Here is a 57,671-nt window from a genome sequence, read left to right as displayed (position 1 = left end):
AGCTTCATCTACTTGAAAGGAATGATGTAATTATGAAAGAATTATTCCCTTTAAAACAAGTAATGGGCTTTATCGCTTCGCTAGTTCTTACTGCAGTGGCACTTGTAGTTTACTTTACTGATATGTCATTCGCAGTAGGTATGACAGTTCTTCTTCTAACAGCATTTATACAGGCTGGCCTCCAGCTAGTTGTATTTATGCATGCAGGTGAGACTAATGATAAAAAATCTATCTACGCAAACGTATATTACGGTTTACTTATTGCGCTAGTTACCATTTTCGGAACATTAATGGCAATGGTTTGGGATATGTAAACAGGAAAACTAAAAGAGGGCGTCTTTTTAGGCGCTCTCTTTTTTCATTTTCTAGAGTTTGTCACCATTTCTTCTGAAGCAACTAGAAATAGACCAATTAAAAAAATGAAAACTGATCCCATTACTGTTCCGATACCAACACCAATAGCAGCATTATTATCACTTATAAAAATCCCGTACAAGAAGATAGCTACTCCTAAAGAAAGTAATGTGGCACCTGCAAATCTTGTAGCATTTAACATATTCTTATATTTTTCCACTTTGACCATCCTCCTTTTTTATATATTATTCATCTTGTTCACAAAATTGTCAAATACTCTTTTATATTTATATATATTATTCTTTACACGTGAAAAAGTAATGGATAATTTGAATTTTTTCAAAAGTTTTCTTTTTATCTTCATACTGAAGACTACTGGATACTATTGTATTGCACTCGATTAATAAATAAAGAGAAAAAATGCAGACCCACGCATGAAGCTTGTGAAGGTACTAAAGAAAAGCGCAAGCACCATTTAAGTACAAAACTCTATTTTCAATAGTTTCCGGAGCGCTTTGGACAGTCTTGAGCTAAATCGTTACCGAAAGCTCTGGAAGAGGCAGGCCGTGACTAACGTCACGACCTGCCTCTCTTTTCGATAATCTTATGGCTGTGGTCTGTCCGTCGCTCTCCTACAACTTTAGGAATAGGTTTAAATCCTTTTTGTATAATGAAAGAAAAGATACTTTCTTACTCATATAGGAAACTCCCGAAGATACAATTTCGGGAGTTATTTCAATTCTTTATTGCATGTAAGCTTCCTATTTTTCATCGGCGTATCCCTTCATAAAAGTTTACCTTTAGTTAATTGCAGCCGAAATTAGCTTTTCATGTCTCTAAAAAAATTGCTGCATAGTCTATGACTTTATTAACCTGGTGGTAAATCCTCACCAAAGATGGATACGCTTTGTCTATCAGATACGAACTCATGGCCGTTCCACTTTAGTACATTTTCTATGTATCCTAATCCATCTGCATGGTATCTTCCAGCGATTTCTTGAAAAGCAATAAGTTCGTAGGTTCCTTCCCTTGCAAAGTCAATTGGATAAAGACCACCAATTGGATCTACCCATCCTGTTATTGGCTGTTTCAATGTTCCATCCTCGTTATAAATCTCTGTTAAATATTCTTTTCCTTTATAAATTAAATCCAGTAAATACAACTTTTTTGGGATTGAGCTTATGACTGTTGCTTTGTATTGATTTTGGAAATTGACATCATACTTGGTGCGTTCATTATATTCATCCGCATTAAATATTTGGCGCATTTTTCCTTCCATAAAAGAAAAGATGTATGCATATATTATGCCGCCGCTCCCCCCTGTATCTATAACAACGAGTATGTCTTCTATATAGTCTCCTGTAAAATTACCAAGAAATATCGTAGGGTTATAACCCGCATTTTCTTTGAGAGGAATTCTTTCAAGAAGGTTAGCTTTTTCATTGGAAATTACGAGGGTAATATTTTGCCAAAAGGGGCTTTCATCTGTCTTTTTACCTGTAAGGTAAATTGTGTCCATGAAACCTTGACCAGTTACATTCCCTCTTTTTTTGTCTATTACTTCTTGATTGTTAGACCTATCAACTTTTAAACAACTTAATATTTGTTGTTTAATGTCTATTAGTTTTTGGCGGGACGGGTAAGGAGAAGCAAAGGAAAGTGTTTTCTCAATTGAATCTAGACTTTGCTCCAAATCCCCAGCCTTCTTTTGCGCATCCGCTAAATAGTACCAGTAATAGGGGTAATCATTTGTTTGCAATAATTTTTTATAGTATGCTTCTACTTTTTTAAAATAATACGGGTAGACATCTTTTGCTTGAACAAGCTTCCCTTTACTATATCGATACACGTTTACTTTATAGGCTTCACCCGTATCATGTATCCAAATTGCAACTTCATACAGTCCGTCCCGTCCATGCTTTCCAGGCATGTCTTCAACTTCTAATTTACTATAGACAATACTGCTCTTAGTTAATCCAACAAATCCATTTTTCGTCCACTTTAATAGATTTAATTCAGACCACAGGCTACCTATCTGCCAACCAACAATTAAGGTATTTGTCCCATTATCCGTGATTGGTGCTGCCATTAAATCTGATACACCGTATCCATTTCCTCTTATATGAATGAAAGGATGCCATAGATTATTCATTATTTTTAAACCCAATAGATAGTTTTGTTCTTTATATTTATATGCTCCAAATAATTCTTCTATATTATCTCCATCAATATCTGCGACCAATATGGCGGGTCTCTTTTGGGGATGCTGCAATTCGAGTATAGTTGCCTCTTGTGGTAAGAAGGTTTTTATCATATTCACATAATCTCTCATTGTACACCCCTTTTAAAATAGCATATGATTTGAAAAGAAGGACTACACATGAATAAGCTTTCTTCCCTTATTACCTTTAACATATGGTATTACGAAACATTCAATACATGTAATTGAGATAACTTTTTATATTCTGAAGGAGGTTTTAGCTTTGCAAAAGCTTGATTTTGAACCATCATGGGATAAAACCTTATCTAGTAAAGATCGAAAAGAAATTGAGAAGATTTTTCTTGAAACAAATAGAGTGCATTTTTCTAATGTTCGGCTTGTTCCAATTAGACAAGCATTTAACCATAAAAAAGAATTATTAGTTACAGTGTTAATCCATAATTTTACTGAGAATTTTTTTATTTTTAGTAAAAAAAGAATAGCTTATGTGGAAAACAGTGAAATCATTGCGGAAAATACTTTTACACTTCCTACTCTTTTTATTCAACCTAAAACTAGTATGCCATGGACTTTTATTTTTCCAGAGGAATGTTTAAAGAAGAATTTAACGCTTGAAAATGGTCGTTTAGAAATAATGTAATTTTTTTTTTAATTTGCATACATTAATAATTATTTTCGAACCATGTTAAAAAGGCATCAAAATAGTTTAGATGGGAGGTTATAATTTTGACAAGAGAAAATCATCAAGGAGCTAGCAATAATAAAGGTTCTATGGCTAAAAATCCAAGTAGTAAGAAAGAAGAGATTTCTCTCGAATTAGCTGAGCTAGGTAATTTAAAACCAAAGATAGGAAAGATGACTCCAAACCGAAGAGAGAAAAGTGAAGAAGAAAAGTCATACTAAATTAAACTTTATCAGTTTGGGGCACAATTCCTGTGCCCCAAACTGCATCATTCATATGAAATAATTTATACCAAAACCCTGTACCTTTCCAATTGTGTATAATACATGTAAAGAATGTGTATACAGTTAGGATGTGTGCGAATGGATCCAAATGAAAAACAGCTTAAGGATGAATGGAATAACGAAAATATTGGTGAAGAAATAGATGAAGAGTTTTTAGAATTTGTGTTAGAAGCTCAACGAGAAGCCCTTCTTGACGACGCTCAAGAAAAAATAAGTCGCAAATCTAAACGACCTTTTCCTAAATGGATATTCTATTTTATGGCTACTATACTATTCGTTAATACCTTTGCGGCTATCTTTTCAATATATTCAATTCCTGCCATAGAATTCTTAAAAACTTCTGCTAAATTATCATCTCAAGATGATATTACTAGTTTTAAAAAGGCCGTTGTCGTTGTTTTAACAGATGGCAGCAAAGGAACTGGCTTTTCCATTTCAAGTGAAGGAAAAATATTAACAAATTATCATGTCGTAGAAGGACATAAGACAGTAACGGTTGGGTTTCCAGATGATCGTCGTTTCAAAGCTAAAGTTGTAGACACATATCCTTCAGTTGATCTTGCGGTATTAGATATAAATGGTGAAGATTTACCCTATTTAGATCTAGCCGAACAAACGATTTTTGAAGAAGGAGATCCCGTTAACTTTATAGGCAATCCTCTAAGCTTCACGGGCATCGCAAATGAAGGAAAAGTTATAGATTATATCCAGTTAAGCGATTGGAAAGAGCCTGTCGTTATGATGAAGGCCCCCGTTTACCGCGGAAATAGTGGCAGCCCAGTTTTGAATACAAATGGGCAAGTAATAGGTGTAATTTTTGCTACATTGGATCATGATACGTACGGTAGAGTAGGTTTATTTATACCGATTGACGAGTATTACAAACAGCAAAATGGAACTAATTAAAGCTATGTAAATGACCGCAAGAGACTTACTTACGGTCTTTTTTGAATTACATTTACTTGAATAAAACTTATTATAGGCATCCAATTACCGGCACAATTGTATGCCTAACTTTTATTTTTATATCAAGGTTTGTATATGTTCCCCTTTCTAAGTAGGTACAATGAATCGACTGTCTAAGCTTAGGGCATGACGATATTCAACTGTAACGGCTAAGTAAATATTCCACTGTTTCAAATAGATTCTGCTTACTAGATCCTTTTACAAGAATGGTTGTTCCTGGTTCGATGGCCTCCAAAAGATCTTCGTGGAGATTTTTTCTATATAATCCTGTATAATGCTTTGCTTTATCTTTGACCATCCCTGCCGACAAAGCACCTTCCGTAATATAACGCGAAAAGTTTCCATACGTAAATAATTCATCAACTTTTTTGTTCGCCACATATTTACCAACATCTTTATGGTCCTTTTCCATTCGATCACCAAGCTCGCTCATACTTCCTAGTACAGCAATTCTTTTGTTTTTTCCTACATGCATTAAGACATCGATGGCAGCCTTGACTGCAGGCGGATGAGAGTGCACAGTATCATCAATCACAGTAATACCATCTTTCAAATGAAATAAATTCAATCGATGATCTGGCTTGAGGATGAAGTTTAAACCATTTTGCATGTCTTGGGGTGGAAATCCTAAAAGATCCGCTACTGCAATAGCAAATAATGCATTGTATATATTGTGTTGTCCGTATACTGGAATTTTAAACAAATATTTTGTTCCCTTTAATTTTACGGTAAACTCCATTCCTTCTTTTCCATAGCGAATTTGCTGGGCTTTATAATTTCCGGATGTTTCTATACCGACGGTAATGATTTTGCCTTTAAATGCAGAGGTGTATAGCATTTTAGAGTTTTTATCATCTCGGTTTAAGAACAATACACCATCCTGGTCCATTCCTTTTATAATTTCAGACTTTGCAGCAACCAGTTTTTCAAGTTTCCCATCAAAATTTCCAATATGGGCAGATCCAACGTTGGTGATAATTGAAATATTAGGCTGAATGATAGAACAATGTTCTGTAATTTGGCCAGCGAAGCCCATCCCATATTCTAATACAGTAGCCCGATGAATTGGTCCTATCTTTTCTTTATGATTTGGAGTATTTTCTGTCGTATTTTGATAATCGCTCGATTCATAAATAATCCATTGTTCTCTTAAGATGGAACTTACCATTGATTTTACGGTAGTTTTACCAGCACTACCTGTTATAGCAATTTTAGGTTTCACTTTCTTAAAATTGATTGTCATTCAAGGACCCCCTTCTTCTCTGAGAACAGGAGAGCTTTTTTGAGATGCTTTCTTACAAAATCAGCTTCATTTACTTTCCATTGAACTTCATCCACCCAGACTTTCTGTAGATCATCCATTTTTAAATATAGAGAAAACTCATCAACCACTGCGTATTTTTTATCTAGCCTTTGAAGAAATTGATGGCAAAAGGTCTGAAGCATATTTTTAGTCACGTTAAAATTAATGAGAAAACTGCGCTTTAAAAACGAGTCGATATTCTCATTAGCTAAATACTGATGATTTCTTAAATAAAACCTTGGAACTATTTTTTTAATCCCCCATTGATTACGATTTTCTTTCTGAAGACTAACTTTAAAATCAAAAAACTCTCCCTCTTTAGTCCTGCATAGAAGATGCGGCTGAACAATATGCTGTTCTTGCCTTTGTAACTCAATGACTAACTGTTTTAATTCTTCTCTGCTTTTCTCTTTCGTTTTTTCTCCACCAGTCACAAAATAACGATTCCCTTTCTGTTCAATTACATATTGTTTTAAACCGATAGTAGGCTTAATTACTAATTTCCTATATTCTTTAAGCATTCTAAAAAAATGTCCGGATGATTTAATTTTTTCAGAGGGAATCAACTCATTATGAAATTCACCATGTTGAAGCCTCTCATAGATAGTCCATTTATCCTTTACTAAATAACCCTCAATTGAGGATGGAGTTATTAATTTCCTCCTTAGTAAGTTCTCTTTTTCAATAAGCCTGTCATCCACTACTATTATATTATTTGGAAAAGAGGATTGCTTCTTACGCCACTTTACATCGTCATAGACATAGCCTTTTATTGTCTTAGTTTCCCAGTTCACAGATTCGCTGGAAAAAAAAATAACTTCTGCACCTAGATTTCTAGCCTCGGTGGCATACAATTGATAAAGCTCCTCCTTTAAAAGATTTCCTTTCGGATATAGCATCCAAATTTTTTTCATTCAATTCACCTCTTATAAGTTTAATCTTGTTATTATTTAATTCCATTCAGCATTAATATCCTGTCTATCAAGCCCATCAGTTCGTGCTTGAGGATTTAATAAGAATAATAACCTCTTTATCCAGAATTTGAACCATTCTTTCATTAGTTAACATTTTGAATCCACTTATCAAAATCGCCTTTAAATCACCCTCAATTCGAAGCATTTTATAGTCTATTCGAGAGTAAGTGATCGGAATAGATAAATGTCCAATAGCAATGATCTATTTATAGTAGTTAATTCTAAAATAAAGACGAATGTTTAAATGAAGGATACTATCCGTAGCAGGTAAAGGTAAAAAAGGTTCAAGAACAATTTAGAATTGTTCTTGAACCTTTTATGTAATAACTTTAATTTTAATCAAATAATGCTTCCTTTTCAGGGGTCCGCAAAAATTCAAAGAGAATATTAATTGTGACTCGGTATTTCTATTAGATTAGAGCGTACTTGAACGTATTTACATTGATTGTGTAGCCGATAATAAGTATTGAGAAATTCAACATGTTTATCTTGGTCGATCACAGCCGAGTTTGATAGCTCATTTTCTAAAGCTTTCGCAAATATTGTTCTCCCACTATGAGTCATACCTACTGTCATTACCAGTAATCTACTCATTTAATTATCTACCTTTTTATAAATTCGTCTTCTAATTTTACATCTCTTAAATATAATCTACTTGTTTAATCCTTGAATTCCCCTCGCGTGTTTTTTCTCTTCTCTTTTCAAAATTCTCTCAAAATTAGTTAACTTTCAAGTCAATTTTTTCTTCATATTCCCCTGTTTCAGTCTGCCATTTAATTTCAATATAAGTATGATTTAACTCAATAACTACTTCATCTTTAGTTGGAGGATGGTTAGTTGCCCCCATCCCAAACGATATAGCGGTTTGTTTTTCTTGAGGATAAAGTTCCCCGCCCCGCCCTCCGAGGCCAGTAATTACCTTATAAGTGACATATATAAGTTCTTCATCTCCTGTATATTCAATTCCTCCTCTATCATAGAGTTCTGAATCGGTCACTTCGTATATCATATGTGCTTTCCAATATTCTCCTTCGCCAGTAGCTTTAACTGTTTCCTGTCTAGAACAACTTGTTAATAAAATGAAGAATATTAAATATAATAAATTTATTCTATACATAAAATCCTCCTTTCTACCGCATAGTCCTTCATAATGCTTTAATTAATAAATTGGATTATTTTTCATTAATTGTAACATTAAATCCACACAAAAACTCTTTTCTTATTGGGATAACTTGCCTCGTAAGCTAAAGCAGGAATATTAGCATGCTCTAATTTCATAGATTAATTTTAGTAAGAGGTAATAAATATTGAACTACTTAGCTTGTGAAAACAGCTATAAATATTGATTTAAATCGGAGGTGAAACATGGGGGCTATTAATGGAAAAGATTATATTGACCGATTAAATCAGCTAAATAATGAAATTTGGTACGACGGTGAAAAAATTGAGGGGTTGCTCTCTGAACAACCAGCCTTCAAGGGACTTATTCAGTCAAAAGCGGCTCTTTATGATTTGCAGCATGACCCAAAACTAAAAGATGAGATGACTTTTATTTCCCCAGTATCAGGTGAACTTATTGGCCTTTCCTATTTACAACCAAAAACGAAAGATGACTTAATAAAAAGAAGAAAGATGAGTGAACATTGGGCTAGGTATTCAGGAGGCATCATGGGAAGAAGCCCAGATTATTTGAATACGGTATTAATGAGCTTTGCCTCTTCAGCATCCTTTTTAAAAAATAAAGACAAATGTTTTCCAAATAATCTGCAAGCATTTTATGAATTGGCCAGGGAAAATGACCTGTCGTTTACTCATACCTTTATTTCTCCACAAGTGAATCGTTCTTATATCTACTTCGAAGAAACCGATGAGCCAATTGCCGCAAAAGTTATTGATAAAAATGAAGAAGGAATCATCATTAAAGGCGCCCGTCTTCTTGCTACTCAAGGGGGTTTAACAGATGAAGTATTAGTATTTAGCGTTGGGAAATTTCTGTTTAATGAAGATGAAGCTTTTGCTTTTTCGATTCCTTCTAATACAAAAGGAATAAAGTTTATTTGTAGGGACACATTCATAGGAGGACAATCCTCTTTTAATCATCCATTAAGCTCGCGGTTCGAAGAAATGGATTCTATCGTTGTCTTTGACAATGTATTAGTACCTTGGAATAGGGTATTTTATTACAATAATGCGGAAGTGGCAGAAGCTTTCCCAATTCAAAGCTCTTTCCATCCCTTTACTAAGCACCAAGTATTGAATAGACAAATTGTAAAAACAGAGTTCATCTTAGGTATCGCCGAGCTTCTTATCGAAACGATTAATATTAGCGAGTATCAGCATATTCAAGAAAAGATGTCAGAAATTATCATTGGTCTAGAAACAATGAAAGCCTTATTAGAAAAATCAGAGAATAATGCAAAATTAGATGAATGGGGATATATGCGTCCAGAAATGTTCCCGCTTCAAGTTGCTGGTAACATCTTCCCTAAAATATATCCTCGTTTCACTGAAATTATTCAGTTAATCGGAGCTAGTGGAATGATTACATTGCCAACCGAAAAAGCATTTCAATCTAGTATTAGAAATGACTTAGATATCTATCTTCAAGGAGCAACTAAGACCGCAGAGGAACGTGTAAGAATATTTCGTTTAGCATGGGATCTAACAATGAGTTCATTCGGTACAAGACAAACCCAATATGAGCGATATTTTTTTGGTGACCCGATTCGATTATCAAGCGATTTATATAAGAAATATCCCAAAAATGAATATGTAAAGGTAATTAGTAATTTCTTAAATCTAAAAAAAGAAGAGTAACAGAAATTCAATTATTGTTTACAGTGTTACACCACAGAGTCTGAAAATAATTAGGTAGCGTCAATATTGATAGTGACCTTAACCCTTAATACAGTCTACCGTAATTCATAGTCTTATTAATTATCGCTTTTCTCTTTTTTTTGAAGAATTTTATTTCCATGTAATAATGACCCTCTAGAGAATGTAATTCTTCTCTAGAGGTTTTATATTATTCTGTCCCCTTAGTTGAAGAAGAATTTCAAAACAGCTGAAAACTTATCTATTCATTGAATAACCATTCGAATCCAGTTAGTTTCATCATGCTTAACCAGCTCTCTACCTTAAAACAATCCCTGATTTTATTTCATCCAAATTATCCTGAAAAAACTCCTTCGTCTCTGCTAGCTTCAGAAGTTCATCTACTTCATCAATTTTCACAAACGCAACTTCACTAATCTCCTCCGTTTTTGGTTGTAACTTGACCCTATCACCCAAAACTCCAAGAGAAACATATGAGTGACTTGCCGTTCGAAACCTAACTTTACTTTCATAGCAGCTGGAAATTCAAATTCAAGCGTTCCTAATTCACCTATAACTCGAAAGTTTCTCGTCCCGGTTTCCTCATCGAGCCCCCTGAATAACACTTCCTGAATATCCAGGTCCTCTCTTTTTACTCCTCCCTTCGGAAAATCCCATTCGGGTTTAACCCCATCGGCTTTTCCGTGTCCATGACTTTTCCTTTTTTCACTAACAGGATGGTATCATCTGATTTAATAATGCCACCTACAGCATATCGAATCATAGCTTCACCTTTTCTTTTTCAATGTTTTGGAAGACAGTGCAAAATTACAATGTTTTGTTGTTATTGCCGATCCACTGATACTTTTTTTCTTAAACCACCATCATCCCGTATTTCAAACTTCCCAATTTTTCCTGGTTCAGAAAGAATAGCGACACCTTTTACTTCGTGTTGTGAAACTTCACCTGCGTTACTCGTATATTCTACTTGAGCGGTAAAATCATAAAACTTGGGTGTATTATTATTTTCACTTTTAGTTACTTGTATATTACTAACTGTCATTTCGTACCGAACATTTTCGCCAAAGCCTAAATAACCATAATGATAATTAAAAGCAATAGCATTAGAAATAAGCTTATCAAAAGCATAATCCATAAAGTAAGGTCCATACATTTTTTTCACTAAATCCTCGTAGGCGCGCCATTCATCTGAGACCCCCGACTCTTCGACTCCATTTACTTCATTAGCTTCAGGTGTGTGGCTGCCTATTTCAGTCATTTTTTTATCGATATTTTTGACAATAACCAAATATTCTTTGTTCGGAACCGTAAATTCCGATTCAAGAACAGCTTGGACTGCTTCTCTATTTTTATCTTCTAATGAAACATCCACTTCTTCTTGGTGTTCAGAATTTTTTTCCGAACAGCCCACAAACAGAAAGCACGAGCTAATCAAGAATAAGGTGCCTCCTATTTTTTTGATCTTTTCAATATACATACTAATCCCCCCTAATAATTAGTCTAACGTTAAAATTATTATCCTTTGTTAATTGTAATACGTTACGAAATACTAAAAAGTTCAATTTTTCTATTTTTATTACTCATTCTCGTGAAGCCCACTGGCTCCCTATTTATAAAATTAATATTGTTATTTCAAATTAATTAACCAAAATAAAAAAAGCACCGCTTCTGATACAAATCTTATGACAGATTTGCTACCAATTGCGGTACTTTTAGTTATACATATTTATTGACATTTTGCAGTTTTGTACTTCATAACTGAAACCAGTTACGCCCCAGCTACCCTTTTAAAACTTAAACACCCATCCTATCTCATTCCTTCGGCATCTTGCTCATATCCATAAACAACACATTCCACCGATGCCCATCCAAATCAGTAAAACCGCAACCGTACATCCATCCTTGTGTCTCTGAAGGCTCTCCAAATAATGACCCACCTGCCTCTACTGCATTCTTTGCCATTATGTCTACTTCTTCTCTACTGTCAGCATCAACGGATAGCAATACTTCCGTAGCTTGATTTGTATCAACAATTGGATGTCTAGTAAAGCTTTTGAAAGTAGACTCTGGAAAAAGCATGACAGTAACGTTATTATCCCCAATGATTAATTGCGCTTGATCGCCATTGCCAAATTGCTCATTAATAGAAAATCCAACTTTTCTATAAAATTCTTTTGATTTTTTGATGTCTTTTACCGGCAAGTTAATCCAAAATTGTTTTAGCATCATTATTTCTCCTTTATTAGTTCGTTTTTGTAAGGCTATTCAAATATTTTCGATTGCGATTTACATTACAATTATAAATTACTATAAAATATTGGGTTCACTACTTCTTGGATCAACACTCTTGTTAGTGGAACAAGTTGGGATCGTTCTTACTTTAGGTTAAAAATACCCTTCCCAGTTTCTATATTTATTGGTAATGATGAATGTTCATGTATAATAGCCCAAGATTCATTTACTTTTTTTAAACAAAACGTGAATCTATTTGTCATCTGACGAATTATTTCCCCTGATTTGTTTTGAGCGGCAAACTTAACAGCACAGCGAACAAAAGCCATATTTGAACTTTCCTCCACTACTAAATCATTAAAATCTACTTGGAGTGAAACTCCTTCTTCACTTAACCCTTTAAACCATTCATTCACCATTTCCCGCCATTTTGAAATACCGATGCTTTCCCAGTTTTCCCAGCTATCATAAATATGTATATCAGACGCGTAGGAAGATAAAAATCTCTCAACATCTTTCTCGTAAATGGCGGATTTGTAATTTTCCAAAACCTCTCGAACTTCACTAAATCTAGTCGTCATTAATCTATCCCCTTTATTGTAACCCAAAATTTATATGCATTTATTAGATTACATATTCTGTACGAACTACATTTTTTCCTTCTTCAAGGAATTGGTCTTGGGTTTGGCGAATTTAGTCTCGGTTACGCATGAATTGATCTCGTATTTCAGAATTTGGTCTCGGTTACCTGTAAATTGGTCTCACTCTGCCAATTAGTGTAAGTTGATATCTAACTAACCATCTAAATAAGTTTTTCGCCATTCTAGACGTTCTTTTTCATTTAATTGGTTTTCCAATTTTTCATCCCATTGATTCAGCAAAGTATTCCATACTCTAGCGTAGATGATGTCTTCTTCTTTGTTATAGAGGATAAATTCTATACAAGGCACATCTTCTATAAACAAATCGGTTGTCGAGACAATTTCTGAAATAACAGTTTGGACGTCTCCCTCTCCCTTGTCCATATCGTTTGCTTGAAGAGCATGAATGATAGACTCGTTTTCAAAAGTTGGTTCTTCATCTAAATAGTCTTCTTTTACGTATCGATAAATGTCGTGCTGTTCCTCGGGATCATCCTTTAATTCGCCTTTCAAAAATGTTTCATGGCAAGAACTGTATAGCACATTCTGAGATTCTGCTTCTTGCTCTTCTTCAAATACTCCATTTTTTAATTGTTGAAATCCTTTATCGGTTAATCTATATACGTTCTCACTTTTTTCAATAAGGCGAGTTTTCAACATGATTTCGATTAAATCTTGAATAAAGAGCTGCTCCACTAGTAATATTTCACTTAGTTTCTCTGCTTTTGCAATTTCCATTTTTTGAAAAGCAATTAGCATCATTTTCATCAGCACATCCATTTTCATCCGTTTCACAGTTGTAAATTCTACCTCAACAGAGTGAATAGGTATACTCCATGTAGCGGAATGCATGATATTTGCCTTAATATTTTGTTGCAGTTCTTTTTTTAATCGGTTCTCTAAATTACGCATTTTGTTATACCCCTAAATGGACTTTATTAGTTCGTAAACCGTTTTTATTTTTTACAATATCGAGCAATCTAGAATACATTTCTCTTGAGTCTTTCCGTTTTGTACGCTCTGTAAACATGTGAGAACTTCCTACAAGAACTAACAACTCCCTTGCTCGAGATAGCGCTACATTTAAACGTCGATAATCATTTGCAAACCCAATATCGCCATTACTATCCTTGTTATTCCGAACCATGCTCAACAAGATGACGTCCATTTCCATTCCTTGGAACTTATCAACAGTTCCAGTTCTGAAAGTTAAATGCTGCAAGTTCAGTTCTTGTTGAATCAATCTATCAATTCTCTTCACTTGTTCACCATAAAAACTAATAACTCCTATGCTTTTTCTTTCTTCCTGTTTCATTCTTCCTTCATTTTTAGCAGTTTCTGCTGCTTTATCTAAGTCAATTAATACTTCACGAATTTTATTTAGTTCTGCTTGGTTAAAACGACTTTTTCCGTCTTTGACTTTCTCTTCAAAGTACGAGGGTTCGTTTGGCATATCGATCCAAAGAAGATGATCACTTCTTTTTACATAAGTAGATTCTAGTAAATGGTCGCGCACAGAATCAGAATCTACTAAACCACATTGCAGTCGATAATTTTCTTCCTTATAAAATGGTGTAATTGTTTCCATAATACTTTCATGCATTCGATATTGAATGGCTAGCATTGTTTTATTGCTTTTTGGTAAGTTTTTAAATAGACGTTCAAATAGAGATTCTTTTAATAGCTTCTTCAATTCATCCTTTTCCTCGAAACTATCGCTCTCTTCTAATATTGCTTTGAGTGTTTCATCGAGCGTATCTTCTCCAACTAGAGGAGGAAGCTGATGATGGTCCCCTACTAAAATAATCTTCTTCCCTTTTAACATTGGTAAAAGTAATTCAGGTGGCGTGGCTTTCGATACCTCATCAATAATGACGACATCAAAAGTAGGGTAATTGTCCATAAACTCTTTTCTAGCGGATGCTACACAAGTTGTCCCAATTACGTTAGCATGTCTCACATAAAGTTTTCGAATTTCATCCAAATCATGATCGTTTGCCTCTTTTAATAAGGAAAACCATTCTTTTTGAAGAGAATGCGTAATTGGTAACAGGTCTATTTCTCGTTTAAGAGACTCTATCTTTTTTGAAGTAACTTTTAATTCAATTGATGTTTTTTGATGTTTTTCTTCCAGGTTCTGTTCTAATATTTCATCTAGAGATTTAACTTGCCTTTCCTGCTCTAGACCTTCTGTATTCAATCTCTTGCTTTCCTGTTCTTTTTCTTGAAGTGCTTTTGTATTCGTCTCCATTTGTTGAGCAGTCATTTCCGCTTCATCTTTTTTAAACTCAAGTTTGTTTACATATTGTTTAATCGCTTCTTCTGTTTTCTTTAAGCTATTGTTTGTATTTTCTTTTTGCTGTATTTCCAGTTGTAGACTATGTAGTGGTGGAATATTCTCTACATCTCCTATTTGCCTCTGAATCTCAACGCTTTTGGCTACTAACAAATCCAGCTTTTCTTTTTGGGTACCGCCCTTATCTTTCAGTTCATTTTTATCTCGTTCCATCTGTATAAAGGTTTTCTTGATTTGCTCCGCCAAGTCAACTTTAATCGTTTGAAACTTTTTAGTAGATTCCGACTTAGCATTATTCAAAATAATTCCTTGCTTCCAAACAAATTTCTTTCTTACATTTAAACCTTCTAAATATACTTCTAATTTTTCTATGTTTACTTCGCCGGAAGTTAGTAGTCGTTTCATACTATCGATGAATTGATGTATTTCTTTCACTGAATAAGAAGAATCAAAAATTATCCCTTGACTACTCACATTATTTTTTACATTTTCTAAAGGGATATGATTCTTTTTTAATAAACCTTCGATATATCCAATAGCAGATAAAAGTCGTTTATTTAGTTCATCCCAATCCTCAAAAGAACGAATTGTTTCTATTAAATGGTCCAATTCAGTTATTTGTCGTTCTAACAAAGGAGGTAGTGCTATTTCATTTTGGTTCATAAAACTTTTCAAAGAATCTAATTTTCGAATGGAAGGAATTTCATTATAAAACTGTTCTAAGCTATTTATTTTCATTTGAACTGTTTGATATTCATGTCTTGTTACATTTACTATCTCTTCTGAAGTTCTAATCTCTTCTACAGTTTGCTGATATAATAACTGAACTCTATTCGTTTCAATCTCTAAAGCTAATTGATTCATTTTTTCTATTAATTCTGTTCTCGGAGGATTAGAATGGATGAAATTTTCCATCTTGTCAATTTCAATCGTTAGCTCTTCGAAAGTTTTTTCTAGAGTCATTTGTGTATTTTCAAGCTCTTCTCGTTCTTTTTTCAGAAGAACTAAACTTTTTTTAAGCCTTTTTATCTTTTCTATTCTCGAAAAATATTCCAGCTTCGCTGCTTCTTTTTGCTTCACTTTTTCTTCTAATGAAATTAATTCTTTTTGAAGAGACTGCAATAATTCTTCACTGCTAGCTATTTCATCTTCTAGCTGCGTTGATTTAATGGAGTGGGATTCTATTTCACCATGTAATTCACTTAACGTTTGATCTTTCCAATATTGTCCTACATTATCTTCTATGAATTTCTTTCCTTCTTCTTCTATACTCTCTGTTCGACCAAACCTTAAAATACGTATGTCTTTATTCGAAAGTAATCTACTGAGGGCATTATCTACAGCTAAATTAGATTGGGAAGCTACTAAGGTACGTAATCCTGCTTTTGCATTCTGTTGACATATTTCTGAAATTACAGTTGTCTTTCCTGTACCAGGAGGACCTTGAATAACATATAAATCTTTGGCGGACATTGCCCCTACTACAGCTTCTTGTTGAAACTCATTTAACTGATTATGGAATTCTAATTCTTCACGATTATTTGTTATACGTATAGTGGGTCGATCCTCAAATAGAATCTTTTCGAGATTAGCATTTGCTGCTAGGCCATTTTGAAGGTCCTCGAATCCTTTTCGAAGTCTTCTAATTTGGCTAAGCGTAGCAAAGTTACTAAACACCGCTTCTTTCGATTTGGGGCTTAATTGATTTCTTCTAGCCATTTCCCGAAACTTTGGTTTAAGCTCGATTTCCACAATACTCTTGTTGCGATCAACTTTTAGAACATCACCAATGTCATTTTGAAAACCCTTCAAAGTCACACTAAGACTCTTTATCTTATTCCACTCGTTTCCATTTAAATTGCAACCAACAAGTGTCATTCTATTAAAGTCTTCATTTAAGATTATTCTTGAATAAGTAGTTGTAATGTCTGCAATATCCGCATTACGCTCTTGAATCTTCAAATACCCTTCCCAACTAGAGATACGCTTCTTTACATACTCAGATCGTTCCTCTGCAATAGGTAATTCACGAATTTTTGTATGTAACTGGATAGGAAAACCTGCCCCATTATTCCGAGCAGTTATGAATTTCAAATTTACCGGTAGACGTCTATTGGTCTGAACAGGAACTTTTGAGCCTCTTATATAAAAGCCTGTTGCAAGCAAGCCATCGTTTTGTAGAACGCATTCCATTACTGCAACCTTACCGTTTAGCTTTTCTGTTAGTCTCTCATTCTTTTCATTATCAAAGTAAAGGGAAAGCGATATATTCCCATGAGAATTAACTGGACGCTTTTCTATATAAATGTAAAAAGATTCTTCTATTTTAAAAAAGGCATGCTCATCTTTGGACCACTCTAGAATTCCTTTGCGAGCCTTATTTGTAATGATTAGATTGCAACGCATCGTTTCTAAATGGCTTAATTCTTTTCTCATAGACATGCCTCCCTTTATTTATATTTTGTTCAACTTATCTATGGTAGCATTTTTCAAGTAAATCTTGAATGTAGAAGTTTTCCACCAGTATTTTTTATAAAATGTGAATATTTAGTTAATTTAACATTGATATTTTATCCATAGTTTCATATGATTAACATACAGTTATGGACGGAATATTCCAAAAACTGATATAAATTCTAGTGGAGGTATGAAAAATGGCCAATAATTTAGAAAGCGTTTTCAACACAGCTAGTCCTAGTAACCTTAAAACTCATTCAAAGGTTGAAGAAGTAAACATTTATTCAAATACGTCTGAGGGGATAAATTACAGTGCTATTGCACAAAGTCCCGAGTTCAAAACATTAAAAAGAAAAAAAAATAAATTTATTTTACCTATCTCCATATTCTTTTTATTATCCTACATTTCCCTACCCATTTTGACCTCATATACTACTTTGTTGAATAACAATGCATTCGGTGATGTGGCATGGGTTTGGGTTTATGCAATTTCCCTTTTTGTTATGACTTGGGTGCTATGTATGATTTACGTTAGCAAAGCAAATGGCTTTGATAAAGAAGCCAATCAAATTGTTGAGAAAGAAAAGGCTGGTGGCTACGAATGAGTATATTAGGTTTATCGTTCTTTGTAGGGATTGTAGCATTAACATTATTTGTAACATATATAGCTTCTAAACGAACAAACTCTACAAGTGAGTTTTATACTGCAGGTGGTGGTTTATCTGGTTGGCAAAATGGTATAGCTATTGCTGGTGATTATCTATCTGCAGCCTCATTTTTAGGTATTGCTGGTGCGATCGCACTTTTCGGATTTGATGGTTTCTTCTATAGTATTGGTTATTTAGTAGCTTACTTGGTTGTGTTATATATTGTGGCAGAACCTTTACGAAACTTAGGTCGCTATACATTAGCAGATATGATTACCGCTCGATTCAATCAGAAGAAAATTCGTGGAGCAGCAGCTATTAGTACAATAACAATTGTTTTGTTCTACATGATTGCGCAACTGGTCGGTGCTGGTGCACTTATACAATTATTATTAGGTATCGATTATTGGATTGCTGTATTAATTGTTGGTGTTATGATGACCATTTATGTGTTATGGGGTGGTATGGCTGCAACTAGTTGGGTACAAATTATTAAAGCTGTATTATTAATGATTGGAACAGTCATTATCTCTTTTTTAGTTTTATGGAAATTCAACTTCAATATCTTGGGTATGTTCACAGAAATGAAGGGTGCAACAGCACACGGTGAAGCTTATTTACATCCCGGTGTTAAATACACGAATGGTTTAGACACTTTATCGATAATGATTGCTTTAGTGTTAGGTACTGCTGGATTGCCACATATATTAATGCGATTCTTTACCGTGAAAGATGCAAAAACGGCACGTAGCTCGGTTGTTTATGCAACATGGATTGTAGGAATTTTCTACGTTTTGACTATTTTCTTAGGTTTTGGTGCAGCATTTGTAAAACCTGAAACAATTATTGCAGCTAATCCAGCTGGCAACATGGCCGCTCCTCTTCTTGCGCAAGCACTAGGTGGTGATATTCTCATGTCATTCGTGTCAGCAGTTGCTTTCGCAACCATCCTTGCAGTAGTTGCAGGACTAGTATTATCGGGAGCATCTGCATTTGCGCACGATCTTTATGGACAAATCTTTAAAAAAGGAAAAGTAACAGATAAAGAACAAATGAGAGCTGCTCGTGTTGCTGCTGTTGCTGTATCTGTATTTTCCATTATCTTAGCATTAGGTGCACAAAGTATGAATGTAGCATTTTTAGTTTCTCTAGCTTTCTGTATTGCTGCAAGTGCGAATTTACCAGTTATAATTTATACGATTTATTGGAAAAATTTCAATACAACTGGAGCTTTAACTGCAATTATCGGTGGTCTTGTAACCGCGCTTGTACTAGTAGTATTAAGTCCAAATTTATGGTCTACTAATGGAGCAATGTTGTTTACAGGAGAAGCAATTTTCCCATTAACAAATCCTGCAATCATCTCTGTACCAGCTGGGTTCATAGGAGGATGGGTAGGTTCGCTCATCGGAGCTCGTGCTGATCAGAAAAAGTATGCAGAAGTAGATGTCAAAGCAAATATAGGTCTAAAATAAATAAAAGCGAAGAGCTAAAAACTCTTCGCTTTTATCATTAGGTGGAGAAAAATCAAAAACTACGGTCGGCCATTATCCCTTCCTAAAAAAGAAATAATTGCTTCGTTTATTAAATATGCCCCTAGTTTTACAGTACGATTGTTTTCATCCAATTGTGGACTTACTTCTGAAATATCAAAGGATAACGTTTTTTTATTGGTAGTAACTCTTCGTATAATGGATCGTACAACGCTTGGATCCAACCCAAATGGTGATGAAGCGCTTACTCCGGGTGCAAATGCAGCATTAAGTACATCTGTGCACAAAGTTAACATAATATAATCTTGTTGGTTGATAAAATCATTGATTTTTGCGTTTACATTATCCATTTCACCTATATGCATACTTTCTTCCAGAATATAAGTAACTCCCAATTCATCAGCTCGGTCAAATAATTCTTGTGTATTTCCATAACGTTGAATACCTGCTACAAAATAGCTACTATTTTCATCCTGATCGAGTATTTGTTTAAACATCGTGCCAGAAGAAGTTTGTTCATCATATGAACGTAAGTCAAAGTGGGCATCTATATTAATAATCCCGAGTTTCGCTTGTTTGCCAATATAGTTTCGAACACCAAGATAATGTCCATAAGCGGTTTCATGTCCTCCACCAAGAATGATTGGTGTCATTTTTTTACTCAAAATTTTAGTGACAACTTCGCCAAGGTTTTCCTGTGCTTTTTCTAAATTTTCATCAATACATGCAATTGTTCCAATGTCTGCAAGATTCTTTTGCAGAGGCAATTTCCATGGTAGTTTAGCTAATTCTGAACGTAGTGCATTAGGAGCTTTTGCCGCACCAATAATTCCTTTGTTTCGTCGTACTCCCTCTTCACTCTCAAAACCTATAATGACACATGTTTCCCCATTAGAGTTGTAATCTTCTATATTAGGTAACTGTATTATTTGGTGATACCGAAAACTCGATCTATTTTCAAGATGATCGGTCCGACCCGACCAAATGCCTTCTTTCACTTCGTTAATCAAGCTACTCATCCTTTCAGAACTATTAAAATCTAAATCTATATTTTCTAAATTATATAGGAATGTATGTAAAATTTCTAACAACTTTTCAAATAGAATTTTTTATATTGAAGAAAGTGAAAGAGCTCTTTAGCGCACCCTGTCATCATCAATTCCCTAGTGCTTTTGAGGAACTTTCACTATTAAAGAAGAACTTTATGGAGGATCTAGATGCGGATATTTTTCCGTCGCTCTCTTGAAATATGTAGAGACATCCAATTATAAAACGTCATAAAAAAACACCCTCACCATTCCTGGTAAGAGTGCTCTATAAACATTGCTATAATAGTTTTTTTAGGTAAGCCGCCTTTGCCGTACTCTAATAAGAAAGTTTTAAACCACCACTTCTCAAAGTGGGTGTTCGCAAAAGTTATCCTGCTTGTCCTCATTGTCAAAAGAGAATGAAGCATGTCATTCCAACTTCTATATAAAACTCCCTGTTACAGCATAAAGGTTAAAACTTAATATCTATACGTACAATGCAGCCTATGTGTATATAATATACCCATCTCAGCTATTTATCAACGGTAATTGCTTCCACATTGCAACATATTTTAATGAGCATCGGGGAATACTCTTTTTATTGTATCGGAGAACTCTTTAAAAAATCCTGATACTGGTTCGTTTGCTCTGATTTTTTCTCCGTATTCAGTAAATTGTTTTGCTAAGTCTGGGTTCGTTGACACATATACATTGTTAAAGTTAGCATTTGTTGCCCGAGCTTGATCCGCAATCTTAGTCTCTAGCGCCTCACTATCATTAACGTCTTTTTTAAGTGTTACAGCGACATACGCATTTTTATTTGTTACGATCACGCTTGCACTTTCCACTTCTTTCATTTCTGTAATTTTGGTAGCAACGTCATCCGCCAATTCCAACTTATCAGTGTTATTTTGATTTACATCCGTATTAGTCACTGTTTCTTTAGTGGTCGTGGTTGCAGATGAACCAACAGGTGTTTCTGTAGTAGGGGTATTATTTGCAGTCTTGTGTGTTCCACACCCCACTAGTGAACTAATTAGAAGCAAAGTAATAGATATTTGTATTATTTTACCCAATTGAAAAATCCTCCCTTTATCTCAATGAGGTTAGCATTACCTGTTTTGTCACTTTTATTCATAGATACGCTGTAATATTTGTAATCAAACTGTAAATTACATCTTTGAACCTAATAACGCCAAGGATTTAGGTCATCTTAGGTTGTTCAGTGGAATAACTTTCCTCCAGTCCTTCTACTTTTTACATGCTAAAATCGGTGCAAGTAATAAAAAACAATTCAGGAGGTATTCGATGAAAAAACGTTTCGTTGCAACTACACTATCAGTCGTAATTGGTTTTAGTACACTAGGAATTACTCCTGCGGCTATTCACCCAATAAAAGCTTCGGCTGCAACAATTAATACGCAGAATAACCAACAAGCAGTAGAAACAAAGGCTAATCAATTAATTCAAACTGCGAAGAGTTTAATAGGGAAGGCTACTTACAGTAATACAGAGATCAAATCAACTTACCCATACAAATTTTCATGCGCAAGTTTTATGATGTACATTTTCGAAAAAAATGGAGTAGATCTTGGTACGCATAACGAAGATTATATGGTACAACAAGGATCTTATGTTCCTAGAGATCAACTACAAAAAGGGGATTTACTCTTCTTTAAAAATAAAACTACAGGCACCGATCCAGATCATGTTGCGATGTATATCGGCGACAACAAAGTAATACACATGGCTGACTCTAAACAAAATATTGTCATTTCAGACCTAAATAGTAAGCCATATTATACGGATAAATATGTAACTGCACGTAGAGTCTTACCAACTCTACTCCCATCTAATCCAGCAACTAAAGGGGATAAAATTGCTACAAAAGCATATAGTTTAGTTAGTAAAGCGAAAATGGGTAGCGTCTACAATGCATCATCATTAAATTTTACGACCACTGGTTTTGTTGACTACGTGTATAAATCAAATGGGGTAAATTTAGGTGCAACCAATTTGAAGGAACTAATGAACAAAGGTACAACTGTTTCTCGCTCAAACTTAAAGAAAGGTGATTTGATCTTTTTCAATAGTGTCCAAGGATCAAAAACACCATCTATGGTAGGAATCTACACTGGTGATTATCGAATCATCATTCCAAATTCGAGCGGAGTATTATCAAGAGTTCTATTTGTTGATTACTATAATCAGCATTATTTAACAGCAAAACGTGTTTTATAAGTAAGTTCATAAGACATGCGCAAAGCGTCCGCCTGCAGCGGAAATCAAAATGTTATACCATCAAAATTTATATACTTTCTCCAAAAAGAAGCATTCCGCGCAAATTGCGAGAATGCTTCTTTTTACTTTGCACTAAAGAATAGATTTATATTTTTCTATTTTTGATTTTTGTACTGCATTTATCTCTGTTTTTCTTTGTGATCTTTGAACATAGATAGATCAGGGACATAATTCCCTTCAATAATCCATATATCGCCTTGATTTGTAATACCAATATCGAAGCCTATTATCGTTAGTTCTGCATCGCTTTTCTCAAGGTGTTTAGCTGCCAATAAACAAATCTTATCTATTTTAGCTTCAAGCTTTTCGTTATTTATATTAGAGATAGTTGAATCCTGAATAGCATCTTCTAAAGTTAATAGTTTCTGAGCCGCGTTCGTAATGATAAAATTTGCCCCAGCTACTTTTACTATTTTGTCAGTAACAATCCATGCGGATTCCACCTTACTCGTAATTACCCTTACATCCATTGGGCACATATCTATCGTTGCCAATTGTATTTTTTGCTGCACAATATAATCCTTCTTAGAAAGAAAAGTATCTTCAATATAACTATAGGCTCTATCTTGATTCGTTATAGTTACACTCCTTATTCCAGAATGTATTTCATAAGTAAAAGGATTCTTTCTTTTTATTTGTACAATTCCTACACCATGCTGGCCACTACATGGCTTAATCATTATTTCGTTAAATCTATTTAAATAGTCTCTAAAGGTTACATTCGTGAGTAAGTTTGTCTTTGGCAAAAAAGATAATATTGTTTTGTTTACTCTAAGTGTTTGATATTGGTCCCACTTACTTACTGGAGAATGAAGGATTGTATCAGAAATCCAAAAGCCCCTTTTATAGTCGAACAAAATTTCAATTACAATCGTATTGTAATTCGTGAATGATTCTCCAAGTTTTTTTGCTGCAATAATGGATGCACGCCTAAATTTCTTTAAATAATACCTATGATAAAACTGACTAAAAACAGAGAAATCTTCGTCATATGCTGTTGAAACTATGCGCCACTTCGCTGAAGAAGTCTTTCGATGAACTGTAACGATGGATCGATATGGGATGGGAGATTGACTAGAGGCAAGTTTTCGTGGTTGAATTACATAAAATTTTTGGTGTATTTCATAACTTTTTATATACTCATAAACTTCTTCCTTATTAATCACGGTAATTATTTTCTTTTGCGTTTTAATTTTATATTTATTATTTTCGAAGGAAATGTTGAATTCACCAGGACCAAAAGAAGGTTTAATAACTACAGCTTTATATTTTCCTAAAAGGCAGAATAATGATTTCTTCGAGAAGAGCACTGTTTCAACTAAATAATTACGTATTTTTTTTTCTTCATGTAATAATTTATATTGACTATACCTACCTCTACCGTACTTCAATCTATCCCCCCCTTTTAAATATTCAGTTTATATACTATTCAGTAAAACAAACTCTCTTTGGTTACTTTTTGAGTTTTTATAAAAAACTCTCGGTAGTAACTACCGAGAGTTTCGTTGCTGTTAGAGTGACTGACATCCTAAAGCAACAATGGAGCCTTGTGCAACAGGAGCTGCGCCGTTTTGGTCAAAGAAACCAGTAATAACAAAGCTTTGTACATTGTCTTTTGCCGCTGAAGCAACTTGATCTCTAAAGACTGCTTCAAAAGGAAATTGAACGCCATTGACAAGCCCAGTACCTGTAACTGTCACTACACAGTTCTGGCCTTCTCTTTTACAAACAACAGAAGTTATATCGTTTGCTGTAAAAGTGAAGTTATTTTCATTTGGAGTTTCTGTATCTTGAAATTGTAAGGAAAGAGTTGATGCTGCAAGTGTCGTAATACATACATCCGCCAAGTAGGTTAAATTACCTTTAACCGTTCCTGTCTGACCGACAAATTTGACATTATTACTTTCAGAGAAAGCATTTACAGTTACTCCACAAGGACACATAACACCCATATTCATACCCCCTTTCTATTAGATTTCTATAAAGTATTACGGAGCTTAGTATTCTGTCACAGTGTTTGTCCATTTGATTCGAAAAAAAAATAGTTTTTAAGTTTCTCATAGAATATATTCCCCTCTTTATATTGGGAATTATTTCTTTTCCCGCAAATTTAAAGCTAATTCGGTAATGGGTTTGCTGTACATATCACCTTTTATGAGAATGATTGTATTGGAATCTACTATTTCATTTAATAGATCATAAACGAGAATTGTATTTTTAAATGTATAGACCGGCGCACTAAAACCCATTTTAACTGCATGCTCAGCTATGATGCTTGCATGTTCACCTACCGTAATGAGCACATCGGCGCCAATTTGTTGTACTAATTCACCCGCTTGTTCATGAATAATATATCCCCATGAACCTAAATCTGTAATCGTGCCTATGATCGCTATCTTTTTCTTTTCTTTTCCAATCTCATTTAATACCTTTAAAGCAGCTTCCAATGAAGTAGTTGTGATGCTCCATGTATCATCTATAATGATAGATTCGTTTATCCCTTCAATTACTTGAAGCTGCTTATTAAATTTTTTAAATGTTTTTAACTGAAGCGCTGCCTCTGGGATTGTAACTCCCATTTCATAGACTGCAGCAACTGCTGCAAGAGCATTATAAACTTGATGTTCTCCAAATCCCGGTACAAACATTTGATAATTTCTATTCTCATGCTGAACACTAAAATTCATGCCATCCTGGCTATATTGAATATTACAAGCTCTAAAATCGCAAGAACGATGAGTACCAACTTTTATGATTTTACCTAGAAAATTAGTAGAATCAATTTGCCGTGTATTAATATCCTCTGCATTTATTATAAGTACGCCCATAGGATCAATGATTTTTAACATTTCACCTTTTGCCTGGATATAACCTTCTAGAGTTTTGCAACGGTTGAGGTGATGTGCCCCGATGTTCGTAATTATTCCTATTGTAGGTTTAAAATAATCACCTGCATTTAATATGTCTCCTGGAGAACCTACGGCTGTTTCGAAAACAGCAGCTTCCGTGTCTTCTTCTATACTAAGTAGATATTGTAAACAGGCTGTTCGGGAATTATTAGTAAAAATTGTTGAAGCAACTTTTTTATTTGAGGAAAGAATATGTTTAATCATTTCTTTTGTTGTTGTTTTTCCAGAAGTACCTGTAATAGCAACTATCGGGATTTGAAACTGGCTACGATAATAATGAACAAATTTCCAATATGCTTCTTCTAAATTTTCTACTTGGATAACAGTTAGATTCTCTGGTAATTCTCCTTTATTAAAATTCCTATCAGTTGTTAGAACTATAGGATAAAGATCCTTCAATCTTTTCCACCCGGTAATTCTTTTATTTGTAAAAAGGATAGTATTTGGGTTCTTTATTTGTTTTAACCGGTATGCTCCAGAATGGATGATTACTTCATCTGAACCTTGTATTAAGTCTCCAGAAATGATCGCTTTAATCTCCCCGACTGTGTGTGGTTTCATTGTACTAATCACGCTCCTCTCATAGTTTATAATATGCTTGTTAGTAAAGGTTGATTGGACAAAGAGATATGTTTTAAGCAACATAAAAAAAGTGGAGAGATTTTAGAAAGAATAAGAAGCAGTCTCGTGATACATAACCATGTCAAAGCAAGAGCATGTCATACATATAGAAAGAGTCGTATTTATATGAGTTTATATTAGGGAGTGAACCGAGTGAAAGCAATTATTTTTATTAGTACGAATAAATCAGGATCCAGTAGGGAGGCCATTAAAGCGGCCGAACATTTGGGTTTCTATACCATTCTTTTTACTAGTAAAGAGAAACAAGTTCAACAAAGGGAAGAATATACAGATGTCCATAAGATGATTTTAGTAAATACCGATAATCTGGAGGACATGAGAGAAGAAATTTCCAAGTTAAAGGTCCAAGGTGTTGTTATAAAAAATATTGTCAGTTTTATTGATTCATATGTACACATTGCATCTATTCTTTGTGATGAATTCTGTCGCAACAATACCTCATCAAAGGCTATTAAAATAATGGAAGATAAAGAGGAAACAAGATCTCTTCTAAAAGATAAATTATATACACCTAAGTTTTTCTCCATTAAACCAAAGGAAACTATTCCGATTGATAAGATATGCAAGCAATTTGATTTTCCAGTTATCGTAAAGTCTTCAGTATCAACAGGTTCCAAAGATGTTCTTTTAGCTACAGGACAAGAACAGCTAGAGAAACATTTGGAATATCTTCGGAGTAGGAATCTGGATGAAACAATAATAATTGAAGAATATGTAGACGGAGATCAATATTTGGTTGAGGCACTCGTTTATAATAACAAGCCACATATTGTTGCAATTATGGAACAAGAAGTTACAAAGGGTAAGAGATTCATTATTACAGGGTATGGTGTACTTGCGAATATTCCTTCGAAAATCAAATCAGAAATTGAAGAAATCCTACATTCAATCACTACAGCATTTGGAATTACAAACGGGGCGTTACATCTTGAAATCCGTTTAAGTGAAAATGGTTGGAAACTCATCGAGATTAACCCAAGGATTTCTGGGGGTGCAATGAATAAAATGATTCAAGCTGCATTTGGTTTTAATTTAGTACAAGAAACACTAAAGTTATTTTTAGGAGAGAAACCTGAAATTTCCCCAAGACACAAAAAATATGTTTTCACCAAATATATTATTGTCGCAAAGAAAGGTATATTAGCAAAAGTTACTGGAAAAATTAGGGCAGAAAACTCCCCAGGAGTTATTGAAGTATACGTAAAACCTAAAAAAGGAACAACTTTAATCCCTCCTTTATCCATGGGACATAGATATGCTTATGTCATTGCAGTTGGAAGTAGTTTGGAAGAAGCAAAAACAAACGCTCACAATGCAGCAAAGGAAATTACATTCCATCTAAAAAATGATTAAAACTAAGAACACCTTGTTGGTGCTCTTTTTTTTATTTATATTTTTTCACGTCTGTTGACCAATTCTATTCTACTTAAAACACCAGCAACAAAAGATAGAAGCCTACATTAAGAATTGTACGTTTCCGGCTCGATTTGGACAAAGATGGAATATCGAAAAGGCTGGAATACTCAAAGAAGGGCTGAGCCGCTAAAATGTCATCTTTGGCCGCTCTAGTACTTTGAATATTGATGCCTTCGTAGAGCGACGACCTAATACTTTGTTACAAAATTAAGCAGTAATTTACAGATAATCAATATTGGTTTTATTTTTTCTTAAAAAACAATAAAACCCGAATAAAAACCCTAAAAAGGGCTTGGATTCGGGTATTTATAATTATTCTTTAAATGTCTGATCCAAAAACTGGACTGTATCAAACATATTTGTTTTACTTGCTCCTTTGACTAAAATTGTGTCGTTTTTTTTCACAATCTTTTTCAATAACTCATGTAATGCTTCCTTCTTGGTAAAATGATAAATATTTGCTGCAGTAAATCCTTTTAGTTTTGCTTGATCACCAATTTCTTCAGTCCTAAATCCATAAGTGATTAATAGATCAATATCTTTTTCATAAACGTATTCGCCTACTTTTCGATATTCTTGTTCCCTCAAATCCCCTAACTCTCTCATTTGTCCGATAATAGCTATTTTCCGATGTTTTCCTATATTGGATAGGACATCAAGTGCAGCCCTTACCCCTTGAGGATGGGAGTGAACGGTGTCATCAATTACTGTAATATTATTTCTACAGTTATAAATTGTTAATCTTCTTGGTGGTTTTCTAAAAATAAGCCCCGACTTTATTTCCATTGGTGTGAATCCTAAGTAATCAGCTACAGCAATTGCATTTAAGGCATTATATACATGATGTTCACCTAAAATAGGAATAAACAATGTAATTTCTTGTCCTTGTAGTTGCATTTTGAAACTCATTCCATCTTCTACGTATTGAATATCGTACGCTTTATAATTAGCTGGTGAATTTATACCAACAGTCATTATCTTTCCTTTAAATTTCTGTGTCTCCAAATACTTCGAGTTTACATCATCCTTATTTAAGATTAGAATCCCTTTTTGATCCATTCCATGGATTAATTCTGATTTTGCATGCGCAACTTTTTTAATATCACTATCAAAGTTTCCGACATGTGCAAGTCCGATATTTGTCACAATACTAATATTAGGTTTTATGATGCTACAATGTTCCGTAATGACGCCGGGATATGCCATTCCATACTCTAGTACTACCGCTTCATGAGTATCATTAATTTCTGCTGCATGTTTTTTCGTGTGCTCTGTTGTATTCCAATAGTCTTTAGACTCAAAAACATTCCATTTTTTCGATAATATTGATGCAAGGAATGCTTTTGAGGTCGTTTTACCAGCACTTCCTGTTATCGCAATAATTGGTATTTTACCTTTTTCTAAAATTTTTTCTTTTTTTAATGCAATAATCTCTTTTTTAATTTTTCTTTGGTTTTCTGCTACATACTTTGCATATTGAATAGAATGGATTACTACGTCTAGTTCCAAATAAAAAGCTGGAGGACAGCCTGGTCTCCAATTTACTTCATAAACCCATATTTTAAAATTCTCATCTAAACCAACATCTATACCGATTTCGTCAATAACTTCTCCATATTTAATAATTTGTATTTTATCTAAATGCTCCGCTAGTGACAAAGCAAAATGTTCCAGCATCCGTCTAATATCAAAAGCTTCTTCTTTAAATTCCTGTTCTAAAAAAGGATCTAAATAATTTGTGAAGCCCCCATTATTAATATTTGGAATAATAGAGCCGATTGGAGCAATTCTTGGGTATATAGTGGTAATCACCCATTTTCCTTCTCCATTTTTTTGTACATGTAGCCTAAAGTCGTAAACTTGCCCTGATTTAGTAACAGACTGTATATATGGCTGAATGATAAAAGTTCCTTTCGATAGCTTATCCTTTAGAAACTCATCTAACTGTTGCTTTGAATAAAAATCACTTTCGGCATTCTTCCTTACTTCATAACTTTCTTTGATTTTAGAAATAAAGAAGATTCCTTTTCCTTTTCTTCCATCAATCGGCTTTATTACAACTTTTTGAAAAGAGTTAATGAATTTGTAAAATGTGTCCGAGCTCTTTAAAACTTCGGAAGGTATTAAATAGTTCGAAAATTCCTTACCTTCCTTAAGTCGTTCATTAATGTTCCATTTGTTCCCTAATGAATTTGTTGTAAAGGGAATTTCCTTTTTCAATTTATTAATTGTCGTTTTAGCTTTGGCTAATTTTTCAGGACTCCCTGCATTATAGATAACATCCGGAAAAGGCATAATTTTCTCTTTCCAACTTCCATTTTCATAAACTTTACCTCTAATGGATCGATTAACAAAATTAACAGTGCCTGGTGAAAAATAAAAAAAGTCGACCCCTTCTGCCTTAGCTACAGCTGCATATGCATAAGACTTGAATACAGTTGTGGGATCTCTACGATGATGCAACATTCCTATTATTGTCATTTAATAATCTCCTTTTATATTCATACGATTATTTAATTATTAAATTCATTCAGTTTGTTTTGAATATGGACAAACGTTCAGTTTTATTAAATTTCAAGTAATCCTTAGGGAATGTATAGAGATTTGTTTTCTTTAGAGAGGATGATTATTATCAGAGGAATTTGTAGGTTGGTTCTTGCAGTGTGTAGAGAAATAAAACTTACCGTTTAGATAATATAAGATATAATTCCTTTTAAAAGCGGACGAAGATAAAATTTCGTCCACTCTGCACTTCTTTATCAGTTGTTGCAGTTATTTTTTTCATATGTTCACCAATTATAATGAAATTCCGGTTGAATCATTTATTTGTACGATAAAAGTAAAATCGGCTGAAATAGTAAGTTAAATAAGCTCTTAGAAGAACTCTTCCGTACTTCATAAAAAAGGATTTAGCTCGATGCTCGCCCAGCGGAAAGCGAATGCCAAAGATCTAAATCCGAGGAGCAATCCTTTCTGAGAAGAGCTAGTGTAGGAGCTCCTATTTTACTAAGATTAATAGAATGATAATTTTTAAGTGCCACCGAATAACTTTTGGTGAGCTCTTTACCATTTTGGTTCTATAATTATTTTCCTTCTTAACAATTCAGTATCTAAAGGTTGAATGGCACCTATAGTAGATAGATCAATTACTTTACGTGCGGATGTTTTCTCCAATCGAACCACATCGTAATTTGATTTTGTATAGTTTCCTTCAACATCTAAAGGACGTAGTAATGTAATTGTTATGCGGCAATTTTCACTATCAATAGACTCGATTCGAAAATATTTTGTTTCAAGATACCCACTCGGATCTACTTGACTTAAATGGACTCCTTTTTTCGTTACTAAGAAGAAGGGGATTGTATCACTGCCAATTATTTTCGCAAGTAAATTACCAAAATATTTCGATTGGGAACTTTTTAATAAGTCCTGAAATGATTTTAATTCTATAAGTGCTTCACATAAGATGTGTTTACTTTCTTTGTTGCCACCCAATTTACTATTCAACTCCCTCCTTACTCCTTTGTTCTTATAATATTACGCTTTATGAACTTAGTACGGGTTAAAGACTTGACCACTTCACCCATAGTTTTCTTTTATGCGGGAACTAAAAAAAATTTTATTTCTTTTGCTGCTGCCAATGCTATAGCCTTTGCCTGTTCATCTGACTCAGATGCAGCAATGATACAGGCATAACGATTTCCCATAGAATATGGACTGGTTAGGATTTTACCTTTTAGAGGCTTAATATAAACGTATTTTACCCCATCATGCATTAACGCTAGTTCTTTACCAGTGACTTTGAGTAGTCTGCCTCTCGATCCTATCGTTAAGTATCTAGCGTACACATAGAGTTGTCTTGTCTGTGTAAATGTAGGCTCCTCCCCTAAATACATTTTTAATATTTCTTTTACTAGGTTAATTCCTGTTCCTTCTTCAATGATTCGATTCATTGCCCCTCCTGACATTCGAGGATTAATCTCAATTAGTTTCCATTCATCTTGAACGAGTTTCATCTCTATATGACAAGAGCCATTAGTAAGTCCTATTTGTTCAATGATACTTAAAATGGATACATAGAGTTTTTCATAGTCATTCGCATTTACTTTTGCAGGAAACTTATAACCATTCACAATAAATCTTCCATTGTACATAACTTCCTGCTCCACTACCCCAACAATTCTAACTTCATTGTTGTAAACAATAATTTCAATAAGATACTGTGGTCCTATTAAGAATTCCTCTATTAATATGGAGCTTTTTGAATGTTTTTTTTGTATTAGCATGATAGCTTCCTCAAACATATCCATGGTATCAACTAACAATACATCCTTTGATCCGTTGGAAATGGGGGGTTTTATAATTAAAGGGGAAAATGTTTTATATTTTTTTACAAATTCATTTAGGGAATCATCATTTTTAAAAATTGCATAAGAAGGGGTAATAGGGAGATTTGCTAACTTTTCTCTAACCTTTATTTTATCTTCCATTAAGTATAATGAATCTACGGAAATCTGTGCCAAGCATAATTGGTTAGCAATTTTAACAGCATAAGAAACAAATGGATCGATAAAACTGACACATGCACAAATTTGTTTACCTTCTATCTTTAACTTTTCAATCCGGTCAATTACTTCTTTTTCCTCCATTAGTTTTTCCATGAAAACAAGCTGATTTACTTCTGATATTTCGAGGTTAAGCGTCATGAGCTTTCTTTTATCTGTAAATAAAACAACCCAATATCCCATTTCTCTTGCAATAGTAAGAGCTTCTCTACTTGTCCCAAACTCATTACTTCCTATAAAGACGATTGTTTTCATTCCAGTATCCTTCCATTTATCCATATACTCTTCTCTATAAAATATGCATGTTATAAGGATTTGTGCAAGTGCCCTTAAGTGTATGTTTCCACTTCTCCCCAAGTACTTTGTTCAACATATTGGCTACAATATTACCGTGTAAGTGCTTGAGGAGCGTTTGGCAGAAAGGGCTGGATTTAGCTCTCTGGCATTCGTTTTCCACGTGACGAAAGACAAACCTCGGGCCAACACGATGTTGGTCATGAAGGCGTTGCCTCAGGATGAGGCGTCTTAAGCCTTCCCTCCTATTAGGAGCTTCGTGCTGTGTATATCTCGCATATCCCACAGGAGTCTCGAAGCCTCGCTAAATCCAATTATATGTAGTAAAATTCAGTAAATTAGAATGACACTTCTGCAGCACCCTCGATTCTTTTATTTTTTATCTGATTATTCATCAGTAACTCCAAATCCCTTTCCAAATAAAAAGAGTGCCGCTCCAAATAGGAAAGCTGTAATCATAGTAGTACTAAAAATAGTTTCACGAAGTATAAGATGCAAAATGCAATAAACAAGTAAAAAAGGTAAAACCAGATGGATTGTTCCCCTATAATTCAACATTAATAAGGCCATTAGTATAGCAACAATTAATACCAGGACAGTGTCTAGAATGGATGATCGATTTAATAAAACAATTAGTACTGCAAAACTACTATAAAAACTTATAAAAGCTAAAGCTAATGCTCCATTCGAGGGTAACGATTTATGTTGTATTTGGCGATAAAATAAATTGAGAATAACCCCCATTACACCTATATATACACCCGTTCTCCCTCCCGAAAAGTATAGGATCATCCATGGATGTTTGATGATACTTGAAAAGTCAGTAAGTACAATGCTAAATTTCCATACTAAAATAAACATAAAAACAAAATCGCCAAATTGACTAGAAGTCTCTTTATTAAATTTAAAATATATGACTATACCTGTTAATACTGTCGCTAAGATAAAAGCAATCCAAGTTGAAGGAATCGTCAACGAGAATATTCTATACCACTCCGTTGCAGCCAAACTCTCCCTCCACTCCTTTCAATTTAAGAAAAACCTGGCAAAAGACGCCCGATCCTTTTAAGAAGAGTAACCGTAGAAATATCGTTGATTTTCGCTCTGACGGACGCTTTTCGCGGGCATGGCTTCAGTCTCCTGGGCCAACACGATGTTGGTCATGAAGGCGTCGCCTCAGGACGAGGCGCCCTTAGCCTTCCTTCCTTTCCTGTGTTCCTGCGGGGCCGGAAGCGGCTTGATGCTTGCCCCCTGGAAAGCGTCCGCCTGCAGCGGAGATCAACCTGTTCATGTAATTAATATTCTTACTTGTCTTTTTAAAAATAGCAACCTGAAGCATTTGCTACTTCAAGTTGCTGCTATTATAGAATATCCATCCAAATTTTAATAGCTGTGAACAAAATGAGCACTGCCAAAATCATTTGAAGTATTTTTGTATTTATACGTTTGCCCATTTTTACTCCGAGAGGGGCCGCAATTAAGCTTGCGATTATTAAAATTATAGCTGGCAAATATTCAACTTGTCCTGTAGTTACCTTTCCAATTGTAGCACCAATGGAGGAAAAAAAGGTGACCGCTAAACTTGTTGCAATCGTCATCCTTGTTGGGATTCTTAAAACAACAAGCATAATTGGTACTAATAAGAAGCCCCCTCCAGCTCCCACAATTCCTGAACCAACGCCAACAATAAATGCTAAAATCGCAGCAAGCAGTTTATTAAATGTCACTTGTTCTAACGGAACATCATCAACTTTCTTCTTAGGGACAAACATCATAATGGCAGCTATAAGAGCAAGCACACCATAAACGATATTCACACTAGCTTCCGATAAAGCATGTGAGCTAAAGCTACCTACAAAGCTACCTGTTAAAATGGCTGCTCCCATATGAATAATAAGGGATTTATTTAAATAATTGCCTTTTCGGTATGCCCATACACCCGAAATGGATGCAAATAATACTTGAAGTGCACTAATACCAGAAACTTCATGTGCAGTGAAAGCAGTAAATCCTAACAATGGAGGAACGTACAATAACATTGGAAAATTAATAATTGCTCCACCAATACCAAGCAAACCCGATATAAATGAGCCTACAAATCCAAGTAAAAAGATGGTGATAATCCATGCTATATCCATAATTTCAAACTCCTATCTAGGAAAAGGGCAGAAAATCGTTGAAACTGCTCCCTTCCAGCGGGAGTGTTACCTTTTTCAACGATTTTCTAGTCCTACCATCCATTTCATTACTCTCTATTTTTATGCTTTTTGAATCCAAAATTTTAAAACGCCATCTTCTTGTGCATGTTTCAAAACAGTGTGACCACCTGAAGCAGCCCAAGCTGGAATGTCAGCTAATGCACCTTTATCTGTCACTTGAACCTCTAATATTTCACCAGATTCAATTGTATCCATCGCCTTTTTCGTATGAACGATTGGCATTGGACAAGCTAATCCTCGAGCATCTATTGCCTTAGTTGTATTCATATTTTACTCTCCTTCATCTTATCATTTTTGACATTTAACGTACTGCACAACGATTTGGTCCTATTTCCATTTCTGTTTGTACCTCTATTGATGGTAAAACTTTACCCATATTCACTTGACGAATTTCTTGATAAGCATTTGGCTGTGGTGGTAAATTGTCTGTTACAATACTACGGAATTCTCCTTCATCATTGATATTTAAACCATGATTTTCAGCGAATAAATCACCTAATCGTTTTGCTACTGTTCCATCGTCATTTAATTCATCAATCATCATAAAGTGTGCAGGTAAAACGATTAACTCTTTTGAGAGCTCACGATATTTAGCGTAAAGTGTTTCACGAAGATCCCCAACCCAGTCCTCTGCAAGACCAGCTAGGTCAGGACGTCCAATCGAATCAATAAACAAAATGTCACCTGTTAATAAAAATTTCTCATCTACAATAAAAGACGTTGAGCCAATTGTATGGCCCGGTGAATACAACGCTTGAATTGCAATCGTTGTGTCCCCAATTTTTACTACTGTTCCATCCACTAAAGGTGTGTAATCAAAAACAACTTCCTCCGCATCTTTTGGAGGCAAATAGTAAGTTGCACCAGTTTGTACTGCAATATGACGACCGCCTGAAATATGGTCTGCATGTAAATGTGTATCAAATACATGTGTAATCTTCGCTTGTTTATTTGATGCAAACTTAGTATATACATCAACCATGCGTGTGGCATCAATAATTACTGCTTCCCCATTTGAAATGGCTATATACGAAAGACATCCTTTACCTAAACGTACAAATTGATATAGCTCCCCGCCATTTTCAAGATCACTTATTTTTACTGGTTCTAAATATTCACTCCAAGATTTCATTCCTCCTTGAAGATATGCAACATCTAGTCCCTCCTCCGACAACATTTCCGCTACCATGATGGATGACCCTTCTTTCGCACAGACAACTAACAAAGGTTTGTTTTTTGGAATTTGCGGAAGAATTACTTCTACCCCATCTAAAAGTTCAAAATAAGGAATATTTAAATACTCAAATTTATGTCCATCAATTTTCCATTCTGCAAAAGCATCCACGTTTCGCACATCTAAAATGAATAATTCTTCATTATTAATCACTTTTTTTGCTACTTGTTCTGCTGTCCATATATATAAAGTCATTTCAATTTACCCCCGTAGGTATTATTTTTTCGATTTTTTTAGAGGGGAATCATTCCCCTCTAAAATTGTTTAGAACGTAAGTGTTGGCGATGCATCTTTTGCAAACTCTAAAAATGTAACCGCTCCACCAACTTCTATTCCATCAACGAAATCTTCTTTAGTTAAGCCCATTACATCCATCGTCATTTGACAACCAATGAACTTCACACCTAATTCTTGCGCCATCTCTACTAATTCTGGAATACCTGGAACATTAGCTTTAGCAAATCCTTCTGCAATTGCTTCGCGTCCTTCAGGCATCGGAAGTGCATGAATTCCTTGTTTATGAATTAGATTCAATCCTTCGAATGTGAAAAAGATAGTTACTTCTTTATCGGTTGCTGCTGCTGCTGTTGCGATATTAAATACTTTATACGCGTCAAAAAGGCCACCGTTACTTGCGATAATTGCTACTTTGTTTGTCATTGTTTATTCCTCCAAGTTTAGATTGATTTTTTAACTTCGCCTGTCCATTGTGTCATGCCAGGTATCACGTTCCATACTTTTGTAAAACCGCTATTCATTAGCTTTTGCGCTGCTAAATCACTGCGTTTTCCTGTTCGGCAAATTACATAGATTGCCTGATCTTTTTCTAATTCGTTCATTCGAACTTCCAGTTCACCGATAGGAATAGACTTAGCCCCTTCAATATGTCCAAAAGCATATTCTGCTGCTTCACGTACATCTAAAATAATGCCGCCATCTATAGCTTTTGCTGATAACTCTTCTAGTTGAATGATATGATCATATAGATTTTCAACAATTTCATCATTTGAACATTTACGGATATAATGTTTTAATACATCTCCTTCTTCAGTGGCCCCAATATATTGATGACCTACTGATTCAGACCATGCTGCAAGATCAGCTTTAGATCCTTTATCTGTCGCTTCTACTTCTAAAATTTGTCCATCTATTAGATTGTTCATTGCTTTTTTGGTTTTCACAATCGGCATCGGACAAGCGAGACCCTTTGCATCTAACGTAAAATCTACCTTTAAACTCATTTCCATTCCCCTTTTATACCACTATGGGTATTATTTAACCGAAATTTTTTTAGTGGACTTCGCCTTCCCACGCAAGCATACCACCAATCATATTCGTTACATCAAAACCTTGATCTGCTAAAAATTGTGTAGCTCTTCCGCTTCTACCGCCTGAACGACATACCATAATATAAGGTTCGGTTTTAGACAATTCATTCATACGAAATTCTAATAAACCTAGCGGGATATGAGTTATTCCAGGGATTTTACCTGCAGCTACTTCATCCACTTCTCGTACATCAATTATTTGTAAAGCATCTCCATTCGCTAACTTTTGTTCTACTTCTTTTGCTGTAATCTCTTTCATCATCTTTGTCCTCCTTTTAATTCCATGCACTCATGCCACCACGTACATTTGTTACATGTTCAAAACCTAATTTTTTTAACTCTTTGCAAGCATTGTTACTGCGCATCCCACTTTGACAAATAACAACGATTTCTTTGTCCTTCGGTAATTTACTAAAGGAAGAACCTAATGGTATGTTTTTAAACTGTCTAATATTTCGCGATTTATATTCAGCGGGAGTTCTTACATCTACAAATACTTTATCTTGGTCGCTCAATATATTTTTTAATTCTGTTGTCGTAATCGTTTTAACACCTTTAGACGGCATCATCCTCCAAACGAAGAAAGCTGCGATTACTACGATAAAAATCCATTCCAATTAAACCTTCTCCTCTCCAAATACCTATAAGGGTATTATTTTTTCTAAATAGAAAAGCCGTTTTAGCGGCTCTTTACAACTAGGTTCATCGCTTCCTGGATAGCTGAATTCACTTTTTCTGAATTACCCTCTGCGTTTTGTACGCACTCTAAAAGATTATTACTCACAATCACACCAATTGTACGATCCGCCGCAGAACGAACTGCCGAAAGCTGTGTAACCACTTCTTTACAATCTTTACCCTCTTCCATCATACGTAAAATTCCTCGTAATTGACCTTCTATACGTTTGACACGGTTTACTGTTTTTGCATCATACATCTCGGATGACCTCCTTCCAAAAAGGTTATCAACTTACAAGAATCATATTATACCCACATAGGTATATTGTCAACACCATAAGATTAATAACTTTCTCACGGTGCTTACTTTCTGAATATGTTCTTCATCAATATATTGTATTCTACTAATTTTTGTTGTAAGATTAGTTGTTTTTATTATGTTTCAATGTAGTAGAAAGTATGGTGGGAATATTGAATTTGAAAGCATTTATTTTAGCATCTATAACCGTAGTCATTTGGGGGTCCACTTTTACCGCTATTAGTTCAGGTTTACACGGTGGATATTCTGCAGGTCATTTAGTATTAGTTCGTTTTGTATTAGCATCCTTCCTATTTGGGGTGATAGCTTTGTTACCAGGCAAAAAAATTTCTTTACCGAAAAAGGAAGATATATTAAAGATTTTACTAATTGGATGGATTGGAATTAGTGTTTATCATATAAGTAATACTTTTGGACAACTCACTGTTTCTGCAGGAACAACCGGAATGCTTATTGGTTCTACTCCTATATTTACTACAATCATTGCAGTGATCGTGCTAAAAGAGCGCTTAGGCAAAATTGGTTGGACGTGCTTAGGTTTGGGATTTATCGGTATTTTGATGATTGCGCTAGGAACCGGTAATTCATCTTCTGGAATTTCCAAAGGTGTATTTTTAATTCTTCTTGCAGCATTATCAACAGCTATATTTTTCGTGTTTCAAAAGCCTTTATTGAAAAAGTACAATCCAATTGAGTTAACTGCATATTTTACATGGGCTGGTACTTTGCCATTTCTTATTTTTATACCAGGTCTTTTTCAAGAAATCCAACATGCATCGATGGAAGCAAACTTTTCAGTAATCTATTTAGGTATTTTTCCAACAGCTATTGCGTATATCACATGGGCTTATGTACTTTCGCTTGGGAATGCTAGTACAGTATCCAACATGTTATACGCGGAACCAGTTGTGGCCATTATCGTTTCTTGGTTATTGCTCCATGAGTTACCTGCATCTATCTCCATTGTCGGAGGAGTTGTAGCTATTTCAAGTGTAATACTCGTAAATATTTATGGAAAAAGAGAAAATATATTAATCAAAAAAAGAATTCAACATCCATAAGTATAGGTACCAGCGCGCACTACTCGCTGGTACCTTTTTTGCTTTTATCGATTCTATGGTATTCTGAAATTTGAATTACACGAACATCCCGAGTATTTAGTTCATGATAAATTCCTCTGCTATCTCGAAAAGAAATGTATCTATCTCGTTCACTTTGAACTAACTCTTCTGCTTTTTCTTGAGACTCCACAAATATAAACCTTCTTATATAATAATTTTCATCGTAGAAATAAGTCACCTTAAATTCTTTCACGACTTCTATCTCCTAACAATCCATTTTTATTAGGGTATCCAAAACCTTTCCTTTTATAAGGCATTTCCATCACTTATGATAAAATGAACTTACATAAAGTCTGAAAGGAAGAGTATAAATGAAATCGCCTTTTACATATAAGCATACAGCTCCGCAAATGGAGGGAGAACGACAACCTGCCATCTTTTTATTACATGGTATGGGAAGCAATGAAGATGATCTGCCACAACTTGTTAAAGAATTCGAGAAAACCCATCATATTTTTAGTTTACGTGGACCTATTGTTTTTAAACCTGGTTATGCTTTTTTCACAACTGATGGAGAAGACAAGCCAGATCGTGAAATATTTGATAAAGTGGTCACCTATATTCGATCTTTTATATATGAGGCTATTGAGGAATACAATCTTCATTTGGACCATATATACATACTCGGCTTTAGTCAAGGTGCGGTTTTAGCACAAACTTTAGCATTAACGATGGGTAGTGTAATTAGTGGTGTTGTTGCGTTAAGTGGTTATTTACCTGACTTTGTGAAAGATGAATATAGTAAGCATCCTGTCGATCATTTAAATATTTTTATTTCACACGGGGACTATGACTACGTGATTCCATCTCAATTAGGTTTGGAAAGCAAAAATTACTTTGAGGTACATGGCGCAAATGTGTCGTTCAAAACATACGAAGACGGCCATGGGGTAACACCAGAGAATCTTCAAGATTTAGTAGTGTTTTTGAAAGAGAATTAATACATGGCTTGGGACTTTTTTATAAGTCCCCTTTTTATCTATAGTCCATTAAATAGAATAGATTGCTCTTACAACAAATGGATTAGAGAGACCAATTACTATTTCAGAGTATCCAATTCTACCTTGAAAACAACTAGATGGCGCGAGGATACTAGTTGTTGTGGAGATTGACTGAAAATTATTTAGCCATTTTTCTTTTTAAATATAATTGAACTAATTCTATATCTTCTTTGTCGAGATTTCCTACATTTTCAATTGATTTTATTATTTCTAATACCTTCTTGTCATGAGTAAGTTCATTATCCTTACTAAAATAGCTCGTAATAGAGGAAGTTAGTGTACTAATGATACCAATACCCGTTAACATTAAAACAACTGCTAGTAATCTACCAAATGAAGTGGTTGGCGAAATATCCCCATAACCTACTGTTGTTGTAGTTACGATTGCCCACCAAAATGCATCAGAAAAGGTATTAATTGAAGGTTCAATTATAATAATTGGGATAGGGACAACAAACAACAGGATAGCCGCAAGCATAAGAATTTTATCTAAACCATTAGTATTAAGGATACTGTAAATTGGTTTTAAAAAGCGTGAACCTATACTAAGCAATCGAAGGATTCTAAAAATACGAATGAATCTCGCAGCTCGGAAAACTGAATCAAAAGGAACTATGGCGATTAGTTCAAATGGATGTTGTTTAATATAAACCCACTTCTTATCCGAACGAATGAATCGAAATGAGTAATCTAGAACAAAAATTATCCAAATAATTCGATCGTAAACAATTAATTGTTCATTTCTCGAAAATGCAAAGAATAAAGAAACAATAACTAAAATAAGCATAAATACTTCATAAACAATGACAATTTTTTTCATATGTATATCCACCTAGGCTTTATATTTTATACCCTTTACCATCATTTCATTTTACCGTTGGATTAATTGTTTATTTTGAGAAAAATACACGCGCCCTTATATTTTCTTATAAAAAAGCACCGCTAATGGCAGTGCGCAATGATTTAGATAGAAAATACAACTTGTTATTCGTGGGCTTCATTCATTTTCGAAAAATCCTTTTAGACATAGAGAAAGAACAACTGCTCCGAAAAGAAAGGAGGATATTAAACCTACAACACCGTTCCAACCAAATTTTGACCAAAAAACACCACCAGCAGTCCCACCGATACTGGAGCCAAAATAATAAAAGAACAAATAAAGCGAAGAAGCTTGCGCTTTATCATGTTGCGCCCTTTTACTAACCCAACCACTTGCAATGGAATGTGCTCCGAAAAATCCAAATGTGAAAACTGTAATACCAATAACTTTGATAACTAAACTAATATTAAGCGTAATTAATGCACCAAAAAACATAATGCCGATTCCAACAAGCAACATCTTTCGTCTACCATATCGATCAGCGAGACTACCTAGCCACGCTGAACTGAATGTCCCTACTAAATAGATTATGAAAATCCAGCCGACAATTGTCGTACTAAGCGAGTAAGGAGGCCCAAGCAGTTTGAAACTAATGTAGTTATATAATGAAACGAAACTCGCCATTAACGTAAAACCTATAACATACAGACTAAGCATACCTGGATCCTTCAAATGAGCTAGAAGCGAGCTGGTTAAAGCGCGTAATTGTAACTTTCTTGGCTCAAAATGACGGGATTTCGGCAATGAGATTACAAAATAAATACTCATCGTCAGACTTAATATACCAAGAAAAATCATACCGACTTTCCAGCTAAATAAATCCGTCATCGTCCCCATAATAATACGGCCAGCTAATCCTCCAACAGAGTTTCCACTAATATAAAGCCCCATTGCAATCCCAAGACTCTTTGGCTCTACCTCTTCCCCTAAATAAGCCATTGCAATAGCCGGGAGCCCAGCAAACGTGATCCCCTGTATAACCCGCAAAACAAGAATAACTTCAAAACTTGAAGAAAAAGCAATGACTAGCGTTAATACAGAAGCAGAAAAGATCGAAATAGTCATCAGTCGTTTACGACCCCAAGCTTCCGAAAGAGATCCAAATATTACAAGGCTTATAGCTAATGCAAAAGTTGTGAGGGATAACGATAAACTTGCTACAGTAGGGGAAATATGAAATTCTTTCGCAAACTCAGGCAAAACCGGTTGCGTGAGATATAAATTAGCGAATGTAATAAACCCAGCTGCAAATAATGCAAAATTTACTTTTTTAAATTCATTTGTTCCTCTTTGAATATACTCCTTCAATAGATCGCCTCTTTAGAATCATTTATCGAATTTTTTTAGTTATTATCTCTTCCATTAATACTTGTAGTTTACTCACTTCTAGGTTCAATTCTTCAATAATCTCAACTTGTTCATGTAATTATACGCTTTTCTCTACAATCTGTTTATTAAACTTCTGCACCTAAATATGTTGTGGATAACTTTTCTTCTTTACCTTTATCCACACGATATCCACTTGCTTGTGGACGAGAACTTACCACTGTATGTAATTTTTCATCGATAAAATGTAGAGCAACTCCATCATCTGCAGCATATCCACCTTTTATTACTTTCTCTTGAGTAAGACGTTTATAAGCAGAACGGTAATTTCCCTCTCCATCATAATGTGGACAATGACTCCCACCTATTAAACCAAGGCACTTAATAGGCTCAATCCTACCACCATAGGAATCTGTCACACCTTCTTCAAACCAACAAAGTGAACCAGCACTGAGGCCCGATAAAATTGTTCCGTTTTCATAAGCTGCTCGAATAGCTTTATCCAGTTCCCATTCTTTCCAAAGCGTCATCAAATTCTTCGTGTTACCCCCACCTACATATAAGATGTCTTGTTCCATTAAAAATCCCTTGATATCACGGGTATGCGGTTTAAATAACGATAGATGCGCCGGCTCACATTCTTCCTTTTGAAAGAAATTATAAAAACGCTCAATATATCCTTCTGCATCACCACTAGCTGTACCTATAAAGCAGATTTTTGGTCTTTCACTCTTTGATTGCTTCAAGATATACCGATCTAATAAAGGATTTTCAGGCTCCATTGAAAAGCCCCCGCCACCCATACCAATGATTTGTCTCATCTATTTATCCTCCAATTTGCTATTTTCCTGTATTACTGAAATAAGTTCGTCAATTGTTCCTGTGCAAATGCTCACTTCTGGTAAGTGATAGAACGTACTTGTTGTTTCCATATCCATCGCTTCTCCATGTGGTGAGTAAAGAAATATTTGTTTCTCCCATGCGATAGCCATTCCTAATTCAATATGACTTCCTTTACCACCAGGTAATAAAATAATGGTATAATCAGCGTCTTTTATTGCCTCTTTTTCCAGTGTTCCAATTAGCATTAAATGTTCAAGGTTATTTGCTCGTTCATTTTGTGTCCAGTCATACGTTTGGTTCCACCCTATGTTTTTAAGCTTACCAGTTACTTCTCTAACCTGGTCTTTATTTTGAAAACCTGACCCTACATAAAATTTCATGAATAATCACCTTACTTTTCTCTTGTTTTGTTTATCATAACATGAAAAAAAGACTTGCGATTTAACTATTCTAAATAGTTTGAATGCAAGTCAATTACGTTAATTATAGACCAAGAGAAACGTATTTTATTTCTAAATATTCATCCATTCCATGGTGACCACCTTCGCGCCCAAGACCACTTTGCTTAAACCCTCCAAACGGTGCTTGTGGTGTCGATGGTAGACCGTCATTTAATCCAATAATACCGTACTCTAATTTTTCTGTAATACGAATTCCTCTTGATATATTTTCTGTAAAAACATATGCGGCAAGGCCATATATAGAATTGTTTGCACGAATTATTGCTTCTTCTTCATCCTTGAATGTACTAATTGGAATAACTGGACCAAATGTTTCTTCTTGCATGCATAACATATCATCCGTTACATTTGTCAAAATCGTCGGTTCAAAGAATAGTCCGTCCTTTCTTTTTCCGCCCAGTATTACTTCTGCTCCTTTTGACGTTGCATCCTCTACATGCTCTTGCGCTTTCCGAACGGCGGAATCATCAATTAGCGGCCCTATTGTCACCCCCGCTTCCAGGCCATTTCCAATTTTCAACTGTTTCGTCTTTTCCAAAAGTAATTCAGTAAATTTACCTACAATAGATTCCTGAACATACACTCGATTAATACATACACATGTTTGACCAGCATTTCGGAATTTAGCAGCAAGCACATTTTCTGCCGCTTTCTCTAAATTACAATCTTCCATGATAATCGATGGAGCATGTCCTCCAAGTTCAAGAGATACTTTTTTAACCGTATCTGCTGCACCCTTCATAAGTACTTTTCCTACTTCAGTGGAACCTGTAAATGTCAGCTTGCGAACACGCGTATCTTTAAGCCAAGCATCTCCTATAGCTTTGGAATCTCCTGTAATTACATTTACGACTCCATCGGGAATCCCCGCTTCTTTTGCGAGTTGCACTAGTTTAATAGCAGTGAGAGGTGTTTGCCCAGCTGGTTTAATTACTACAGTACACCCTGCAGCAAGCGCCGGTCCTACTTTTCTCGTAATCATCGCTGCCGGAAAGTTCCAAGGAGTTATCACAGCAACAACTCCTACTGGTTGTTTATGCACAAAAAGTCGTTTATTTTGTTGAGTAGCAGGAATTATTTCTCCATAAATTCTCTTACCCTCTTCTGCATACCATGAAATAAAACCATTTGCATAATTGATTTCCCCACGAGCTTCTCCCAGAGGTTTTCCCTGTTCCTCTGTCATTGTCTTTGCAAGATCTTCCGTATGTTTCTTAATTAGAATATACCAACTTTGTATGAGCTCGCTTCGTTCATAAGCAGACAAAACAGACCATTTTCCATAGGCTTCAAATGCTGCATCAACAGCTTTCACCGCTTCTTTGGTTCCACCTTTCGGTACAGTCGCAATTATTTCTCCTGTTGCAGGATTACTCACTTCCAAAACAGATAGATCTTTTCCAATATCTTCTCCATTAATAATCATGTAATATGGCTTAGACATGTAATCACCCTTCCTTTATTACTATATTATTTAATTTAAAACTTTTAAAAATGTCGCCTCAAGACGAGGCGTCATTAGCCTTACTTCCTATCTTCCGCAGGAGTCTCGCATCATTTATTTCCTCTATCTAATTAATCAAGGAGTGCTCTGCGATGTGTCAAAACGTCTACAGATTGAAAGAAAAAATAATATAAAATCTAAAGGTCCAAGAATTTTGACATTAACCAACCTTTTGTCTTCAAGGGTTTATCTTCTCCTTATTTGTCACCTCAAGTACATCTAGTAAGAAAACAAATACTGGAATTCCAACAATTAGTCCCCATACACCAAAGAAATTTTGCGAAAAAATAAGCACTACGAAAGTATAAAAGACAGGTAAGTCTGTTTTTGATGACATCAGTTTAGGGTTTAAAAAATATGCTTCTATAGCATGAATAATTGCAATCGCTATAATCACATAAATAACTTTTATGAATCCTCCAATAGTATAGGCCACTAAACATAGAGGAATTAGCGAAATCATCACCCCTGCAACCGGAATGAGCCCTAAAAAGAAGACCATAATCGACAAACCAAATATTTGGGGGAATCCCAAAATTATCATTGCAATTAAAGACAAAATGCCATTGATGATAGCGATAATAAACTGTGCCTCGATTACTTTTCCAAACGTACGTGTAAATTTCTTGCTAAAAAATTCAATCTCATAATAAAAAGGGGCAATCTTGCTATCCTTAAACTTGGCAGTAAATTCTTTTAAACGTGGCTTTTCCAATAAAAAAAACAAACTTAATATCAATGCTATCAACACTTGAACGCTAATTTTACTTATATCTGTAAAAGACTTCAACAGAAAAGAAAAACCATTTTCTAAATAGGCTGTAATCTTATTGGTAGAGATAAATGTAACTATATAATTAATCAAAACGCTATCATGTGGCTTTGTATAGAAGGCTGTAACTCGTTTCACAAGTAGACTTACTTCAGTGATGATAATAGGCAAGTATTTCACAAGTCCTAATGCTAACAAGCCAACAATCAATGTATACATCAAGGTAACAAGTAATACTCGTTTTAACCTCACACGTTTCGCCACAAATTCTACGAGTTGATTCATTAAAAACGTAAAAATAAATGTAAGTAAAATTAAATTTATCATACTTTTCACGCTAAACAGAAGCAATAAAATTAAACCAAAAATAATAACTCTTTTAACTTCCTTTTTTTGAAAAAATTCTATAATTCCAGACATTTTGTTCATTGCTCCCTAATAAATATTTTGATTTTAAATCCTTATATTTTTAGTATCACCCCGCAGGAAACAGATTACAAGAATTAAAGGGTATTTATAGCATAATTAGTTCTTTATTTTGTTTTTAACCATTTTATTGTAACTTCATACGGACTTGGTAGAAAAAGTTCCGTTTTTTTCAATGCTTTCAATATTAAATATCAAGAAACATTTCGAAATCAAAAACGTTGTTTGACATTTTCAAAAAAGTAGCATATATTCAATTTAGTTTAATATAGCTTTAAGTATTCTGTTAGGTGAGGCTCCTGTATAGAGAAACGCTGCTGCCCAAAAATGTCGAAAGACGCCAATGGGTCAACAAGAAAGATCGGAGTAAGGTCTTTTTTAACGTAGCTGGTAATAAGTACCTATGCTTTACAGTGCTAAAACTCAACGAGGGAAACTGGCGAACACAAAGTATTGCTGTGTATTATTTGTATTTACAGCTTATACTTTTTTTGATGTGCAAATTAAGCCTTTATTTCTTCTTGCTGAGAAATAAAGGCTTTTCTTTTGTTTAACGAATATATATAAGCAATTAAACAGGAATTATAATCATTTTTGGGAGGTGATGTAGATGGACGAGGAGCCGAGTTCGAATAATATATATAACATAAGTGGAACCGGGAAAGGGATAGTTTTTAGTCTTCGGCTATCAAGTCACTGATAAATCCTATCCTCTCTCGCTTTTACTTGAGAACGGAGGTAAGGGATATGGATCAAAACATGATTCAGGAATTAAACATTCTTTCACAAGAACAAAATCAAGACTCTTTAAATGAGTATGTATCACGATTCCAGCCTTTTGATATTGCCGCGGCGTTAAGTGAAATGGAATTTGAAGAGCAATTATCATTTTTTACTACGATTTCTATTCCAATAGGAACGGAGATTCTTGAATATTTGGAACCAGAGTTACAGTATAAAATTTTAAATCGAATGAAGGAAGATCTTGCTTCTTCCTTATTAATAGAAATGTCCAGTGATACTGTTGTAAATTTGCTATTGTCCATTCATCCTCATCAGGCAAAAAAAATGATGGAGTTTTTGCCTAATGACTATAGAGAAAAAATAAGTACATTTATGAACTATGAGCCCGATACTGCTGGAAGATTAGCAACGTTCGATTATATTGCCGCTCGTATTAACTGGACTGTTGACCAAACACTACAACATATTAGAAAAGTGGGGCATGACGCAGAGATAACTTCTTATATTTACGTCTTAGGGAGTCGCGGAGAGCTCACGGGCATCGTATCTCTGAAGGAAATTATTTTAGCTAAGCCAGGAACAAAATTAGAAGAAATATTACAAGGAGATACCATCTCAGTTTCCGTTAATATGCATCAACAAGAAGCAGCTGCTGTTCTGTCAAAATACAATTTTGTAGCTGTTCCTGTTGTAGCCCAAGATAATAGAATGATTGGAATTATAACTGTTGATGATTTAATTGATGTTATTCATGAAGAGGCAACGGAAGACATTCAAAAATTAGGTGGAAGTCAGCCATTAAACGAGCCCTATTTTAAAAATTCTGTCGGAGCTCTGTATAAAAAAAGAATTGTGTGGCTATTAATCTTATTTGTAGCGGAAGCATACACAAGCAGCGTATTGAAGCATTATGAGGACACCTTGTCTGAACAAATTGCTTTATCCTTTTTTATACCACTACTTATTGGAACTGGAGGAAATACAGGCTCGCAAACAGTAACAACGTTAGTTCGGGCTTTGGCAGTTGGAGAAGTAGAGTTTCGAGATATGTTCAAAGTTTTTAAAAAGGAAGTATCAACAGGATTTTTCTTAGGTATTACAATGGCCACCGTTGCGATAGTGCGTGCATTTATTCTAGGAGTCAGTATGGACATAGGCTCAGTTGTGGCCTTATCTGCCTTATTTATTGTTATTTGGGCGTCGGTAGTAGCTGCTATTTTACCGATGGTGCTGCATAAATTAAAAATCGATCCCGCTGTCGTATCCGGACCTTTTATTACAACTTTTGTTGATGGAACAGGTCTTATTACTTACTTTACACTGGCAAAGATCATACTTCACCTTTAAGTGCACTTTGTCTTCACTATTACAACGGAATATTATATTCTCATATAAAATCGCTCCTTGGCATAAATAAAATGTCGAGGAGCGATTTTTTGTCTAAGTCTCAGTGAAGATAGTAATTATATCTTTCACTGTGACAAGTTAGATTTCATTTTCATTAGCCTTGCAATTTGCTGTTCTTCGGATCTGCCTGTCTTTTCAAGCGCTTCTATATCACTTTCCACTCTCTCTTGCGCGTGGTTTTAGCCCTCCATTTTTTCAATAGAAACGGTGAAACCAACGACACTTTTTGAGAATTCTACTATGTTATAGAAAATGCAATAATTAACACAACAATAAATAAAATGATTCCTATTATAATAGAAGGAATGATTAATGTTGCAAATCCTCTCCCACTTGAGAACTGGTGTACTTCTCCGATTGCTTTACTTTGAATAATAATCATCCAAATAGAGAAAGTTAAAGATATTAATGTGGAAATTAAAACCCAAATAATAGACCCTGAATTAAATTCCCACGGATTCATGACAAGTAGATTATTTCGAACAAAAATAAATGATAACATCCAGTACGGTGTCAACCAAATGCTTGGAATTACGACAATACCCATCGTTTGAGCCATCTCTTTATACGTTCCATATCCACCTAGCCATCTTCCTACCCATGTGTAAATAACGGTACTAAATCCTAGTCCGATTAAGCCAAGTAACGGACCAATCACAAGGATGCCTATTAATAGTAGCCACAACGAAATATCAAATTTATTACTCCACTCATTTGCTACGCTTATACCATTTGAAATTCCAGCAATTGCGGCTAGTGTAAGTGAATATTTTAAATTTTTATGATCCAACACATAGCGCACCGTTTTTCTCGTGGATAACCAAATTGAAAAAAACGGATTTAATTTTTCTGTTTCTTCATATTTCATTTCTTGAGTCATATTATCCCTCCAGCCTCTTACTAGTTTATTTGACAAACAAAAAAATATGTTAGAATATTAGAATTTTAAATAACCAATATAATATTATTAGTACAGAATGATAATATAAGAAGGTAGAGCTATTAATCACTTTTAATTGCTAATTCGACATTTAATGCATTTTTCCCTTTCGAAGATCATTTTTACTAAATAAATTGAAAGAGGTTTTTTTTATGGAACCTTTTATACATGGATTATTACTAGCCTTAGGATTGATATTACCATTAGGTGTTCAGAATATATTTGTTTTTAATCAAGGAGCTATTCAACCATCCTTTAAAAAAGCATTACCAGCATCCATTACTGCTTCTATCTGTGATACCTTGCTAATACTTTTAGCGATTTTAGGTGTGTCCGTTATTGTTATGCAATATGATTGGTTGCGTTTTACTTTAATTGGAATCGGTGTTGTTTTTTTAATTTATATGGGGATTGTCACTTGGTTTACCAAATCCACTACATCAACGGATACACAAACTATCCAAATGTCTACCAAAAAGCAAATCTTATTTGCTCTGTCTGTGTCATTGCTAAACCCTCATGCCATTTTAGATACTATTGGAGTCATTGGTTCAAGTTCACTTGTTTACCATAGGAACAGAAAAAATTGAATTTACTGTCACATGTATAATTGTGTCCTGGAGTTGGTTTCATGGATTATGCCTTGCTGGTAGGATGATGAAAAAAATAGATAATTCCGGTAAATTTCTTGGGATATTAAACAAAGTTTCTGCAATCATTATTTGGGTTACAGCTTTATATATGGCGCTATCTATAATATAAGAAAAAGCACAAGCGCTCTTTAAATGCATCTTGCCTTCATTAATTCCTGAGTGCTTTGGACGAAAGATCGACTACAATATTACCGGTGAATTTTGAGGAGTTGGAAGTGACTGCGTCACTTCCAACTCCTCATTTTCGATCATCTTATGGCGGATGTTTGTCCGTCGCCCTCTTGGAATTTGTAAGCACATGATGCGTTTGGTTTGGATAATAACAGAAAAAATACTTTCCTACTCTTTTAAAAGCTTCAGAAGATACAATTTCAGAAGCTCTTCACTTATTTATCAGTAGATACTACCTATTTTTTCTCAGTTTCCGCTCGCCAGGATAGACAAAGGAAACTACCAGTTAATTATTTCGACGAAGCATATTTTCTTTCTTATTTACACTTTTGATTGGAGAGGCAGGCGGAGAATAGTCTGTTCATGGCTAAAAAACTCATCTAATTTCTTTCAGAAAAACGCCTCTACATAATGTAGAGACGCATTATTTTGACGATAGTAGTTGTTTACAATGTGCATTTATCTGTTCGTTATCTAACCCCATACCGATCAAAATAATAACTGGTTTTTTATTTATAGATGAAGGAACACGAGTAAACGTTGCTTTTTTTGAAGCATATTGAAAACTGTAAAGTTGATGAGAGTTGTCAATTTCAATAAAACCTTTTCCACGTAAAATACCGCCAGGAAGCTGGTTAAGCCATTTTTCAAACTTTTTTTGTTGAAGTGGAGGTAAATCCTCTAATTTTATTGCTTGTAAAGTGGAGTGGTGATGATGATGAGTTACATCCGGATGCTCTCCTATCGAGATTGATTGAAAACGTTTCTCGAACAATACTTTCGGTTCAACCTGACCGTAATTACAATGCACCATTTGTTTTTCTTGCCCCACAATTTTGGCAATTTTCTGTTTAATTTTATCCAATTGTTCTGGTCGGACAAGATCTGTCTTATTTAACAACAACAAACTTGCACAGATCATTTGCTCTTGCATCAATTTTCGAACTTCTGCTGAACTTGAAAATACACTTTGATATTCTAGGTAATGACTAGCATCCAAAACTGTAATTATGGACATAATTTCAAATTGGTCCGTATACGGTTTGCTAAGAAGTGCTTCTTGGATTTCTAATGGATTTGCCACACCAGTGCCTTCAATGAACAAGACATCTAGAGGGCGTTCCTCCATTTCCTTAACTAAATTATCCAACGTCTCTTTTAAGTCTTCTTGGAGTGTACAACAAATACAACCATTTAGAAGCTCAAACACTTTTTTATCTTCAAACAAATGACCTTCCACATTTTCTTCACCTAATTCATTCAAGATAATGCCAGGTTGTTGTCCTTTTTCCTTACACTGTTCGAGCATATTCAATAGGACAGTTGTTTTGCCACTTCCAAGAAACCCACTTATCACGTATACAGGAATTTTCGTATTGTTTTCCATAAAAATATCTCCTATCAATACCTAACTACTACTTAATAGCTTCTATAAACGTATGGTTCTTCAGGTTCTTTTATTTTCTCTACCTTGTCCACTTTTAAAATAGGAATTGTTTTTTTAAACGGTTGGTAGTATATAGTATCCATCTTACCTTGCACATCAATCCAATCATCGTTTTGGAACGTTGTACCTTTCGGAAGCTCTAACAGCATTCCGAATACTCCGGAATCCGCAACGCAATGTATAATTCCAAATCGAAATAAAAAGACATCTCCCGTTTCCTTATCAACATAAGTAAAGCCTCTGAAACCAATTGTTTTGCCCGTAAAGTAACCTGGGTTTTTGTAGATTGTTTCCATGCCATATAGAAAATCTTCATCCTTTAAGAGGACACTGTCTTTGTTTGCATATTTACCAAGCGCTTCTTCATTTATCTCATCATATCCTCCCTGACCATAGAACACGCTACTATCAGGTTCAAGAAATTGATGGACTCCGTACTCGTCCTTACCGTTATATGCCTCAAAGTTAAACCCCTTTGCTGCAACAATATTTGAATCTAACGTTGCAATCGGAAGAAATAAGGCAGTAAAAATAGGAAAAAGAAAAATCGGGTAGCCCAACCATGATTTCCATCTCGTTCCCTCTTTAGAATGATCTATACCACAATCACATATAGGACCAAAATCTTCTTCATCTTTACCCTCTTTCAAAGTGAAATACATTTGAATGAGCATAAAGAAAAAGAAGATGAAAATAGCGATGAAAGAAAAGGTTGAATATTTTAGATTAATATATTTTGATATATTTCCAGTTGCATGTAAATGTAAAAAGAGAAATGAAAATCCGAGTAAAATCCAACAACGAAGCATTATTAAAGTCCTCCTTTCTTATAAGTTCGTAATAATTATTGATCCTAGGAACACCAAAACGGCTGTATAAATGAATAAGAAAAAAACGAATTTTGTTTTGAATACACCTAGCATCATTAATGTATTTTTAATATCAAATTTAGCACCGAAAACTAAAAAAGCAACTAATGCCCCTGTCGAAAATGTACTTCTAAAAGAAGCTGCTACAAAAGCATCGGCAGAAGAACATAAGGACATAATGTATGCTAATCCCATCATCACAAGTGAAGAAGAATATTCACCGTGTCCTATGGAAGTTAAGACTGATGTCTTCATATAGGTTTGTACAGCAGCCGCTATTAAAGCACCTACTATTAAATATTTTCCAACAGTGAAAAACTCATCCACCATATGCTTAAAAGAACCTAACACTTTTCTTTTCATTGGGATATTTTGACGCGGAACTTGGTATGTTAACATATGTTTTAATTGCGACTCCTTAAACTGATAAGAGAGAATTACACCAACAACTAATGCCACTATAAACGATAATCCACCTCTATACAGAACCATCTTCCAACTATTACCGAAGGCGACATATGTAGAGAAAAGCACAACTGGGTTTATGACTGGTCCTGTCAACATAAACGCTATTGCTGCATGGAGAGGAACTCCCTTCGCCATTAATCTCCTTGCAATTGGTATTATCCCACATTCACAAGCAGGGAAAACTGCACCAAGCGCACTTGCTGATAGCACAGACAGAAATCTATTTTTTGGAATCACCTTAGCTAGCATTTCATCTGTTACAAAGACTTGTATTAAAGCAGATACAATCACAGCTAACATGATAAAAGGTAATGATTCTATTAATATACTAATGAATATAGTATTAAACTGTAAAAACAATTGACTGTTCATTTTCATTACTCCTATTAAAATCTTGAATATAGATAAACTAGTATAGTGCGTTCTATTTTACAATTAGTTATGAGCGGATAATAAAGCAATAATAAAACTGTGATATGAATAAAAAATATAGAAACAATGGAAAGATTCCAAATTTATTATTTTAAAATTTTCAAAAAAAACCTTTTCAATTATAGAGGGAAGGGTTTTTACTATTTATTTTCTTATAAACGTAATTCTAGCTAATCACTTTCTTTTATCAACATAACATCCTCAGTTATCGGAGTAAATCCCAGTTGATCTAAGCTGTCGAACGAAGTAAGATGTGATTGAGCAATACTAACTGTTTCGACTCCACGCTTCAAGCACTCTTGTAAGATAATCTGAATCATTTCAGAATAGTATTCATTAAATTTCGAATTTATTCCAGTTGCTATTATCTCTGAGTATCTTGTATCTGACCTTATAGTTACTCCAAAATAACCAATCGTTTTATCTTCCTTCGTACATTCCAAAGAAAAGTCAAACGCTACAGATCCATAATATGTTTCTATCATTTCAAGTTGTTTCGCCGAAACTTCCTGATTCGCTATTGTTACGCATTTCCACCGGTCAAATTGAAATCCTTCACTAATTTGATATGTAAAATTAGATGAATCTACTATTTGGTTTACACTTTCTGATAGCTTAACCCCAACTATTGGAGAACGATTTGAAATCATAAAACCTTTCGATAAAAAGTAATCTATAGGAGCCTGCCACTGACTTCGAAAACGTTGCGCTAACTTCTTACCACCATATTCTTCGCTCACTGCAAATTTGTAAATTCTATCAAACAACTCATCTTGCAGATCACCTTCGTACTCCGGTAATACCCAAGGGTAACCCAATGAAACGAAATCACCAGCACCTGTAAAACTCATATAACCTACTATTTTCTCCCCATTAAAAGCAAAGCATCGTGAATTCGGATGAAATTCTTTTTGATTTATATACTGCTTCGGTGAAAGTGTTGGTTTCCACGCATACGGTAATTTAGCTGTTATTTCTGTCCAAAAGTCATACTGTAACTTCAGATCTTCTGGCTTTTCATAATAACGAAATGTAATCGGCATTTCTTAACCTACTTTCAAAATAATATAGAATTTATTAACCCATGTAAGATTAGTTTAGCATATAGATAATACATAAATGTCTTTACATGTTGTAGTTGTTTTGTGATTTTTTAGAGTTATTTGCAGAAATGGTTATGAACCTTACCTTAACTACATATGTATAAATGAATAACTAATGGGGAAAGAGGGAGTTCTATGTTTATTTATGTTGTAATAAAGGGAGATTCCTTATTCTCGATTGCAGCAAAATTTCAAATAACAATGGATAGCATACGAATAGTGAATGGATTAAGTACAGATAGCTTAGTACCAGGACAGGATCTACTTATTCCAACAAATATGTATACAGTTCAACCAGGCGATTCACTCTATTCTATTGCTCAAATGAGTTTCACTTCTGTCGAAACGTTACGTCTCATAAACGGCCTACATTCAGATACATTAAAGGTTGGTACGAAGTTGTATTTACCACCAAGACCTAAATATGGAGCAGTAAATCTTAGTTACATACTGCCCTCAACACCTACTAAAAACAATAATATGGTTCAAAGTGCCGCTCCTATAAATACTTTTTTCGGAGTATTTGAGTACCATGTCCTTGCAGATGGAAGTTTAAGCTCTTTGGATGATCGGCAACTTATTCGAGTAGCAAGAGAGAACAAAGTAGCTCCACTTGCTGTTATTACTAATCTGACAACAACAGGATTTAGTACCGACATAGCAAATCGAGTATTAAGTTCACCTGAAACAAAATCACGATTAATTAATAACATCTACAATCTAATCAAGAGCAGAAACTACGCTGGTGTAAACATCGATTTCGAATTGTTACAAGAAGAACAAAGGGATTTATATACTAGCTTTCTGCGTTCGTTAAGAGAAAAATTGAAGCCGGAAGGATATTATACCACCGTCGCTATACCAGCTAAAATTAATGATAAACTCCCTTATTTGAAGGCTTATGATTATGGAGGAATTGGCGCCGCTGTTGATCTTGTCTTTATTATGGCCTATGATTTTCACGAAGCAACAAGTCTGCCTGGACCTATCGCCCCCATAAAACAGGTAAGACAAACAATTGAATATGCTCTTAAACATATGAAAGCAAATAAAATTATTCTCGGAGTACAACGTTACGGTTATGATTGGAAAATGCGTGATAGCACCGTCATAGATGCACATGCTGTTCCAGTCGGTATGGCTATAGAAACAGCCATGAAACATCAAGTTCCAATTCAATATTCCAAAGAATCCCAACAACCTTTTTATCAGTACCGAGATGAAACTGGAAAGAAGCATATCGTGTGGTTTGAAGATTCAAGAGCCCGAGCTCAGAAACTTAAACTGGTAACTGACTACCATTTAAAAGGGATTGGCGAATGGCAATTAGCGTTCCAGTTTGCACAATCTTATCTCTTAGTAAGTGAATTTTTAAATACCCAAAAAGTGCTCTGATATTTGCAATTAACAAAAGTGGTTAACTTTGCGAGATATTCACTATTCAATAGTTGAATATCTCGCTTTTCATTTATACTGTACTTCACCCAGTTGACCTTCGAAGAAGAATCCACCTGTAGCGGAAATCAACCTGTTCATAGTAATCCATTCATTCTTAACTGTTAAAAAATACCCCTGAAAGAGAGCCGTTAAACGAATTTCTTAATTAATTTCTTTCCTATCCTATTTATCAGTTTTCCAAATTATTAGTTTTTATTAAAACCCTTTATGGTACAATTATATTAAACAAGAAAAATTTTCTAGAATTTAAAAGGGGGTATTATTTTTTATGTTAACATCAGAATCGATTTCAAAAATAGAACAGATGGATAACCACCTTAACTCTTTAGGAAAAAAAATTACAGCTTCGGATATTTGTAAGGCAGTGGATCTTTTTTTCGGAATTCCCTTAGAAGGAGTTCCCATTATAAATAAAAGCTTTGTAAACTTAACCCCAAAAACTGCAATGGAAATGTACATGGATCAATACGAACATGAGATGGGAAGTATGGAAATACGTAAAATGCTAAATCATATTTTCGGTATAAATTTAGAAGGAATTGATTCATTATCAAAACTTAGAATTTCCTTGTATTCCAAAGGGCAGTGGATTGTTCAAAATGAAAAAGATTTATTTGTTATCCATACTGGAACAAATGATGTGGATGTAAAAGTAGTACCTTCGGAATATTTTATAAAACAAACAGGATCATCTGTGTTACCAAAAGACTTACAAGATTCATTATCTAGCCTTGGATTCAACTACGATGATAAATTAGAAGGTTCCTATTATATAAATCCCAATAATGAATCAGTCACCAATGAATTTAAAAAACAAACAATCGGCTCTATCGTAGGAGTAATTCAAAAACTTTATTCTCATCTATAAGAAAAACCGGGAAAAGTAAGCCCGGTCGTTTTAAGAAGAGTAGGAAATAGACTCCGATGTTTTCATCGTAAAAAAAGCCATATCAGCTTCTTTATCCGTGAATACAACCTATTTTTCCTCTATTTCCACTTGTCCTATTGATAAACAAAATAAAGTACCAGTTCATTATTTCGTCAAAGCATATTGTCTTTCTTATTTGCACTGTTGATTGGAGCGGAAGGCGGCGACTCCTAGAGGATTAGCAAGCAAATCAAGACCCTGGACTGAGCCTTCAATTGTTCAAAGGCTAAGAGCGCCACATCGTGTGGCAACTCCTTTGTGACCAACGTCGTGTTGGCCCGAATCGGCTAGATGCTTGCCCCCTATTGTTGCTTGGAGTGCAGGTGCTCGACTCCTGCGGGAATAGCATGAGCCTTGAGACCCCGCAGGTAGCGAAGCGAACGAGGAGGCTCAAGCCAT

General features: G+C 34.7%; 58 protein-coding genes, 1 other RNA gene, 1 pseudogene and 1 riboswitch (1 of these 61 running past the window's edge). Of the genes and pseudogenes, 16 read left to right on the top strand and 44 right to left on the bottom strand.

All coding sequences use genetic code 11. The features are described 5' to 3' along the window. Both qoxC and qoxD read left to right on the top strand, forming a co-directional pair. On the top strand, nucleotides 1-30 hold the end of the coding sequence (gene qoxC, locus ACFVR1_RS17725; RefSeq protein WP_387585931.1) for a cytochrome aa3 quinol oxidase subunit III. 567 nt of this gene lie to the left of the window's left edge; 30 of the gene's 597 nt are visible here — the last part of the coding sequence; its start codon lies off the left edge, out of view; it ends in the stop codon at nucleotides 28-30. 2 nt (nucleotides 31-32) lie between these two features. After that, entirely contained in the window at nucleotides 33-314 is a 282-nt protein-coding gene (qoxD, locus tag ACFVR1_RS17720) for a cytochrome aa3 quinol oxidase subunit IV (RefSeq protein ID WP_387585929.1), read from the top strand. A gap of 44 nt (nucleotides 315-358) precedes the next feature. Here the strand turns inward: qoxD and ACFVR1_RS17715 are convergent, their stop codons facing one another. Together ACFVR1_RS17715 and ACFVR1_RS17710 are read right to left on the bottom strand one after the other, a co-directional pair. Beyond that, nucleotides 359-574, bottom strand: a complete 216-nt coding sequence (locus ACFVR1_RS17715) for a hypothetical protein (protein ID WP_387585927.1) — start codon at nucleotides 572-574, stop codon at nucleotides 359-361. 648 nt (nucleotides 575-1,222) lie between these two features. Then, on the bottom strand, nucleotides 1,223-2,686 hold the full coding sequence (locus ACFVR1_RS17710) for a hypothetical protein (protein ID WP_387585926.1): 1,464 nt from the start codon (nucleotides 2,684-2,686) through the stop codon (nucleotides 1,223-1,225). 151 nt (nucleotides 2,687-2,837) lie between these two features. On the opposite strand from ACFVR1_RS17710, the gene ACFVR1_RS17705 reads away from it, so the two are divergent. The 3 genes from ACFVR1_RS17705 (at nucleotide 2,838) to ACFVR1_RS17695 (ending at nucleotide 4,447) form a co-directional block, all read left to right on the top strand. After that, nucleotides 2,838-3,215, top strand: a complete 378-nt coding sequence (locus ACFVR1_RS17705; protein ID WP_387585924.1) for an SLAP domain-containing protein — start codon at nucleotides 2,838-2,840, stop codon at nucleotides 3,213-3,215. An 86-nt stretch (nucleotides 3,216-3,301) separates the two neighbouring features. Beyond that, nucleotides 3,302-3,478 carry a hypothetical protein gene (locus tag ACFVR1_RS17700; protein WP_387585922.1) on the top strand — a complete coding sequence of 59 codons (177 nt, stop codon included), beginning with the start codon at nucleotides 3,302-3,304 and terminating at the stop codon, nucleotides 3,476-3,478. Between the two features lie 141 nt (nucleotides 3,479-3,619). Then, nucleotides 3,620-4,447, top strand: coding sequence for a S1C family serine protease (locus ACFVR1_RS17695; protein ID WP_387585920.1), 828 nt, complete (start codon nucleotides 3,620-3,622; stop codon nucleotides 4,445-4,447). Between the two features lie 196 nt (nucleotides 4,448-4,643). On the opposite strand, the gene ACFVR1_RS17690 is transcribed toward ACFVR1_RS17695, so the two are convergent. The 4 genes from ACFVR1_RS17690 to ACFVR1_RS17675 form a co-directional block, all read right to left on the bottom strand. Beyond that, nucleotides 4,644-5,750 (bottom strand): UDP-N-acetylmuramoyl-tripeptide--D-alanyl-D-alanine ligase, encoded by a 1,107-nt coding sequence (locus ACFVR1_RS17690; protein ID WP_387585919.1) that lies wholly within the window; start codon nucleotides 5,748-5,750, stop codon nucleotides 4,644-4,646. After that, nucleotides 5,747-6,724, bottom strand: coding sequence for a YheC/YheD family protein (locus ACFVR1_RS17685; protein WP_387585918.1), 978 nt, complete (start codon nucleotides 6,722-6,724; stop codon nucleotides 5,747-5,749). The genes ACFVR1_RS17690 and ACFVR1_RS17685 overlap by 4 nt, the downstream gene beginning before the upstream one ends. A gap of 447 nt (nucleotides 6,725-7,171) precedes the next feature. After that, nucleotides 7,172-7,378, bottom strand: coding sequence for a hypothetical protein (locus ACFVR1_RS17680; protein ID WP_387585916.1), 207 nt, complete (start codon nucleotides 7,376-7,378; stop codon nucleotides 7,172-7,174). 124 nt (nucleotides 7,379-7,502) lie between these two features. Beyond that, the gene (locus ACFVR1_RS17675; RefSeq protein ID WP_387585914.1) at nucleotides 7,503-7,901 is read right to left on the bottom strand and encodes a hypothetical protein; all 399 of its coding nucleotides are present in this window, start codon (nucleotides 7,899-7,901) and stop codon (nucleotides 7,503-7,505) included. Between the two features lie 248 nt (nucleotides 7,902-8,149). Here ACFVR1_RS17675 and hpaB point away from each other — a divergent pair, with 248 nt between their 5' ends. Further along, a complete protein-coding gene (hpaB, locus tag ACFVR1_RS17670; RefSeq protein ID WP_387585912.1) occupies nucleotides 8,150-9,601 on the top strand; it encodes a 4-hydroxyphenylacetate 3-monooxygenase, oxygenase component in 1,452 nt (483 codons plus the stop codon). A gap of 315 nt (nucleotides 9,602-9,916) precedes the next feature. Here the strand turns inward: hpaB and ACFVR1_RS17665 are convergent, their stop codons facing one another. From ACFVR1_RS17665 to ACFVR1_RS17630, 8 genes are all read right to left on the bottom strand, one after another. Then, nucleotides 9,917-10,075, bottom strand: coding sequence for a hypothetical protein (locus tag ACFVR1_RS17665; protein ID WP_387585911.1), 159 nt, complete (start codon nucleotides 10,073-10,075; stop codon nucleotides 9,917-9,919). After that, entirely contained in the window at nucleotides 10,015-10,233 is a 219-nt protein-coding gene (locus ACFVR1_RS17660) for a hypothetical protein (RefSeq protein WP_387585963.1), read from the bottom strand. Before ACFVR1_RS17660 ends, ACFVR1_RS17665 begins: the two co-directional genes overlap by 61 nt. Before the next feature lie 17 nt (nucleotides 10,234-10,250). Beyond that, on the bottom strand, nucleotides 10,251-10,382 hold the full coding sequence (locus ACFVR1_RS17655; protein ID WP_387585909.1) for a hypothetical protein: 132 nt from the start codon (nucleotides 10,380-10,382) through the stop codon (nucleotides 10,251-10,253). 60 nt (nucleotides 10,383-10,442) lie between these two features. Then, the gene (locus tag ACFVR1_RS17650) at nucleotides 10,443-11,096 is read right to left on the bottom strand and encodes a hypothetical protein (RefSeq protein WP_387585908.1); all 654 of its coding nucleotides are present in this window, start codon (nucleotides 11,094-11,096) and stop codon (nucleotides 10,443-10,445) included. Nucleotides 11,097-11,431: 335 nt separating this feature from the next. Continuing rightward, complete coding sequence (locus ACFVR1_RS17645) at nucleotides 11,432-11,845, bottom strand: VOC family protein (protein ID WP_387585906.1); 414 nt, start codon at nucleotides 11,843-11,845, stop codon at nucleotides 11,432-11,434. A 149-nt stretch (nucleotides 11,846-11,994) separates the two neighbouring features. Then, a complete protein-coding gene (locus ACFVR1_RS17640; RefSeq protein WP_387585905.1) occupies nucleotides 11,995-12,432 on the bottom strand; it encodes a YybH family protein in 438 nt (145 codons plus the stop codon). Nucleotides 12,433-12,645: 213 nt separating this feature from the next. Then, nucleotides 12,646-13,404 (bottom strand): hypothetical protein, encoded by a 759-nt coding sequence (locus tag ACFVR1_RS17635; RefSeq protein WP_387585903.1) that lies wholly within the window; start codon nucleotides 13,402-13,404, stop codon nucleotides 12,646-12,648. A gap of 4 nt (nucleotides 13,405-13,408) precedes the next feature. Next, on the bottom strand, nucleotides 13,409-17,224 hold the full coding sequence (locus ACFVR1_RS17630) for an AAA domain-containing protein (protein ID WP_387585901.1): 3,816 nt from the start codon (nucleotides 17,222-17,224) through the stop codon (nucleotides 13,409-13,411). A gap of 218 nt (nucleotides 17,225-17,442) precedes the next feature. Between ACFVR1_RS17630 and ACFVR1_RS17625 the strand changes: the two genes are divergently transcribed. Both ACFVR1_RS17625 and ACFVR1_RS17620 read left to right on the top strand, forming a co-directional pair. After that, entirely contained in the window at nucleotides 17,443-17,850 is a 408-nt protein-coding gene (locus ACFVR1_RS17625) for a DUF485 domain-containing protein (RefSeq protein WP_387585900.1), read from the top strand. After that, complete coding sequence (locus ACFVR1_RS17620) at nucleotides 17,847-19,367, top strand: solute symporter family protein (protein WP_387585899.1); 1,521 nt, start codon at nucleotides 17,847-17,849, stop codon at nucleotides 19,365-19,367. Before ACFVR1_RS17625 ends, ACFVR1_RS17620 begins: the two co-directional genes overlap by 4 nt. Before the next feature lie 59 nt (nucleotides 19,368-19,426). Here ACFVR1_RS17620 and hutG read toward each other — a convergent pair whose 3' ends face one another. The 3 genes from hutG to ACFVR1_RS17605 all read right to left on the bottom strand — a co-directional run bounded on the left by hutG (nucleotide 19,427) and on the right by ACFVR1_RS17605 (nucleotide 21,489). Next, on the bottom strand, nucleotides 19,427-20,404 hold the full coding sequence (gene hutG, locus ACFVR1_RS17615) for a formimidoylglutamase (protein WP_387585897.1): 978 nt from the start codon (nucleotides 20,402-20,404) through the stop codon (nucleotides 19,427-19,429). Nucleotides 20,405-20,727: 323 nt separating this feature from the next. Next, nucleotides 20,728-20,922: non-coding RNA, 6S RNA (gene ssrS, locus ACFVR1_RS17610), on the bottom strand. Nucleotides 20,923-20,985: 63 nt separating this feature from the next. After that, nucleotides 20,986-21,489 carry a YhcN/YlaJ family sporulation lipoprotein gene (locus tag ACFVR1_RS17605; RefSeq protein WP_387585896.1) on the bottom strand — a complete coding sequence of 168 codons (504 nt, stop codon included), beginning with the start codon at nucleotides 21,487-21,489 and terminating at the stop codon, nucleotides 20,986-20,988. 232 nt (nucleotides 21,490-21,721) lie between these two features. Here ACFVR1_RS17605 and ACFVR1_RS17600 point away from each other — a divergent pair, with 232 nt between their 5' ends. Further along, nucleotides 21,722-22,654: a C40 family peptidase gene (locus ACFVR1_RS17600; RefSeq protein WP_387585893.1), complete on the top strand. Its 933-nt coding sequence runs from the start codon at nucleotides 21,722-21,724 to the stop codon at nucleotides 22,652-22,654. A 179-nt stretch (nucleotides 22,655-22,833) separates the two neighbouring features. On the opposite strand, the gene ACFVR1_RS17595 is transcribed toward ACFVR1_RS17600, so the two are convergent. The 3 genes from ACFVR1_RS17595 to ACFVR1_RS17585 form a co-directional block, all read right to left on the bottom strand. Beyond that, nucleotides 22,834-24,105: a YheC/YheD family protein gene (locus ACFVR1_RS17595; protein WP_387585892.1), complete on the bottom strand. Its 1,272-nt coding sequence runs from the start codon at nucleotides 24,103-24,105 to the stop codon at nucleotides 22,834-22,836. 120 nt (nucleotides 24,106-24,225) lie between these two features. Beyond that, entirely contained in the window at nucleotides 24,226-24,666 is a 441-nt protein-coding gene (locus ACFVR1_RS17590; RefSeq protein ID WP_387585891.1) for a hypothetical protein, read from the bottom strand. Nucleotides 24,667-24,804: 138 nt separating this feature from the next. Next, nucleotides 24,805-26,184, bottom strand: coding sequence for a Mur ligase family protein (locus ACFVR1_RS17585; protein ID WP_387585890.1), 1,380 nt, complete (start codon nucleotides 26,182-26,184; stop codon nucleotides 24,805-24,807). A gap of 213 nt (nucleotides 26,185-26,397) precedes the next feature. On the opposite strand from ACFVR1_RS17585, the gene ACFVR1_RS17580 reads away from it, so the two are divergent. After that, on the top strand, nucleotides 26,398-27,618 hold the full coding sequence (locus tag ACFVR1_RS17580) for an ATP-grasp domain-containing protein (protein ID WP_387585888.1): 1,221 nt from the start codon (nucleotides 26,398-26,400) through the stop codon (nucleotides 27,616-27,618). Between the two features lie 375 nt (nucleotides 27,619-27,993). Here the strand turns inward: ACFVR1_RS17580 and ACFVR1_RS17575 are convergent, their stop codons facing one another. From ACFVR1_RS17575 to ACFVR1_RS17520, 12 genes are all read right to left on the bottom strand, one after another. Further along, complete coding sequence (locus ACFVR1_RS17575; RefSeq protein WP_387585886.1) at nucleotides 27,994-30,162, bottom strand: YheC/YheD family protein; 2,169 nt, start codon at nucleotides 30,160-30,162, stop codon at nucleotides 27,994-27,996. 582 nt (nucleotides 30,163-30,744) lie between these two features. After that, nucleotides 30,745-31,188 (bottom strand): hypothetical protein, encoded by a 444-nt coding sequence (locus ACFVR1_RS17570; protein WP_387585885.1) that lies wholly within the window; start codon nucleotides 31,186-31,188, stop codon nucleotides 30,745-30,747. 89 nt (nucleotides 31,189-31,277) lie between these two features. Further along, complete coding sequence (locus ACFVR1_RS17565; RefSeq protein WP_387585883.1) at nucleotides 31,278-32,525, bottom strand: ATP-grasp domain-containing protein; 1,248 nt, start codon at nucleotides 32,523-32,525, stop codon at nucleotides 31,278-31,280. Nucleotides 32,526-32,927: 402 nt separating this feature from the next. Next, nucleotides 32,928-33,548, bottom strand: a complete 621-nt coding sequence (locus ACFVR1_RS17560) for a hypothetical protein (RefSeq protein ID WP_387585882.1) — start codon at nucleotides 33,546-33,548, stop codon at nucleotides 32,928-32,930. Nucleotides 33,549-33,901: 353 nt separating this feature from the next. Beyond that, entirely contained in the window at nucleotides 33,902-34,678 is a 777-nt protein-coding gene (locus ACFVR1_RS17555; RefSeq protein WP_387585881.1) for a sulfite exporter TauE/SafE family protein, read from the bottom strand. Nucleotides 34,679-34,798: 120 nt separating this feature from the next. Next, entirely contained in the window at nucleotides 34,799-35,026 is a 228-nt protein-coding gene (locus ACFVR1_RS17550; protein WP_387585880.1) for a sulfurtransferase TusA family protein, read from the bottom strand. 34 nt (nucleotides 35,027-35,060) lie between these two features. Then, complete coding sequence (locus ACFVR1_RS17545) at nucleotides 35,061-36,188, bottom strand: MBL fold metallo-hydrolase (RefSeq protein WP_387585878.1); 1,128 nt, start codon at nucleotides 36,186-36,188, stop codon at nucleotides 35,061-35,063. A gap of 69 nt (nucleotides 36,189-36,257) precedes the next feature. After that, entirely contained in the window at nucleotides 36,258-36,653 is a 396-nt protein-coding gene (locus ACFVR1_RS17540; protein WP_387585876.1) for a DsrE/DsrF/DrsH-like family protein, read from the bottom strand. A 17-nt stretch (nucleotides 36,654-36,670) separates the two neighbouring features. Next, on the bottom strand, nucleotides 36,671-37,234 hold the full coding sequence (locus tag ACFVR1_RS17535; RefSeq protein WP_387585875.1) for a sulfurtransferase TusA family protein: 564 nt from the start codon (nucleotides 37,232-37,234) through the stop codon (nucleotides 36,671-36,673). Nucleotides 37,235-37,283: 49 nt separating this feature from the next. Continuing rightward, nucleotides 37,284-37,580: a rhodanese-like domain-containing protein gene (locus tag ACFVR1_RS17530; RefSeq protein ID WP_387585961.1), complete on the bottom strand. Its 297-nt coding sequence runs from the start codon at nucleotides 37,578-37,580 to the stop codon at nucleotides 37,284-37,286. A 16-nt stretch (nucleotides 37,581-37,596) separates the two neighbouring features. Next, a complete protein-coding gene (locus tag ACFVR1_RS17525) occupies nucleotides 37,597-37,887 on the bottom strand; it encodes a rhodanese-like domain-containing protein (protein ID WP_387585960.1) in 291 nt (96 codons plus the stop codon). Nucleotides 37,888-38,000: 113 nt separating this feature from the next. Further along, complete coding sequence (locus tag ACFVR1_RS17520; protein ID WP_387585874.1) at nucleotides 38,001-38,258, bottom strand: metal-sensitive transcriptional regulator; 258 nt, start codon at nucleotides 38,256-38,258, stop codon at nucleotides 38,001-38,003. Nucleotides 38,259-38,470: 212 nt separating this feature from the next. Between ACFVR1_RS17520 and ACFVR1_RS17515 the strand changes: the two genes are divergently transcribed. Further along, a complete protein-coding gene (locus ACFVR1_RS17515; protein WP_387585872.1) occupies nucleotides 38,471-39,379 on the top strand; it encodes a DMT family transporter in 909 nt (302 codons plus the stop codon). Nucleotides 39,380-39,398: 19 nt separating this feature from the next. Here the strand turns inward: ACFVR1_RS17515 and ACFVR1_RS17510 are convergent, their stop codons facing one another. After that, nucleotides 39,399-39,632 (bottom strand): hypothetical protein, encoded by a 234-nt coding sequence (locus ACFVR1_RS17510; protein ID WP_387585871.1) that lies wholly within the window; start codon nucleotides 39,630-39,632, stop codon nucleotides 39,399-39,401. 118 nt (nucleotides 39,633-39,750) lie between these two features. On the opposite strand from ACFVR1_RS17510, the gene ACFVR1_RS17505 reads away from it, so the two are divergent. After that, entirely contained in the window at nucleotides 39,751-40,380 is a 630-nt protein-coding gene (locus ACFVR1_RS17505) for an alpha/beta hydrolase (protein WP_387585869.1), read from the top strand. A gap of 178 nt (nucleotides 40,381-40,558) precedes the next feature. Here ACFVR1_RS17505 and ACFVR1_RS17500 read toward each other — a convergent pair whose 3' ends face one another. The 6 genes from ACFVR1_RS17500 to ACFVR1_RS17475 form a co-directional block, all read right to left on the bottom strand. Beyond that, a complete protein-coding gene (locus ACFVR1_RS17500; RefSeq protein ID WP_387585868.1) occupies nucleotides 40,559-41,260 on the bottom strand; it encodes a potassium channel family protein in 702 nt (233 codons plus the stop codon). Nucleotides 41,261-41,437: 177 nt separating this feature from the next. Continuing rightward, nucleotides 41,438-42,628, bottom strand: coding sequence for an MFS transporter (locus ACFVR1_RS17495; RefSeq protein ID WP_387585867.1), 1,191 nt, complete (start codon nucleotides 42,626-42,628; stop codon nucleotides 41,438-41,440). 146 nt (nucleotides 42,629-42,774) lie between these two features. Further along, complete coding sequence (locus ACFVR1_RS17490; RefSeq protein ID WP_387585865.1) at nucleotides 42,775-43,467, bottom strand: Type 1 glutamine amidotransferase-like domain-containing protein; 693 nt, start codon at nucleotides 43,465-43,467, stop codon at nucleotides 42,775-42,777. Then, entirely contained in the window at nucleotides 43,468-43,869 is a 402-nt protein-coding gene (locus tag ACFVR1_RS17485; RefSeq protein WP_387585864.1) for a group-specific protein, read from the bottom strand. A gap of 103 nt (nucleotides 43,870-43,972) precedes the next feature. Then, complete coding sequence (locus tag ACFVR1_RS17480; RefSeq protein WP_387585862.1) at nucleotides 43,973-45,394, bottom strand: NAD-dependent succinate-semialdehyde dehydrogenase; 1,422 nt, start codon at nucleotides 45,392-45,394, stop codon at nucleotides 43,973-43,975. Nucleotides 45,395-45,632: 238 nt separating this feature from the next. After that, nucleotides 45,633-46,646, bottom strand: a complete 1,014-nt coding sequence (locus ACFVR1_RS17475) for an AI-2E family transporter (protein WP_387585860.1) — start codon at nucleotides 46,644-46,646, stop codon at nucleotides 45,633-45,635. A gap of 281 nt (nucleotides 46,647-46,927) precedes the next feature. After that, a riboswitch (M-box (ykoK) riboswitch) is annotated at nucleotides 46,928-47,092 on the top strand. 307 nt (nucleotides 47,093-47,399) lie between these two features. On the opposite strand from ACFVR1_RS17475, the gene mgtE reads away from it, so the two are divergent. Beyond that, nucleotides 47,400-48,743 (top strand): magnesium transporter, encoded by a 1,344-nt coding sequence (gene mgtE, locus ACFVR1_RS17470; protein ID WP_387585858.1) that lies wholly within the window; start codon nucleotides 47,400-47,402, stop codon nucleotides 48,741-48,743. A gap of 298 nt (nucleotides 48,744-49,041) precedes the next feature. Here the strand turns inward: mgtE and ACFVR1_RS17465 are convergent, their stop codons facing one another. Beyond that, the gene (locus tag ACFVR1_RS17465; RefSeq protein WP_387585856.1) at nucleotides 49,042-49,683 is read right to left on the bottom strand and encodes a YIP1 family protein; all 642 of its coding nucleotides are present in this window, start codon (nucleotides 49,681-49,683) and stop codon (nucleotides 49,042-49,044) included. Nucleotides 49,684-49,895: 212 nt separating this feature from the next. On the opposite strand from ACFVR1_RS17465, the pseudogene ACFVR1_RS17460 reads away from it, so the two are divergent. After that, nucleotides 49,896-50,505: pseudogene (locus ACFVR1_RS17460) on the top strand (LysE/ArgO family amino acid transporter). Nucleotides 50,506-50,991: 486 nt separating this feature from the next. On the opposite strand, the gene ACFVR1_RS17455 reads toward ACFVR1_RS17460, so the two are convergent. From ACFVR1_RS17455 to ACFVR1_RS17440, 4 genes are all read right to left on the bottom strand, one after another. Beyond that, the gene (locus ACFVR1_RS17455) at nucleotides 50,992-51,954 is read right to left on the bottom strand and encodes a CobW family GTP-binding protein (protein ID WP_387585855.1); all 963 of its coding nucleotides are present in this window, start codon (nucleotides 51,952-51,954) and stop codon (nucleotides 50,992-50,994) included. Nucleotides 51,955-51,986: 32 nt separating this feature from the next. After that, a complete protein-coding gene (locus ACFVR1_RS17450; RefSeq protein WP_387585853.1) occupies nucleotides 51,987-52,823 on the bottom strand; it encodes a TIGR03943 family putative permease subunit in 837 nt (278 codons plus the stop codon). A gap of 18 nt (nucleotides 52,824-52,841) precedes the next feature. Then, the gene (locus ACFVR1_RS17445; RefSeq protein WP_387585851.1) at nucleotides 52,842-53,723 is read right to left on the bottom strand and encodes a permease; all 882 of its coding nucleotides are present in this window, start codon (nucleotides 53,721-53,723) and stop codon (nucleotides 52,842-52,844) included. A gap of 230 nt (nucleotides 53,724-53,953) precedes the next feature. Continuing rightward, nucleotides 53,954-54,826, bottom strand: a complete 873-nt coding sequence (locus ACFVR1_RS17440) for a hypothetical protein (protein WP_387585849.1) — start codon at nucleotides 54,824-54,826, stop codon at nucleotides 53,954-53,956. A gap of 195 nt (nucleotides 54,827-55,021) precedes the next feature. On the opposite strand from ACFVR1_RS17440, the gene ACFVR1_RS17435 reads away from it, so the two are divergent. Both ACFVR1_RS17435 and ACFVR1_RS17430 read left to right on the top strand, forming a co-directional pair. Continuing rightward, nucleotides 55,022-56,281, top strand: coding sequence for a glycosyl hydrolase family 18 protein (locus tag ACFVR1_RS17435; protein ID WP_387585848.1), 1,260 nt, complete (start codon nucleotides 55,022-55,024; stop codon nucleotides 56,279-56,281). A gap of 331 nt (nucleotides 56,282-56,612) precedes the next feature. Further along, the gene (locus tag ACFVR1_RS17430) at nucleotides 56,613-57,212 is read left to right on the top strand and encodes a hypothetical protein (RefSeq protein ID WP_387585846.1); all 600 of its coding nucleotides are present in this window, start codon (nucleotides 56,613-56,615) and stop codon (nucleotides 57,210-57,212) included. The last annotated feature ends 459 nt before the right edge of the window (nucleotides 57,213-57,671 follow it).

Source organism: Psychrobacillus sp. NPDC058041 (genome assembly GCF_042885655.1).
Taxonomy (GTDB): domain Bacteria; phylum Bacillota; class Bacilli; order Bacillales_A; family Planococcaceae; genus Psychrobacillus.
The sequence above is the reverse complement of the archived record's forward strand: the minus strand, read 5'-3'. Positions and strand labels throughout refer to the sequence as shown.

Coding starts and splice junctions, on each gene's coding strand:
- ACFVR1_RS17695 (WP_387585920.1), top strand. CDS start 3,620: ATGGATCCAAATGAAAAACAGCTTAAGGATGAATGGAATAACGAAAAT.
- ACFVR1_RS17440 (WP_387585849.1), bottom strand. CDS start 54,826: ATGCCGATTACATTTCGTTATTATGAAAAGCCAGAAGATCTGAAGTTA.
- mgtE (WP_387585858.1), top strand. CDS start 47,400: ATGGATCAAAACATGATTCAGGAATTAAACATTCTTTCACAAGAACAA.
- ACFVR1_RS17590 (WP_387585891.1), bottom strand. CDS start 24,666: ATGGGTGTTATGTGTCCTTGTGGAGTAACTGTAAATGCTTTCTCTGAA.
- ACFVR1_RS17675 (WP_387585914.1), bottom strand. CDS start 7,901: ATGTATAGAATAAATTTATTATATTTAATATTCTTCATTTTATTAACA.
- ACFVR1_RS17435 (WP_387585848.1), top strand. CDS start 55,022: ATGTTTATTTATGTTGTAATAAAGGGAGATTCCTTATTCTCGATTGCA.
- qoxD (WP_387585929.1), top strand. CDS start 33: ATGAAAGAATTATTCCCTTTAAAACAAGTAATGGGCTTTATCGCTTCG.
- ACFVR1_RS17685 (WP_387585918.1), bottom strand. CDS start 6,724: ATGAAAAAAATTTGGATGCTATATCCGAAAGGAAATCTTTTAAAGGAG.
- hpaB (WP_387585912.1), top strand. CDS start 8,150: ATGGGGGCTATTAATGGAAAAGATTATATTGACCGATTAAATCAGCTA.
- ACFVR1_RS17500 (WP_387585868.1), bottom strand. CDS start 41,260: ATGAAAAAAATTGTCATTGTTTATGAAGTATTTATGCTTATTTTAGTT.
- ACFVR1_RS17630 (WP_387585901.1), bottom strand. CDS start 17,224: ATGAGAAAAGAATTAAGCCATTTAGAAACGATGCGTTGCAATCTAATC.
- ACFVR1_RS17575 (WP_387585886.1), bottom strand. CDS start 30,162: ATGACAATAATAGGAATGTTGCATCATCGTAGAGATCCCACAACTGTA.
- ACFVR1_RS17535 (WP_387585875.1), bottom strand. CDS start 37,234: ATGAGTTTAAAGGTAGATTTTACGTTAGATGCAAAGGGTCTCGCTTGT.
- ACFVR1_RS17640 (WP_387585905.1), bottom strand. CDS start 12,432: ATGACGACTAGATTTAGTGAAGTTCGAGAGGTTTTGGAAAATTACAAA.
- ACFVR1_RS17555 (WP_387585881.1), bottom strand. CDS start 34,678: ATGGATATAGCATGGATTATCACCATCTTTTTACTTGGATTTGTAGGC.
- ACFVR1_RS17625 (WP_387585900.1), top strand. CDS start 17,443: ATGGCCAATAATTTAGAAAGCGTTTTCAACACAGCTAGTCCTAGTAAC.
- ACFVR1_RS17450 (WP_387585853.1), bottom strand. CDS start 52,823: ATGCTTCGTTGTTGGATTTTACTCGGATTTTCATTTCTCTTTTTACAT.
- ACFVR1_RS17445 (WP_387585851.1), bottom strand. CDS start 53,723: ATGAACAGTCAATTGTTTTTACAGTTTAATACTATATTCATTAGTATA.
- ACFVR1_RS17645 (WP_387585906.1), bottom strand. CDS start 11,845: ATGCTAAAACAATTTTGGATTAACTTGCCGGTAAAAGACATCAAAAAA.
- ACFVR1_RS17550 (WP_387585880.1), bottom strand. CDS start 35,026: ATGAATACAACTAAGGCAATAGATGCTCGAGGATTAGCTTGTCCAATG.
- ACFVR1_RS17475 (WP_387585860.1), bottom strand. CDS start 46,646: ATGTCTGGAATTATAGAATTTTTTCAAAAAAAGGAAGTTAAAAGAGTT.
- ACFVR1_RS17465 (WP_387585856.1), bottom strand. CDS start 49,683: ATGACTCAAGAAATGAAATATGAAGAAACAGAAAAATTAAATCCGTTT.
- ACFVR1_RS17455 (WP_387585855.1), bottom strand. CDS start 51,954: ATGGAAAACAATACGAAAATTCCTGTATACGTGATAAGTGGGTTTCTT.
- ACFVR1_RS17600 (WP_387585893.1), top strand. CDS start 21,722: ATGAAAAAACGTTTCGTTGCAACTACACTATCAGTCGTAATTGGTTTT.
- ACFVR1_RS17505 (WP_387585869.1), top strand. CDS start 39,751: ATGAAATCGCCTTTTACATATAAGCATACAGCTCCGCAAATGGAGGGA.
- ACFVR1_RS17545 (WP_387585878.1), bottom strand. CDS start 36,188: ATGACTTTATATATATGGACAGCAGAACAAGTAGCAAAAAAAGTGATT.
- ACFVR1_RS17525 (WP_387585960.1), bottom strand. CDS start 37,887: ATGCCGTCTAAAGGTGTTAAAACGATTACGACAACAGAATTAAAAAAT.
- ACFVR1_RS17635 (WP_387585903.1), bottom strand. CDS start 13,404: ATGCGTAATTTAGAGAACCGATTAAAAAAAGAACTGCAACAAAATATT.
- hutG (WP_387585897.1), bottom strand. CDS start 20,404: ATGAGTAGCTTGATTAACGAAGTGAAAGAAGGCATTTGGTCGGGTCGG.
- ACFVR1_RS17710 (WP_387585926.1), bottom strand. CDS start 2,686: ATGAGAGATTATGTGAATATGATAAAAACCTTCTTACCACAAGAGGCA.
- ACFVR1_RS17585 (WP_387585890.1), bottom strand. CDS start 26,184: ATGAAACCACACACAGTCGGGGAGATTAAAGCGATCATTTCTGGAGAC.
- ACFVR1_RS17480 (WP_387585862.1), bottom strand. CDS start 45,394: ATGTCTAAGCCATATTACATGATTATTAATGGAGAAGATATTGGAAAA.
- ACFVR1_RS17485 (WP_387585864.1), bottom strand. CDS start 43,869: ATGAAATTTTATGTAGGGTCAGGTTTTCAAAATAAAGACCAGGTTAGA.
- ACFVR1_RS17540 (WP_387585876.1), bottom strand. CDS start 36,653: ATGACAAACAAAGTAGCAATTATCGCAAGTAACGGTGGCCTTTTTGAC.
- ACFVR1_RS17620 (WP_387585899.1), top strand. CDS start 17,847: ATGAGTATATTAGGTTTATCGTTCTTTGTAGGGATTGTAGCATTAACA.
- ACFVR1_RS17520 (WP_387585874.1), bottom strand. CDS start 38,258: ATGTATGATGCAAAAACAGTAAACCGTGTCAAACGTATAGAAGGTCAA.
- ACFVR1_RS17490 (WP_387585865.1), bottom strand. CDS start 43,467: ATGAGACAAATCATTGGTATGGGTGGCGGGGGCTTTTCAATGGAGCCT.
- ACFVR1_RS17680 (WP_387585916.1), bottom strand. CDS start 7,378: ATGAGTAGATTACTGGTAATGACAGTAGGTATGACTCATAGTGGGAGA.
- ACFVR1_RS17530 (WP_387585961.1), bottom strand. CDS start 37,580: ATGAAAGAGATTACAGCAAAAGAAGTAGAACAAAAGTTAGCGAATGGA.
- ACFVR1_RS17430 (WP_387585846.1), top strand. CDS start 56,613: ATGTTAACATCAGAATCGATTTCAAAAATAGAACAGATGGATAACCAC.
- ACFVR1_RS17690 (WP_387585919.1), bottom strand. CDS start 5,750: ATGACAATCAATTTTAAGAAAGTGAAACCTAAAATTGCTATAACAGGT.
- ACFVR1_RS17565 (WP_387585883.1), bottom strand. CDS start 32,525: ATGGATAAATGGAAGGATACTGGAATGAAAACAATCGTCTTTATAGGA.
- ACFVR1_RS17650 (WP_387585908.1), bottom strand. CDS start 11,096: ATGTATATTGAAAAGATCAAAAAAATAGGAGGCACCTTATTCTTGATT.
- ACFVR1_RS17655 (WP_387585909.1), bottom strand. CDS start 10,382: ATGATTCGATATGCTGTAGGTGGCATTATTAAATCAGATGATACCATC.